Origin of the sequence: Halorubrum aquaticum (assembly GCF_900113615.1) — an archaeon.
Lineage (GTDB): Archaea > Halobacteriota > Halobacteria > Halobacteriales > Haloferacaceae > Halorubrum > Halorubrum aquaticum.
Genome location: NZ_FOPZ01000017.1, coordinates 1 through 56,250, shown reverse-complemented (window position 1 = coordinate 56,250; position 56,250 = coordinate 1). Strand labels below are relative to the sequence as shown.

Annotated in this window: 50 protein-coding genes and 3 pseudogenes (1 of these 53 only partly in view); 21 read left to right on the top strand and 32 right to left on the bottom strand. The window is 70.3% G+C overall.

Translation table 11 applies throughout. The annotated features are described in order from the left end of the window. From F3H10_RS12885 to F3H10_RS12865, 5 genes are all read right to left on the bottom strand, one after another. A protein-coding gene (locus tag F3H10_RS12885; RefSeq protein ID WP_149785166.1) for an aldehyde ferredoxin oxidoreductase family protein crosses the window boundary here: on the bottom strand, positions 1–1,536 show its 5' portion. Its footprint begins 186 nt before the window's first position; 1,536 of the gene's 1,722 nt are visible here — the first part of the coding sequence; its start codon is at positions 1,534–1,536; the stop codon falls past the left edge of the window. Positions 1,537–1,624: 88 nt separating this feature from the next. Beyond that, on the bottom strand, positions 1,625–2,278 hold the full coding sequence (locus F3H10_RS12880) for a hypothetical protein (RefSeq protein WP_149785165.1): 654 nt from the start codon (positions 2,276–2,278) through the stop codon (positions 1,625–1,627). A gap of 56 nt (positions 2,279–2,334) precedes the next feature. Beyond that, positions 2,335–3,615, bottom strand: coding sequence for an amidohydrolase (locus tag F3H10_RS12875; protein WP_149785164.1), 1,281 nt, complete (start codon positions 3,613–3,615; stop codon positions 2,335–2,337). 80 nt (positions 3,616–3,695) lie between these two features. Beyond that, complete coding sequence (locus F3H10_RS12870) at positions 3,696–5,078, bottom strand: aspartate aminotransferase family protein (RefSeq protein ID WP_149785163.1); 1,383 nt, start codon at positions 5,076–5,078, stop codon at positions 3,696–3,698. Between the two features lie 79 nt (positions 5,079–5,157). Next, complete coding sequence (locus F3H10_RS12865; protein ID WP_223174313.1) at positions 5,158–6,438, bottom strand: DUF6498-containing protein; 1,281 nt, start codon at positions 6,436–6,438, stop codon at positions 5,158–5,160. A gap of 208 nt (positions 6,439–6,646) precedes the next feature. On the opposite strand from F3H10_RS12865, the gene F3H10_RS12860 reads away from it, so the two are divergent. After that, a complete protein-coding gene (locus F3H10_RS12860) occupies positions 6,647–7,219 on the top strand; it encodes a putative glycolipid-binding domain-containing protein (RefSeq protein ID WP_149785162.1) in 573 nt (190 codons plus the stop codon). Between the two features lie 17 nt (positions 7,220–7,236). Here the strand turns inward: F3H10_RS12860 and F3H10_RS12855 are convergent, their stop codons facing one another. Both F3H10_RS12855 and F3H10_RS12850 read right to left on the bottom strand, forming a co-directional pair. Then, a complete protein-coding gene (locus tag F3H10_RS12855) occupies positions 7,237–8,196 on the bottom strand; it encodes a hydroxyacid dehydrogenase (RefSeq protein WP_149785161.1) in 960 nt (319 codons plus the stop codon). Between the two features lie 124 nt (positions 8,197–8,320). Beyond that, complete coding sequence (locus F3H10_RS12850) at positions 8,321–9,211, bottom strand: mechanosensitive ion channel family protein (protein ID WP_149785160.1); 891 nt, start codon at positions 9,209–9,211, stop codon at positions 8,321–8,323. A gap of 99 nt (positions 9,212–9,310) precedes the next feature. Here F3H10_RS12850 and F3H10_RS12845 point away from each other — a divergent pair, with 99 nt between their 5' ends. Then, the gene (locus F3H10_RS12845) at positions 9,311–9,877 is read left to right on the top strand and encodes a sugar O-acetyltransferase (RefSeq protein WP_149785159.1); all 567 of its coding nucleotides are present in this window, start codon (positions 9,311–9,313) and stop codon (positions 9,875–9,877) included. 63 nt (positions 9,878–9,940) lie between these two features. Here F3H10_RS12845 and F3H10_RS12840 read toward each other — a convergent pair whose 3' ends face one another. Further along, entirely contained in the window at positions 9,941–11,437 is a 1,497-nt protein-coding gene (locus tag F3H10_RS12840) for a sodium:solute symporter family protein (RefSeq protein WP_149785158.1), read from the bottom strand. Beyond that, complete coding sequence (locus F3H10_RS12835; RefSeq protein WP_142986740.1) at positions 11,434–11,697, bottom strand: hypothetical protein; 264 nt, start codon at positions 11,695–11,697, stop codon at positions 11,434–11,436. The genes F3H10_RS12840 and F3H10_RS12835 overlap by 4 nt, the downstream gene beginning before the upstream one ends. A gap of 185 nt (positions 11,698–11,882) precedes the next feature. Between F3H10_RS12835 and dnaG the strand changes: the two genes are divergently transcribed. Next, positions 11,883–13,442 carry a DNA primase DnaG gene (dnaG, locus tag F3H10_RS12830; protein WP_149785157.1) on the top strand — a complete coding sequence of 520 codons (1,560 nt, stop codon included), beginning with the start codon at positions 11,883–11,885 and terminating at the stop codon, positions 13,440–13,442. A gap of 51 nt (positions 13,443–13,493) precedes the next feature. On the opposite strand, the gene F3H10_RS12825 is transcribed toward dnaG, so the two are convergent. The 5 genes from F3H10_RS12825 to F3H10_RS12805 all read right to left on the bottom strand — a co-directional run bounded on the left by F3H10_RS12825 (position 13,494) and on the right by F3H10_RS12805 (position 17,959). Then, a complete protein-coding gene (locus tag F3H10_RS12825) occupies positions 13,494–14,507 on the bottom strand; it encodes an A24 family peptidase (protein WP_149785156.1) in 1,014 nt (337 codons plus the stop codon). A gap of 108 nt (positions 14,508–14,615) precedes the next feature. Further along, positions 14,616–14,837: a hypothetical protein gene (locus F3H10_RS12820; protein ID WP_149785155.1), complete on the bottom strand. Its 222-nt coding sequence runs from the start codon at positions 14,835–14,837 to the stop codon at positions 14,616–14,618. Positions 14,838–14,910: 73 nt separating this feature from the next. Further along, complete coding sequence (locus F3H10_RS12815; RefSeq protein WP_149785154.1) at positions 14,911–15,963, bottom strand: GNAT family N-acetyltransferase; 1,053 nt, start codon at positions 15,961–15,963, stop codon at positions 14,911–14,913. Between the two features lie 3 nt (positions 15,964–15,966). Continuing rightward, on the bottom strand, positions 15,967–17,271 hold the full coding sequence (gene gatD, locus F3H10_RS12810) for a Glu-tRNA(Gln) amidotransferase subunit GatD (protein ID WP_149785153.1): 1,305 nt from the start codon (positions 17,269–17,271) through the stop codon (positions 15,967–15,969). Positions 17,272–17,359: 88 nt separating this feature from the next. After that, on the bottom strand, positions 17,360–17,959 hold the full coding sequence (locus F3H10_RS12805) for an NUDIX hydrolase (RefSeq protein WP_149785152.1): 600 nt from the start codon (positions 17,957–17,959) through the stop codon (positions 17,360–17,362). Between the two features lie 152 nt (positions 17,960–18,111). Between F3H10_RS12805 and F3H10_RS12800 the strand changes: the two genes are divergently transcribed. The 6 genes from F3H10_RS12800 (at position 18,112) to F3H10_RS12775 (ending at position 24,947) form a co-directional block, all read left to right on the top strand. Next, a complete protein-coding gene (locus F3H10_RS12800) occupies positions 18,112–19,089 on the top strand; it encodes a hypothetical protein (RefSeq protein WP_149785151.1) in 978 nt (325 codons plus the stop codon). 27 nt (positions 19,090–19,116) lie between these two features. Further along, positions 19,117–20,190 carry an ABC transporter permease gene (locus tag F3H10_RS12795; RefSeq protein WP_149785150.1) on the top strand — a complete coding sequence of 358 codons (1,074 nt, stop codon included), beginning with the start codon at positions 19,117–19,119 and terminating at the stop codon, positions 20,188–20,190. 2 nt (positions 20,191–20,192) lie between these two features. After that, entirely contained in the window at positions 20,193–20,918 is a 726-nt protein-coding gene (locus tag F3H10_RS12790; RefSeq protein ID WP_149785149.1) for an ABC transporter ATP-binding protein, read from the top strand. Between the two features lie 77 nt (positions 20,919–20,995). Further along, complete coding sequence (gene proS / locus F3H10_RS12785; protein WP_149785148.1) at positions 20,996–22,501, top strand: proline--tRNA ligase; 1,506 nt, start codon at positions 20,996–20,998, stop codon at positions 22,499–22,501. A 118-nt stretch (positions 22,502–22,619) separates the two neighbouring features. Next, a complete protein-coding gene (locus F3H10_RS12780) occupies positions 22,620–23,684 on the top strand; it encodes a DUF7096 domain-containing protein (RefSeq protein WP_149785147.1) in 1,065 nt (354 codons plus the stop codon). A 102-nt stretch (positions 23,685–23,786) separates the two neighbouring features. After that, complete coding sequence (locus F3H10_RS12775) at positions 23,787–24,947, top strand: DUF7345 domain-containing protein (protein ID WP_149785146.1); 1,161 nt, start codon at positions 23,787–23,789, stop codon at positions 24,945–24,947. A 21-nt stretch (positions 24,948–24,968) separates the two neighbouring features. Here the strand turns inward: F3H10_RS12775 and F3H10_RS12770 are convergent, their stop codons facing one another. Then, positions 24,969–26,285, bottom strand: coding sequence for an NAD(P)/FAD-dependent oxidoreductase (locus F3H10_RS12770; protein ID WP_149785145.1), 1,317 nt, complete (start codon positions 26,283–26,285; stop codon positions 24,969–24,971). Between the two features lie 152 nt (positions 26,286–26,437). Continuing rightward, positions 26,438–27,628 (bottom strand): annotated as a pseudogene (locus F3H10_RS12765) (amidohydrolase family protein). Positions 27,629–27,786: 158 nt separating this feature from the next. Between F3H10_RS12765 and F3H10_RS12760 the strand changes: the two are divergent. Further along, on the top strand, positions 27,787–28,989 hold the full coding sequence (locus F3H10_RS12760) for a redox-regulated ATPase YchF (protein WP_149785144.1): 1,203 nt from the start codon (positions 27,787–27,789) through the stop codon (positions 28,987–28,989). A 43-nt stretch (positions 28,990–29,032) separates the two neighbouring features. On the opposite strand, the gene F3H10_RS12755 is transcribed toward F3H10_RS12760, so the two are convergent. Next, the gene (locus F3H10_RS12755) at positions 29,033–30,958 is read right to left on the bottom strand and encodes an aldehyde ferredoxin oxidoreductase family protein (RefSeq protein ID WP_149785179.1); all 1,926 of its coding nucleotides are present in this window, start codon (positions 30,956–30,958) and stop codon (positions 29,033–29,035) included. Positions 30,959–31,086: 128 nt separating this feature from the next. On the opposite strand from F3H10_RS12755, the gene yqeC reads away from it, so the two are divergent. Further along, positions 31,087–31,839, top strand: a complete 753-nt coding sequence (gene yqeC / locus F3H10_RS12750; RefSeq protein ID WP_149785143.1) for a selenium cofactor biosynthesis protein YqeC — start codon at positions 31,087–31,089, stop codon at positions 31,837–31,839. Positions 31,840–31,893: 54 nt separating this feature from the next. Here the strand turns inward: yqeC and F3H10_RS12745 are convergent, their stop codons facing one another. The 3 genes and pseudogenes from F3H10_RS12745 to F3H10_RS12735 all read right to left on the bottom strand — a co-directional run. Continuing rightward, complete coding sequence (locus F3H10_RS12745) at positions 31,894–33,432, bottom strand: hypothetical protein (protein WP_149785142.1); 1,539 nt, start codon at positions 33,430–33,432, stop codon at positions 31,894–31,896. A 122-nt stretch (positions 33,433–33,554) separates the two neighbouring features. Next, positions 33,555–34,700 carry an N-methyl-L-tryptophan oxidase gene (solA, locus tag F3H10_RS12740; protein WP_149785141.1) on the bottom strand — a complete coding sequence of 382 codons (1,146 nt, stop codon included), beginning with the start codon at positions 34,698–34,700 and terminating at the stop codon, positions 33,555–33,557. A gap of 174 nt (positions 34,701–34,874) precedes the next feature. Next, positions 34,875–35,206, bottom strand: a pseudogene (locus F3H10_RS12735) (dihydroxyacetone kinase subunit DhaK); the annotation flags it as partial. A gap of 161 nt (positions 35,207–35,367) precedes the next feature. On the opposite strand from F3H10_RS12735, the gene F3H10_RS12730 reads away from it, so the two are divergent. Continuing rightward, a complete protein-coding gene (locus F3H10_RS12730) occupies positions 35,368–36,975 on the top strand; it encodes a PAS domain-containing sensor histidine kinase (RefSeq protein ID WP_149785140.1) in 1,608 nt (535 codons plus the stop codon). A 52-nt stretch (positions 36,976–37,027) separates the two neighbouring features. After that, positions 37,028–37,558, top strand: coding sequence for a universal stress protein (locus F3H10_RS12725; protein ID WP_149785139.1), 531 nt, complete (start codon positions 37,028–37,030; stop codon positions 37,556–37,558). 85 nt (positions 37,559–37,643) lie between these two features. Here the strand turns inward: F3H10_RS12725 and F3H10_RS12720 are convergent, their stop codons facing one another. Then, a complete protein-coding gene (locus tag F3H10_RS12720) occupies positions 37,644–38,618 on the bottom strand; it encodes a biotin--[acetyl-CoA-carboxylase] ligase (RefSeq protein ID WP_149785138.1) in 975 nt (324 codons plus the stop codon). A 132-nt stretch (positions 38,619–38,750) separates the two neighbouring features. On the opposite strand from F3H10_RS12720, the gene F3H10_RS12715 reads away from it, so the two are divergent. Continuing rightward, positions 38,751–40,217, top strand: a complete 1,467-nt coding sequence (locus F3H10_RS12715) for a cobyrinate a,c-diamide synthase (protein ID WP_149785137.1) — start codon at positions 38,751–38,753, stop codon at positions 40,215–40,217. A 136-nt stretch (positions 40,218–40,353) separates the two neighbouring features. On the opposite strand, the gene F3H10_RS12710 is transcribed toward F3H10_RS12715, so the two are convergent. Continuing rightward, positions 40,354–41,103: a GNAT family N-acetyltransferase gene (locus F3H10_RS12710; protein ID WP_149785136.1), complete on the bottom strand. Its 750-nt coding sequence runs from the start codon at positions 41,101–41,103 to the stop codon at positions 40,354–40,356. Between the two features lie 82 nt (positions 41,104–41,185). Next, entirely contained in the window at positions 41,186–41,461 is a 276-nt protein-coding gene (locus F3H10_RS12705) for a cytochrome C oxidase subunit IV family protein (protein ID WP_149785135.1), read from the bottom strand. Positions 41,462–41,622: 161 nt separating this feature from the next. Between F3H10_RS12705 and F3H10_RS12700 the strand changes: the two genes are divergently transcribed. Further along, entirely contained in the window at positions 41,623–42,141 is a 519-nt protein-coding gene (locus F3H10_RS12700; RefSeq protein WP_149785134.1) for a hypothetical protein, read from the top strand. Positions 42,142–42,159: 18 nt separating this feature from the next. On the opposite strand, the gene F3H10_RS12695 is transcribed toward F3H10_RS12700, so the two are convergent. Continuing rightward, the gene (locus F3H10_RS12695) at positions 42,160–43,119 is read right to left on the bottom strand and encodes a VOC family protein (RefSeq protein ID WP_149785133.1); all 960 of its coding nucleotides are present in this window, start codon (positions 43,117–43,119) and stop codon (positions 42,160–42,162) included. A 102-nt stretch (positions 43,120–43,221) separates the two neighbouring features. Continuing rightward, a complete protein-coding gene (locus F3H10_RS12690; protein WP_149785132.1) occupies positions 43,222–43,749 on the bottom strand; it encodes a halocyanin domain-containing protein in 528 nt (175 codons plus the stop codon). 207 nt (positions 43,750–43,956) lie between these two features. Between F3H10_RS12690 and F3H10_RS12685 the strand changes: the two genes are divergently transcribed. Beyond that, entirely contained in the window at positions 43,957–44,565 is a 609-nt protein-coding gene (locus F3H10_RS12685; protein ID WP_149785131.1) for a hypothetical protein, read from the top strand. A gap of 21 nt (positions 44,566–44,586) precedes the next feature. Here the strand turns inward: F3H10_RS12685 and F3H10_RS12680 are convergent, their stop codons facing one another. Beyond that, complete coding sequence (locus F3H10_RS12680; RefSeq protein ID WP_149785130.1) at positions 44,587–45,732, bottom strand: acyl-CoA dehydrogenase family protein; 1,146 nt, start codon at positions 45,730–45,732, stop codon at positions 44,587–44,589. A gap of 125 nt (positions 45,733–45,857) precedes the next feature. Between F3H10_RS12680 and F3H10_RS12675 the strand changes: the two are divergent. After that, positions 45,858–46,649: pseudogene (locus F3H10_RS12675) on the top strand (RIO1 family regulatory kinase/ATPase domain-containing protein); the annotation flags it as partial. A gap of 140 nt (positions 46,650–46,789) precedes the next feature. On the opposite strand, the gene F3H10_RS12670 reads toward F3H10_RS12675, so the two are convergent. Continuing rightward, positions 46,790–47,662 (bottom strand): transcriptional regulator TbsP domain-containing protein, encoded by an 873-nt coding sequence (locus F3H10_RS12670; protein ID WP_149785128.1) that lies wholly within the window; start codon positions 47,660–47,662, stop codon positions 46,790–46,792. A gap of 81 nt (positions 47,663–47,743) precedes the next feature. Next, the gene (locus F3H10_RS12665; RefSeq protein ID WP_149785127.1) at positions 47,744–48,316 is read right to left on the bottom strand and encodes a halocyanin domain-containing protein; all 573 of its coding nucleotides are present in this window, start codon (positions 48,314–48,316) and stop codon (positions 47,744–47,746) included. 238 nt (positions 48,317–48,554) lie between these two features. Here F3H10_RS12665 and F3H10_RS12660 point away from each other — a divergent pair, with 238 nt between their 5' ends. Continuing rightward, positions 48,555–49,262, top strand: coding sequence for a sensor histidine kinase (locus tag F3H10_RS12660; RefSeq protein ID WP_149785126.1), 708 nt, complete (start codon positions 48,555–48,557; stop codon positions 49,260–49,262). A 4-nt stretch (positions 49,263–49,266) separates the two neighbouring features. Here the strand turns inward: F3H10_RS12660 and msrB are convergent, their stop codons facing one another. Next, positions 49,267–49,692, bottom strand: coding sequence for a peptide-methionine (R)-S-oxide reductase MsrB (gene msrB / locus F3H10_RS12655; RefSeq protein ID WP_149785125.1), 426 nt, complete (start codon positions 49,690–49,692; stop codon positions 49,267–49,269). A 74-nt stretch (positions 49,693–49,766) separates the two neighbouring features. Beyond that, positions 49,767–50,666, bottom strand: a complete 900-nt coding sequence (locus F3H10_RS12650) for a halocyanin domain-containing protein (RefSeq protein WP_149785124.1) — start codon at positions 50,664–50,666, stop codon at positions 49,767–49,769. A gap of 262 nt (positions 50,667–50,928) precedes the next feature. Between F3H10_RS12650 and pyrB the strand changes: the two genes are divergently transcribed. The 3 genes from pyrB (at position 50,929) to F3H10_RS12635 (ending at position 53,477) form a co-directional block, all read left to right on the top strand. Further along, entirely contained in the window at positions 50,929–51,870 is a 942-nt protein-coding gene (gene pyrB, locus F3H10_RS12645; protein ID WP_149785123.1) for an aspartate carbamoyltransferase, read from the top strand. Beyond that, the gene (pyrI, locus tag F3H10_RS12640) at positions 51,867–52,325 is read left to right on the top strand and encodes an aspartate carbamoyltransferase regulatory subunit (RefSeq protein WP_149785122.1); all 459 of its coding nucleotides are present in this window, start codon (positions 51,867–51,869) and stop codon (positions 52,323–52,325) included. Before pyrB ends, pyrI begins: the two co-directional genes overlap by 4 nt. Positions 52,326–52,616: 291 nt before the next feature. Next, on the top strand, positions 52,617–53,477 hold the full coding sequence (locus F3H10_RS12635) for a hypothetical protein (RefSeq protein WP_149785121.1): 861 nt from the start codon (positions 52,617–52,619) through the stop codon (positions 53,475–53,477). Positions 53,478–53,496: 19 nt separating this feature from the next. Here F3H10_RS12635 and F3H10_RS12630 read toward each other — a convergent pair whose 3' ends face one another. Both F3H10_RS12630 and F3H10_RS12625 read right to left on the bottom strand, forming a co-directional pair. Then, complete coding sequence (locus F3H10_RS12630) at positions 53,497–54,699, bottom strand: threonine synthase (protein ID WP_188127940.1); 1,203 nt, start codon at positions 54,697–54,699, stop codon at positions 53,497–53,499. A 225-nt stretch (positions 54,700–54,924) separates the two neighbouring features. Further along, positions 54,925–56,250, bottom strand: a 1,326-nt coding sequence (locus F3H10_RS12625) for an NADH-quinone oxidoreductase subunit D (protein WP_149785120.1), incomplete at its 5' end; no start/stop codon positions are given.

Genomic DNA, 56,250 nt, shown 5'->3' with positions numbered 1-56,250 from the left:
CTCCATCTCGACGACCCGGCCGCCGGTGTCGACGAGGTCCGCGTAGTCGGCGTCGAGCAGCGCCGCCAGCCGCTCGTCGGTGACGACACCCCGGGAGAACTTACAGATGACCGCGGAGTCGAGGATCGCGTTACGGTTCTCCTTCTCGACGATCTTCGGCGGCTTCCCGTCCAGTCCGTTCGGCTCGAAGGCGTCCTCCTTGCTCACGAGCGGGTACTCGTACGGGTAGAACTCCGCGTACATGTGGTCGGCTCCGCGGTTCGAGGTCGCGAACGCGAGCCCCTGGCCGTTGAGCGACCGGCCGTCGTGTGCCGAGAAGGTCATCCCCTTCACCGTCCAGTCTTCCGCGCCGAACTCCTCGTGGGCCCGGTGGATCCCCTCCGCGAGCGTGTCGCCGACGCCCTCGCGGTAGGCGATCTGCTCGACCACGGAGCGGGCGAGCTCGGCGTTGCCGAACTCGTCCTCGCTCTCGAGGAACATCGAGACCACGTTGCCACAGGAGATGGTGTCCATGCCGAGCTCGTCACAGAGCTGGTTGGCCGCCATCACGTCGACCATCTCGTCGACGCCGGCGTTGCTGCCGAACGCCATCACGGTCTCGAACTCCGGACCCTCGGTCTCGATGCCGCGCTCCTCGTCGCGGGTCGGCAGCTTGCACGCGAACGCGCAGTTCGAGCAGGTCCCCTTCTTGTACTTCTTCTCCTCGACGCGGTCGCCGGAGATCCCCTCGACGCCCTCGAAGGACTGCTCGGAGAAGTAGTAGGAGGGGAGCGCGTCCATCGCGTTCGAGAGCTCGGTCACGCTCGTGGTCCCCTGGCGTTTCATGATCGAGTCCGACGTCGCCGCCTCCCGGTGGACCTCCCCGGCGTCGTCGGGCCAGTCGAGTTCGATCTCGGCGTCGGCGTCGCCGTCGAACGTGAGCGCCTTCACGCCCTTCGCGCCGAGGACGGCCCCCAGCCCGCCCCGACCGAACGCGCGCGTCTCCGAGGTCATGATCGACGCGAAGCGGACGCCGTTCTCGCCCGCCGGACCGATACACGCCAGGTGTTCGGCCTCCAGATCGCGCTCCGTCTCGACGTACTCCGACACCGCCGGGACCTCCGCCTGCTCGAGCTCCGGGACCTCCTCGAACTCGACGACCGGCGTGCCGTCCTCGTCGGCCTCGCGGACGTGGAGCGCGAGCAGTTCGTCGCTCGCGCCGACGATCTCGACGGCGGCGTAGCCCGCTCCGGTGAAGTTCCGCGAGAGGAACCCGCCCGCGTTCGAGGAGAACATCCCGTTCGTGAGCGGCGAGACGCTCGTCGCCGCCATGCGCCCCGTGTACGAGGTCGTGGAGTACTGCATCGGTCCCGTCGAGAAGTAGATCCGGTTCTCCGGGCCGAGCGGGTCGGCGTCGAACGGGATCCGCTCGTAGGCGAGCCGGGTGTTGAGCCCTCGTCCACCGATGAACTCCGAGAGCACGTCGTCGATCGGCTCCGCCGTGACCGTCCTGTCCGTCAGGTCGATCGAGAGGAGTTCCCCCTGTGCGTGTTTCATACCGATCCCTACGACGGCCGGGCGATAAAAGTTCAGGTGACTCGCGTTCCCGGAACCGACCCCGGGAGAGCGAAGCCAAACTTCGCCGTCAGTCCCCCTTCGTCAGCTCCTCGACGGCCCTGTCACGCTGCTCCTCGCTCTCGCGGAGCTCCGTGGCGAACTCGTCGACGCGCGCTTTGAGTCCGTCGCGAACGTCGTCGGGCGTGAACTCCTCGGACATCGACAGCAGACGGACGAACGCTCGAAGCTCCTCGTCGGTTATCCGCTCGAACTCGTCGTCCTCGATCTTCGCTATCACCTCGTCGACGTCGATCTGCCCGACGGGATCGACGTTGAACTCGACGCGGACCATCCGGTAGTCCGATCCCGCGAGCCGCTGTTCGGACTTGGCGACGCCCTCCGAGAGCATGTCCTTGAACGGGGTGACGTATCCCATCGTCCCCAGATGGAGGAACGCGAGCATGTCGGTTATCCCCCGCGTGTACGCCTCACGGTCCTCGTCGTCGGGATCGAAGACGGTCTTCCGGTCGCGGTCCTCCAAACACTCGTACAGGATGCTGAAATCGAGGACCGCGTTCCTGACTCGCCGGCGGATCCGGTTGCGCTTCTGTTTTTTCGAGTGCTCGGTGTAGTCGGTCTTGCGACCGAGGAGGAAATCGCGGTCCGAGGGAGTCAAGATCCCGCGAGGTCGGTCGGCGTCCGCCGCCGTTTCGAGCGACGGGGGCAGCTCGTCCTGGGACATACCCGAAAACCGGGGGCTCAGCGGATTAATGGTTGTGGTCGGTGAAGTCGTCCGTCCTACGACCGGTCCGCACCCAAAGCGGAGACGACCTCGGTCAGGAGCTCGACGCCGACGTCGAGCGCCCGTTCGTCGAGGTCGAACGTCGGCGTGTGGTGGCTGGTCGGGTGGTCCGCGCCGACGATCAGGTACAGCGCCCGCCCGCCGTTCCCGTGGACCCGGTCCATCAGGAACGTCGCGTCCTCGCTCGCCTCCAGCGGGGCCTCGGGAACCACCTCGTCGATCGACGGCACGGTCCGGGCCACGCCCTCGACGAGTTCCGCGAGCGTCGGGTCGCCGTCGACCCGGATGGACTCGCTGATCCGGCGGATCACCACGTCGCACTCGTGGAGCTCCGCGGCCGCGTACAGGACCCGCTCGAGCTCCGTCCGCATGTACTCCATCAGCGCGGTCGTCTCGCCGCGGACCTCGCCGTCGAGGGTGATCTCCTCGGCGATCACGTTGCTCGCGCTCCCGCCCTCCACGCGCCCGAAGTTCACCCGGGTGAGCCCGTCGCCGTGGCGGGCGATCCCGTAGGCGTTCTGTACCGCCGTCGTCATCGCCTGCATCGCGTTCGTCCCGCCGCTCGGCTCCTTGCCGGCGTGCGCGCTCGCCCCCTCGAAGGTCGCGTTGATGTGTGCCATCGCGAGCGGCCGGGTCGCGTTCGCGACGACCGTGCCCGTCGGCCGGCCGAGCCCGAGGTGGAACGCGAGCAGCTCGTCGACGTCGTCGACGTAGCCCCCCTCGGCCAGCGGCTTGCCCCCGCCGGCGACCTCCTCGGCCGGCTGGAAGAACACCCGGAAGGTCCCCTCGAAGTCGCTCGCCTTCACCGCCTCGAGCGTCCCGAGCGCGACCGTGGCGTGCGCGTCGTGCCCGCAGGCGTGCATGTACCCCTCGTGTTCCGATCCGAACCCCTCGTCGGCGGGGCGGTGGCCCGCCGCCTCCGACTCCGGGATCGAGACGCCGTCCATGTCGACCCGCAGGCCGACCGTCGGCCCCTCGCCGTTCCGCACGGTCGCGACGGCACCCGTGTGCCCGCCGGCGGTCAGTTCGAGTATCTCGGGGGCGACGCCCGCCGCCGCCGCCCGGTCGTGCCACTCGGCGAGCGTCTCCTCCGGCGGGACGGCCATCCGGTGTTCCGAGGAGAGCGCCTCCCGGCCGATCGCGAGGTCGTCGACGCCGATCCGCCGGATCTCCTCGACGATCCGGGCGGTCGTGCGGAACTCACACCAGCCGGGCTCCGGACGTCTGTGGAACGCCCGTCGTATGGACGAGAGTCGGTTCCGCACGTCGTGAGACATTGGTTCTTCGGTGGTATACCGCGAACGAATATAAGTGATTCAGTCGGGGCGGGACGGCACTCCCGGAGACGCTCCCCGGTCTACCGCGAGGCGGCCGTCTCCGCGGTGACGTGGTCGATCGCGTCGACGATCACGTCCACCGCGGTGTCGGCCAGATCGCGGGTCAACACGAGCGGCGGCAACAGGCGGAGGACGTTGCCGTGGCGGCCGGCCGTCCAGACGAGGACGCCGTGCTCGAAGCAGTACTGCTGGATCGCCTCGACCGCGTCGCCGTCGGGGTTCCCGTCCTCGTCGACGAACTCCGCGCCGATGAACAGCCCGCGGCCGCGGACCTCGCCCAGCCGGTCGTTCCCCTCGGTCGCGGTTCGGAGCCGACCGCGGACGTGCTCGCCGAGGTCGCGGGCGTGTGCCAGCAGGTCGTGCTCCTGGACGTACTCGATCGCGCGGGTGCCGGCGCGCATCGCGACGACGTGCCCGCGGTAGGTGCCGGCGTGGCCGCCGGCGTCCCACGTGTCGAGGTCCTCGTGGTAGATCGTCGCCGACAGCGGGAAGCCGACGCCGCCGAGCGCCTTCGCGGTCGTCATGATGTCGGGCGTGACGCCGTGCCACTCGCTCGCCCACCACTGGCCCGAGCGGCCCATGCCGCTCTGGATCTCGTCGAACATCAGCGGGATGTCGTTCTCGGTGGCGATCTCCCGGAGGCCCTTCAGGAAGCCCTCGGGCGGGACGATGACGCCGCCCTCGCCCTGGATGGGCTCGACGAAGATGCCGGCGGGGTTCGCGAGCCCGCCGTAGGGGTCCTCGATGATCTCCTCGACCTCCTTGAGCGCGCGGGCACACGAGTCGCCGGACTCCTCGCGGTCGATGAATGGCGACGGGTACTTCGCGTGGACCACGTCGGGGATGAGGGGGGTGTAGTCGTCCTTGAACCCCTTGTTCGAGGTGAGCGCCATCGCGCCGGAGGTCGCGCCGTGGTAGCTCCCGCGGAAGGCGATCAGCCCGTCGCCGCCGGTGTTGTACTTCGCGAGCTTGATCGCGGCCTCGACCGCGTCGCTGCCGGTCGGGCCGCCGAAGACGACCCGGTTCTCGCCCTGGAGGCCGGCCGGCGCGATCTCGTCGAGCTTCTCGATCAGGTCGAGTCGCGCCTCGGTCGGGAAGTCGACGGTGTGGACGAGCTTCTCGGTCTGTTCTCTGACCGCCTCCAGCACGTACGGGTTCGAGTGGCCGACGTTCAACACGCCGATGCCGGCGAACATGTCGATGTAGGTGTTGCCGTCGGCGTCGCGGATCGTCGCGCCCTTCCCCTCCTCGAACGCGACGGGGATGTCGTCGGGGTACGCCACCGCGCTGCTGTCGATCCGCTCCTGTTTCTCCAACAGCTCGCGGCTCTTCGGGCCGGGCACGGAGTCGACGTTCGGTGCGTCATCGAAGTGGATCTCCTCGATCGGTGGTCCTGCCGTCATACGTCCATCCACGGGAGTGGTCGTTATATAGGTTGTCCACGGATACGGCAAACACCGTATACGAAAATCGATATCGAGGTTACCGGTCGGATCCACGATCGGGTCGGCGGTCGAAGACGTCGACGACCCGGTCCGTACCGTCCTCGTCGGCCGGGAGCCGCGGAAGCCGGACCTCGCGGTCCCGTAACTCGACGGCGACCGTCGAGGTGCCGAGCCGCTCGTCGAGGCGGTCGCGCTCGATCCGCAGGCCCTCCTCGTCCCAGGGTTCGACCCGCCACAGCGCCGTCCCGCACGCCCGGTCGTAGCCGACGATCGCGTCGCCGTCGGCGTCGATCCGGTACTCGACCGCGCCGTACCGGACCAGCGAGTCGATCGCGACCGCGACGGGCGGGATCGCGACCGCGACGGCGACGAGCCCCAGGACGATCCCCCACGCCCGGCCGAGCGCGAAGAGGAGCGCCACGAGCAGACAGACGACCGAGAGGTACCACGGTCCCGGATGCTCGACGGGCGAGACCGGCTCGCCGAACAGCCGACCGGCGATCGAGGGGCGTATCCGGCGGTCCGCGTCCGCGAGGTCGTCCTCGACCGGGTCTCGAGTCGGGGGCTCGCGCGACCAGCCGAAGGGCCCGCCCGCGGACTCGTCGATCGCGGCGAGCCGGTCGCCGTACAGCCCCGCGAGGTCGAACGCGAACTTGACGAGGACGACGCCGACGAGGATCGGCACGCCGAACGCGACCGGGTCGGCCGCCTCCGTCGCGGTCGCGTCGCCGTCGACCCCGATCGCCTCCGCGACGACCGTCACCGTGAGGATCCCGCCGACGAGCACCGTCGCGAGCCGGAAGAAGACGCCCGAGACCGCCGTCCCCGCGCTCTCCTCGCGGTAGCCGCCGCGATGGAAGTAGTCGAGGACGGTCGTCCCGGCCTCCGAGAGGAGGACGACGCCCACCGCGATCGTGACCGTCTCGAGCGCGGCCGACGGGAGCGAGTCGGCCCCGACGAACCCCAACACGACGCCGCCGAGGACGAACCACGTGACCCCGAGGATCGGCGCGACCACGACGAGCGAGAGGACCGACGAGAGGTGGATCCGGACCCCGGTTCGGGGGATCGAGAGTGCGAGGGGTTTCGACGCCAGCGCGCCGAACACCAACGCGTCCGTGTCGAGGTCGCTCGGTCGGCCGGCGAACAGCCCGCGGACGACGGCGAAGAACGCGGCGATCCCGAGCTCGAACCAGTAGAGGGTCACGAGCGCCGCGGCGTTCCAGCCGAGCCAGACGACGCCGACGAGCGGCAGCAGGTTCGCGACGGCGACCGCCTCGGACCGGTTCGTTCCCGGGGGTCGATGGAGGGCGACCACGGGACCGCCTATGTGCGTCTTCGGGTATAGTTCGTTCGAGAAGGACGGCGCCGCCGCCTCCGTCTCGACCGCGTCTTCTCCGACGAGATCACGTCGTGGAACCGAACCCCGTACCAAGCGGGGGTCACGCTCGTCTCGGTTGCGGTCAGCACGGAGCGTCGATCTGCGAAGAGAAACGGCTATTCGCACCCACGACGTCCTCCGGCGTGTGAATCGAGACGTGTTCTGGTCTCCAGTCGTCGGGGTCGGAATGGAGTCGCTCCGCCTCATCGAGGACGCGGCGGGCGTCTCCGCGGAGAGCGTCGTCATCGGTTCGGTCGACGGGGAACCGTTTCGAGTCCGCTACGAGATCGACTGCGACCGGCGACACCGCGTTCAGCGGGTGGAAGTCGCCGTCCTCGGCCGGGAATCCACGTCGATCACGCTTCGAGCCGACGGGAACGGCAACTGGACCGACGGTCGAGGAAGGGAGGTCCCGTCGCTGGACGGATGTATCGACGTGGACGTCTCGGCGACGCCGTTCAGCAACACGCTCCCGATTCGACGGTTGGAACTCGACGGGAACGAGTCGGCCGAGATACGGGTCGCGTACGTTTCGGTACCGGACCTCCGAGTCGAGGCCGCCTCCCAGCGGTACACCTGCCTCGATCCGATCGACGAGGACGGCGGACGGTATCGCTACGAGAACACGTCCAGCGGCTTCACGGCAGAGTTGTCGGTCGACCGGGACGGACTCGTCGTCGACTATCCGGAGCTGTTCGACCGGGTCCCGCCCCGATAACCGCGAGCGATCCGCAGCTACTCGCGGACCTCCGGGTTCAGCGTCGTCTCGGGGACGCCGCCCTCGTGGACGGTCCGGACGTTTTCGGCGGCCGCCCGGCTCATGTTCTCGAGCGCGTCGTGGGAGACGCCCGCGTTGTGTTGGGTGAACACGGCCGACTCGCACTCGAGGAGCGGGTCGTCGGGCTCCGGGGGCTCCGTCTCGTACACGTCGACGCCGGCGCCCGCGATCGTTCCCTCCCGGAGGGCGCTCACGAGCGCGTCCTCGTCGACGACGCCGCCGCGGGCCGTGTTCACGAGGACGGCGTCCTCGGGGAGCGCGCCGATCTCCGCCTCGCCGATCGCGTGATACGTCTCGTCGGTCAGCGGCGCGTGGACGCTGGCGTCGTCGGCGCGCTCGAAGAGTTCGAGCGGCTCGTCGACCAGCGAGACGTTCTCCGGGAGGTCCGCGGGGTCGACGTACGGGTCGAACGCCACACAGGACACGCCGAAGCCCGAGAGCAGCGTCGCGACCCGCCGGCCCGCGTTGCCCGCGCCGAACAGCCCGAGGGTCCGGCCGGACAGGTCGTGACCGCGGAAGTCCGCGCGTCGCCAGTCGGCCTCCCGGGTCGCGCGGTCCGCGCGGACGACGTTCCGCTTGGCGGCCAGAAGCAGGGCCACGGCGTGTTCGGCCACCGAGTTCGTGTTCTCGCCGGGCGTGTTCGCCACGAGCACGCCGTGTTCGGTCGCGGCCTCGACGTCGACGTTGTCGACGCCGGTCCCGTGTTTGGCGATCACCTTCAGCCGGTCCGCGGCCGCGATCAGCTCCGCGGTCACAGGTCGCGTCCGCGTGATGACCGCGTCGTAGCGGTCGATGTCGGCCAGCAGCTCGTCCTCGTCGGCGTAGTCGGCGCGGCTCGTACAGTCGGCGACGTCGGCGAGCGACTCCGGCCCGACCGGGTCGATGGTCGGCGGGAGCAGCACGTTCCACCGTGTCATTGCGCCCCCGTCATCGGGGACGCGTATAGGCGCGTGCCTTCCGGAGATATCTGGCGACGGTCGCCAGCCGATCGACCGGCCGTCGCGTCGGCCATGCGGTCCGGCCGGCCGACGGTCGAGTCGGCTACTCGGTCCGCTCGACCTCGATCCGGCCCCGGAGGTCGCGCTTCGAGGCCGGACTGATCGTGACTCCCGCCGACTCCAGCCCGGACTTGGCCGCCCGGGCGTACCGCGATCGGAGCTCGAAGAGGTCGCGATCGCGGGGGTCATCGACCCAGTAGTGTATCCGCACCCCCACCGCGTCGCCTCCGAACTCCTCGACGTACGCGTGCGGGGCGGGCTCCTCGAGGACGCCCTCGATCCCGTCCACGGCCGTCTCGAGGACCCGGATCGCCTCGCCGACGTCGTCGTCGTAGGCGAGGTCGACGCGGTCGGTCATCCGGGACCGGTCCCGGGCGTACGGCCGCTCGATGGCCTGTTCGGTCAACACCGTGTTCGGGACGGTCACCAGACCGCCGTCCTGCGTGCGGACGCGCGTGATGCGGAGCGTGATCGACTCGACCGTCCCCTCGCCGGTCTCCCACTCGATGTAGTTCCCGACGTTGAACTCCGGGTCGACGACGAGGACGGTCCCGCTGACGAGCGACCCGATCACCGTCTGGGCCGCCACGCCGACCGCCAGCGTGGCGGCGGCGACGACGAGCGCGGAGTCGGCGATCAGGTCGCCGTAGCCGGCGACGCCCGCGCCGACGAGGAACGCGACGACGAGGACGAGCAGCCTGAGGTACCGGGATATCGCCTCCCGGAGCGTCGGGTTGTTCCGGTTGCGGCGATGGATCGCCCGGGAGACCATGGGCTCTACGAGGACCCATCCGAGAAACGTCACGACGAGGAATCCCGCGATGAACCACCCGGCGCGGGTCAGGACCGGCCAGTAGTCGACGAGGCCCTCCGGACCGGGTTCGGCCGTCGAAGCGATCGCCCCTCCGAGGACGACGGCGATGGCTGGGCCCATACGTCCCTCCGACGGTCGCGCCCTACAAAAACATCCCTCGCCGAACCGGCGGGGGACCGCCTCGAAAACCCTTATGGGAGTTGCTGCTCCCCCTCGAACGTGACGGACGAGAAGACGAGGATGCTGAGCGGGGACCCCTACGACGCCACGGACCCGGAGCTCGCGGCCGAGCGGGAGCGCGCACGGGACCTGACGGCGCGGTACAACCGGACCGCCGCGAGTGACGACGAGACGCGGCGGGAGCTGCTCTCCGAGCTGTTCGGATCCGTCGGCGAGGGCGCCGCGGTCGAACCGCCGTTTCGGTGTGATTACGGCTACAACGTCCACGTCGGCGACGACTTCTACGCCAACTTCGACTGCGTCCTCCTCGACGTCCGCCGGATCGAGATCGGCCGGAACTGCCTCGTCGGCCCCGGCACGCACGTCTACACCGCGACGCACCCGATCGACGCGGGGAAGCGCTCCGAGGGGCTGGAGTCCGGCGAGCCGGTGACGATCGGCGACGACGTCTGGATCGGGGGGAAAGCGGTGATCAACCCCGGCGTGACGGTCGGCGACGGCTCCGTGATCGCTTCCGGCGCGGTCGTCGTCGAGGACGTTCCCGCGGGCGTCGTCGTCGGCGGGAACCCGGCGACGGTCGTTCGGGAACTCGACGGCGGGGAATGACTCGGCGGCGAGGAGCGAGCGACCTGACGACGGGAAGTGCTCCGTCGACGTGGTGTGGCCCCCTCAGTCGCCCGCGACCGCGAACCGGGATGCGTCGCTCTCGGCGGTCGGCGCGGTGACGCGCGAGACGCCGACGGTGAGCGCGAGCGAGAGGACCATCAGCCCGAGCGCCACGTCCCACCCGCCGGATCCCGCGACGGAGACCGTCCGCGGCAGGGTCGGGACGAGCGGGAGGACCGACGACAACACCACGAGGAGGTACGCGACCTGCGGGACCGCGATCCCGACCGCCATCCCGTCGCGGGTGGTCCGGTCCCGGTAGAGCGCGCAGATCACGGGCGGCGCGAGCAGCGCGAACCCCGAGAACGCGGTGTCGCCCACCTCGATCAGCGTCCCGGGCCGGAGGAGGCTCGCGAGGAACGCGAGGCCGGCGAAGAGGACGACGCCGATCCGCCCGAGCAACGCCTCCCCATCGGTCGAGACGCCGGCGTCAACGAACGGTCGGTAGAGGTCGCGGGTGAAGTACGACGACCCCGAGAGCAGCATCGAGTCCGACGAGGACATCATCGCGGCCATCGCGCCCGCGATCACCAGCGCGGCGAACCACGTCGGCGTGTACTCGGCGAGGACGACCGGGAGCACGTTCGAACCCTCGGGCACGTCGATCGGCATCCCGGCGGCCCACGCGCCGAGCATGAACGCGGGGAAAAAGAGGAGCAGCACGAGGACGGGCCACAGCGCGAACGACCGCTTCAGGACCGCCCCCGAGTCCGCGACGAAGAAACGCTGGTTGATCTGCGGGAACATCGTCACGCCGAACGCGATCGTGATCGCGGTCGAGACGATGAACCCCGGCGTGTAGGTCCCGCCGCCGAAGCTCCCGAACTTGGGGCGGGCCGCCAGCATCGACTCGGTCGCCGCGCCGACGCCGCCGACGGCCGAGACCACCCAGGCGGCGGCGACCCAGACGACCGAGAGCATGAACAGTCCCTGTATCGTGTCGGTCCACGCGACGCCGCGCATCCCCGCGAGCGTCACGTACGCGATCATGAACGCGGTGACCAGCGCCGCGCCGCCCCAGTAGGGGACCGCGCCGCCGGTCAGCCCGACGAGCGCCTCGCCCGCGCCCATCTGCTGGAGCATGACGTACGGGAACAGCCACAGGAGGCTGACGCCGGCGACGAGCCCGCGGAGCCCCCGGGAGCCGAACCGGTCGCCGAGCATCTCGCCGAGCGTGACGTACCCGTTCCGCTCGCCGATCAGCCACTGTTTGTAGCCGACGACGTACCACAACACCGCGAACAACACGCCGTCGAGCGTCCCCATCACGATCAGCCACTCCGGACCGGCCGCGTACGCGAGGTTCGGCCCCCCGAAGAAGGTGAACGCCGAGAGCAGCGTGGCGAACGTCGTGAACAGCAACACCAGCGTGCCGATCGAGCGGTTCGCGAGGTAGTAGTCCTCTGCGGTCGACTCCGTGAGCCGGTAGGCGACGAGGCCGATCGCGAGCGCCGTGACCAGGTAGCCGACCACGACCGTGAGCCCGATCCCCGCAGTCATCGCCGGTCGCCCCCGTCGACCGTCGCGTCGGCTTCGCCCGCCCGTTCCGCGGCGTCGATCCCCATTCCGCGCTCCCACGCGCCGCTCCGAACGAACGCCCGGAACGCGAGCGCACAGAGCCCGAGCCACCCGACGTGCCACCAGATCCACGCCGGCAGCCCGGCGACGACGCGGTCCGATCCCCACAGCGGCCACGGGACCGCGAACGCGACGAGGAGCGCGAACGTCGGTATCCAGAGGAGGTCTCTCGAACGTCTCACCGGTTGGAACGATCCAGGGGTCGATCCGATTAAACCCTGTTCCACGGCGGCAATACCTGACGACGACCGGTGGCCGCCGGCCACGTTCGACGACGATCCGTGGGTCGACAGCTATTTTTCCGGACCGATCCTACCCGAAACGGGACGGCGAACCGCCGTCCGTTCACATCACCATCACTCATCACATGAACGACACAGCCAAATACCTGATCCGGGCCACCATCGCGGCCGACGGCGTCGTCGAGCGGAGCGACGTCGTCGGCGCGGTGTTCGGACAGACCGAGGGGCTCCTCGGCGACGAGCTCGACTTGCGCGACCTCCAGGAGTCCTCGAAGGTCGGCCGGATCGACGTGGAGATACGCTCGGAGAACGGGCAGTCCTTCGGCGAGGTGACGGTCGCCTCGAGCCTCGACAAGGTCGAGACCGCGATCCTTGCGGCCTCGCTGGAGACGATAGACCGGATCGGCCCCTGCGGGGCCGCCGTCGAGGTGACGAGCATCGAGGACGTGCGCGCGGCCAAGCGGCGGGAGGTCGTCGAGCGCGCCAAGGAGCTCGTCGCGAGCGGGTTCGAGGAGACGAGCCTCGCCAGCGACGACGTGTTGGAGGAGGTCAGGGACGCCGCCCGGATCGAGGGCGTCGTCGACTACGAGGGACTCCCGGCCGGTCCGCGGGTCGGCGACTCCGACGCGGTGATAGTCGTCGAGGGCCGGGCGGACGTCTCGACGCTGCTCGAGTGCGGGATCAAGAACGCGGTCGCCGTCGAGGGGACGAACGTCCCCGACGCGGTCGCGGACCTCACGCGCTCGCGCACGGTCACCGCGTTCCTCGACGGCGACCGCGGCGGCGAGCTCATCCTCCGCGAGCTCGCACAGGTCGGCGAGGTCGACTACGTCGCGTTCGCGCCGCCCGGCGAGTCCGTCGAGGACCTCGACCGCGGGGCCGTCTTCGAGGCGCTCCGCGGGAAGGTGCCCTACGAGACGCTCGCCGACGCGCCGAATCTCCGGGAGGCGGCCGGTAGCGGCCCCGAAACCGACGCGGATGACGGGGAGGACGACGCCGGAGGCAATGCCGACACCGACGACGCGGCCGACATCGACGACGATGCCGACATCGACACTGACGACGCGGCCGACGCGACCGCCGCCGACGCGCTCCGACCCGACAGTTCGGCCGCGACGACCGAGCCGAACGGCGTCGAGGGCGCGCGCGACCCCGACGAGTTCGGGGGATCCGACGCTTCCGAGGGATCCGACGACCCCGACGGATCCGACGACCCGGAGGACGCTCCCGGAACGCCCTCCGACCGGGACGACGACGCTACCACCACCGCCGCCGCCACCGGTGACGCAACCACGGCCGACGCCGACGACGCCGCTCCGACCGATCGCTCGGTCGGTACGGACGACGCGGACTCCGCGAGCGACCCGACTTCCGACGACGAGCCCAGATCGCTCGAGGAACACGTCCAGGAGGTCGTCGACCGCGAGAGCGGGCTCGCGAGGCTGCTCGACGACGACCTCGGCGTTCTCGACGAGGTCGAGGTCGACGACGCGTTCGACGCGGTCGAGGGCGCGTCCGACCCGCCCCACGCCGTCGTCGTCGACGGCCGGATCGACCAGCGACTCCTCGACGTCGCCGCCCAGCGCGGCGTGAGTCGGCTGTTCGGTCGCGAACTCGGCGAGTTCGTCAAACGACCGATCGGCACGCGGGTCTCGACCGTCGGCGACCTGCCGATCGAGGCCTGACCGGGTCGTCGGTCCGGACCGACGCGTCGTTCCCGGACCACTTCTTCCGGCTCACACCAGTCCGAGCGCGCCGAGCAGCGCGAACAACGCGTCGCCGTAGGTGACGGAGACGACCAGCCCGGCCGCCATCGGCACGACGAACGGCATCCCCGGCGAGACGCGGACCGTCTCGCGGCCGGCGACCACCTCCAACCCTTCGCGGAGCGTCTCGGCGTCGGTTCCGTACGCGCCGTGGTCGATCTCGGCGAGGAACCGCTCCGCGGCCCACGGGTCGTCGAAGTCGGGGATCCTCTCGTCGTCGCCGTCGCCGCCCCCAGCGGCGTCGTCGCTTTCGATCGCCGTCCCGCCGTCGGTCGCGGGGCCGACGTGTGTCCCGCCGTCGGTGGGATCGAACGTCTCAGTGACGCTCTCGGGGTCGCGGAGGCGGTCGGGGTCCGCGCGGAGGGCCGCGAGCGTCAGCCCGCGCCACCGGAGGTACATCCGGAGCGCGTCCAGGTCCAGTCCGTTCCGGGTCGTTCCCTCGGGGTCCTCGAACAGTCGGCCGTGTCGTTCCGGGAGCGAGCCGGTCGACACCGGCCGGGCGAGGAACATCGTCGTCGAGCGCTCGCCGCTCACGAGGTTGGAGGCGGCCAGTCCGACCGGGTATGCCAACCCGAGAAGCACCGTGTTCGTGAGGACCGTGAGCGAGAAGACGCCCAGCGCGGTCTCGACGACCGGCAGGGAGAGGCCGGCGACCTCGTAGCTCGGGAAGGTCGGGAAGACGACCGCGAGCGCGATGAGCGCCTTCGCGTCGGCCCCGCCGAACGCCCCGAGATACCAGAACGCGTAGCCGAGCGGCGCGACGAACAGCAGGCTGACGGCGACCCGGACGAGGAACCACCGGCCGTCGAGCCCCGCGAAGGGCCACAGCAGGGCCGCGTCCCAGAGGAGCAACAGCGCACCGAAGGCGTACAGCGGCGGCCAGATCCGGTTGGGGAGCCGCCGGGTCCGGACGTCCCGGACCGCCGCCCAGCAGAAGACGGGGACGACGATCAGTCGGAGCGCGTCCGGCAGGGTCGCGAACATGTCGACACGGCCGGGGCGGGGGGAATTAGGCGTTCGGGTTCGGGTATCGCGATCGATACTCGACGGACGGGCCCGGATCCGTCCCGTTCCGACCGCGTCGAGCCCGACTCATCGTCCGGACGGCCCCGCGTCGCGGTGGAGGTACATGTACGCTAACACCGGGAGGATGGTGAACACGAGCGTCGCGAGGAACCACGCCAGCGCCCGGTCGCTGCCGCGCGCCTTCGCGTCCCGGTAGATCCAGACCGCGACCGCGAGGACGATCCCGTACACCGCCCCGTAGTAGAGCACCGACCGGAACGTCTCGAACTGGAGTACGACCGGGTCCATACGCGGTCTGCGGGGGCGGGAGAAAAGAGCGTAGCGGTCCAGGATGCGGTCGACAGCGATCGGACGAGGCGGCTCAGTCGCCGGCGACCGCCGGGTCCGTGAGGTCGGCGCTCGTCACGAAGTCCGGCTCCGCGGCGACCGCCACGCGGTTCGACGCGGTGTCGCTGACGTGTTCGACCGTCTCGGGGACGAGCACGCGGGTGGCCGTGGCGTCGCGTCCGGCCGCATCGCGCCCGATGGCGTCGTACAGTGCCCCCGCGGCCGCCGCGTCCCGCCACGCCGCGACCCCGTAGACCGCGGTCCGGTCGGCGTCGCGGTCGCCGTCGAACCCGGCGTCGTTGCCGGCGTCGTCACTGATCGACTCGTACTCCGTGACCCGGGTGTGGACGGCGACCCCCGCGATCCCGCCGTCGGCGACCGCGAGCAGCCGGTCCTCCGCGGCCGCCGCCGCCAGCCGCTCCCGGGTGACCTCCGAACAGGCCCACGACTCGGTCGGGTCGAGCGCAAGCCCGTCGAGGTGGGCACGGGCGTCGCTCCTCTGCCAGAACGCCCACGCCGCGTCGGGGTCGGGATCGGGGACGACCGCGGTCGCGGCGGCGTCTCGACCCGGATCCGACGCGGGCTCCGGATGCGCGAACCGGAATTCGGTCGTCGGCTCGAACCCCGCCGCCCGCGACTGGCCGAGCCCGGCGACGTTCCAGGAGAACACCATGTTTCGACAGACGGTCGCGCCGGTCGTGCGCGCCCACTCGAGGACGGCCTCCGTGAGGCGGCTACCGACGCCGAGCCCTCGGGCGGCCGGGTGGACGCGGATCCCCTGAACCCACGCCTCCCACTCGGAGAGGGTCACGCCTCGGATACAGCCGACCACCGCCTCCGGATCTCCGGGGGCGGCCGCGCCGGTCCCGTCCCCGGTCACGAGCGTGGCGTCGTCCTCGGGCAGCGCGGCGTCGTCCCCGGCGAGCGTCGCGACGAACGTCCGCCTCGCGTCGTCGTCGGCCGCGACCCACTCGGGGAGGACTCGGGGGACGTAGTCGTCCGAGCGGTCACCCCACGTGTCGCCGGTGAAGGAGACGACCGCGTCGACGTCGGCGGGGCGGGCCTCCCGCACCGTGGCTCGGGTCATCGGTCACCGCCAGGGACGCGACTCCTCCGTCAACTCGCCCGCGAGGTCCCGGCGCATCGCGGCTTCCGGGTCGTCGACGTTCGCGAGGGCCCACATGAGCTTCACCTTCGCGGTGCCGGGGAGGGTGTCGCCCGCCTCGACCACGCCGGCGTCGAGGAGGTCGCGGCCGGTGTCGTAGACGCGGTCGCACACCCGCCCCTCGAGACACTGGCTCGTCATGGCGACGACCGTCCCGTCCTCGACGAGCGACTCCACCCGCGGGATGAGGTCGGTGTGGACGTGGCCGAGCCCCGTCCCCTCGATCACGACGCCGGCCTTGCCCTCGAGGTAGTCCCACGCCGCGGGGTCCATCCCCGGCGTGAACTTGACGAGCTCGACGTCCGACTCGAGGTCGGCCGCGATCGCGGGGCCGGCTCCCTCCCCCTCACCCTCCTCGTCCCCGCGCGGGGCGGGCTCGCGGTTCCACGTGATGGCCGCCGCCGCGACGTCGCCGTCGGCTCCCGCCTCGGTCGCGGTCTCGTAGTCGACGAGCCCGAGCGGCTCCGCGCCCACCGTCTCGAAGGCGTCGCGCCGGGAGGTGTGGTTCTTCCGGACGCGGGTGCCGCGGTGGAGCGCGCAGGCGTCGTCTGAGGGGCTCGCGTGCATACACACCAGCGTCTCCGCGTGGTCCGCCTTCGCGGCCTCGACCGCACAGACCGCGTTCATCACGTTGTCCGAGGAGGGTCGGTCCGCCGAGCGCTGGCTCCCGGTGAACACGACCGGGACGGGCACGTCGAGCGAGAAGGCGAGCGCGGACGCGGAGTACTGCATCGTGTCCGTCCCGTGCATCACGACGACGCCGTCGGCTCCGGCCTCGACCTCCTCGCGGACCGCCTCGGCGAGGTCCCGCCAGATCCCGGGCTCCATGTTCTCCGAGAGGATGTTGGCGACGACGCGGCCACGGTAGTTCGCGCGACCCGCGAGGTCGGGGACCGCCCGCAACACGTCCTCGGCGTCGAACCGGGCGGTGACGGCGCCCGTGCGGTAGTCGACGGTCGACGCGATGGTCCCGCCGGTGGAGATGAGCGCCACGGTCGGCAGGTCGTCGTCGAAGGTGATCTCGCTCGCCTCGCCCGCGGCGTCGCCGCCGTCGTCGACGTCGCGCGCGCCCGACTCGAGCACCTCCACGTCGGCCGCCTCGCGGTCGACGCCGACGTTGTACCCGCCCTCGAGCTTGACGACGAGGTGCTCGCGCGTCGTCGAGGGCAACAGCACGCCCTCGTTCGTGACGTCCCCGCGCTCGACGCGGACGCGATCTCCCGGTTGCATGTGTCCCGGTTCCCGGTCGGCGGACTTGAATCCAGCCGTTCGCGGTCGGTGACGATTCGACGCGCGACCGCGGCGAGGCGTCCGCCGCTCAGATCGGGAAGTCGGCCTCGGGGCCGACGACGCGGTCGGGTTCGGGCGGGGCGCGCCACTCGGTCGTGCGTTCGAGGAGTTGGACCACCATCCGCCCGGTCACGCCCCAGACGGTGTAGCCGTCGACGTGGAAGTAGTGGACGCGGTGGTCGCCGTACTCCGGGTGGCCGATCCGCCGTTCGGACTCGTAGTTCTCGGGGTCGACGAGGTCGTCGACGGAGAGGACGACGACCTCGGCCACCTCCGACTCGTCGGGAACGTACTCGCGGTCGGGAGCCACGCCGACGAACGGACGAACCGCGTATGCGCTGCTGGTCCGCGCGTCGTCGATGCGGCCGACGACGTCGACCTCGTCGGGGCGCATGCCGACCTCCTCGTTCGCCTCCCGAAGCGCGGTGTCGGTCAGGGTCCGGTCGACCGGCTCGCGGCCGCCGCCGGGAAAGCTCATCTGACCGGGGTGTTCCCCGAGGTGCTCGGCGCGCTTCGTGAACAGCAGGTGGGCGTCCCCACCACGTTCGATCACCGGGGCCAATACGGCCGCCTCCCGGCGACCGGCGAGCGACCGCGACGCGTGACGGCGAAGCCCCGACAGGTCCATGCCCGGGCGTAGGAACTCGGTGGCGGTTAACCTTTCTCCGATCGCCGGACGGCGAGCGCGGTCGTTTCAACTCGAGAGAACATCCGGGGAATGATATGATTGATACCATAGGTTTAAGAGATGACCCTTGAATCGTTAGTCGATCACCGATCATGAGACATCGACGAACTCTCGCCGCGTTGCTGATCGTCGTCGTGACCGCGGGCTGTACGGGGGCCGTCCCCGGGCTCGGGGGCGCAGGACCGATCGACCAGACGCCGGACAGCGCCGAGGCGGTGTTCCACGTGGACGCCGACGGACTGGAGGGCGACCCCGCGACCACGACGATCATCGAGAGCCTCTCGGAGGAGAACCCGTCCATGGAGGGTCCTGAGGAGCTCGGAAGCGACTTCGAGGAGGAGTTCAACGTCGCTCCGGGCGACGTGAGCGAGGTGGTGGTGTTCACCGAGGACGTCGAGACCGCGGGCGGGTACGGCGAGCAGTCCGTCGGGCTCGTCGTCCACGGCGAGTTCGACTCCGACGAGGTCGTCGACGGCATTCGAAACCAGTCGACCGACCTCGAGGAGGTCGAGTACAACGACCACACGCTGTACACGGGGCCCGACCAGAGCCTCGCCGGTGACACGGCGGCCGTCGCGGTGCTCGACGACGGCCAGATCGTCATCGGCGACCGGGCCTCGGTCGAATCGGTCGTCGACACCACGGCAGGTGACGCCGACGCACTGAGTGGCGACCTCAGGGACGAGTACGACACGGCCACCGACGGCGCGCTCGTCGCGGGCGCGACGGAGTTCCCGGGCGAGGAACTCGCCGGGCAGTCGGTCGGTGCCGGCATCGACACCTCGGTCCTCGAATCCGTGACGCTCGCGTCCTACGGGTATCGGACCGACGACCAGACGGTCTCCACGGAGCTTCGACTCCACACCGAGAGCGCGTCCGACGCGCAGGACCTCCGGGACGTGATCGCCGGCGCGCTCGTCGCCGCCGGCGACACCGGCTACGAGGACCTCGACGCCGAACTGGACGAGATCGAGGCCGAACAGGACTCCGACGACGAGTCGATCGTCGTCGTCGGCTACGAGGGCGACGCCGAGGACGTCGCGGGCGCGATGGAGACGCTCCTCTACTAGCCTCGTCGCGCTCCCGCTCGTCATCCGATGATACGCGACACGGCCGTGTTCCTCTGGACGGAAGCGTACGCGGCCAGAGGACGGCTCGCCGCCCTCTTCGTCGGTTTCGCCCTTCTTCCCGGCCTCCTCGTGGTCGGCACCGCCGGTTTCGACCAGACGCTTCCCCAGGACGTTCCCGTGGGCGTCGCGCCGGCGGAGGCGGACACGACCGCGGACGACCTGACCGTGACGCGGGGCGGGGTCGCGCTGTTGGGGACGCCCGTCCGGTACGAGACCGAGGAGGCGGCCCTCCGCGGGCTCGACCGCGAGGAGGTGTACCTCGTCGTCCTCGTCCCGCCCGACGTCCTCGACGACGGATCGACGACGGAGTTCCGAATGATCTGGCACGGATCCGCGGTGCCGCTCATCGAGGCGATCGGGCTGTTGGAGGCCGTGTTGAGCGTCGAGCTCTCGTCGGTTCTCCCCGGGGAGGTCGACGTCACTCACGAGCAGCGCGGGACGCAGTTGACGCTCTCGGAGTACCTCATCCCGACCGGCATGACCCTGTTCGTGCTGGTCGTCGGGCTGCTCTTCGTCCCCTACGACGTGATGACCGACCGACGGGTGATCGATCGGATCCGCCACCAGTCGCGGTTGGAGGCGTTCGTGGCCGCGAAGCTGCTGTTTTACACGCTCACGATGGCAGTCGTGCTCGCCGCCGTCGCGGTCGCGAACGTCCCGATGGAGTACCGGATCGCCCCGCTTCGCGTCGAGACCGCGACGGCCGTGGGGCTGTTGTTCCTCTCGACGGCGGCGGTCGGCACCGGGATCGCGTTCCTCCTGGGACTGGGTCGCACCGCGCTGTTCGCCAACCTCGGCGTGTTGATCGGGATCGTCGGGTTCGGAAGCCTGCTGTACCCGGTCGGGTTCTTCTCGTCGATACGGATGGAGATCGCGCGGAGCCTCCCGCCGCACTACCTCGCGATCGCGATCAGGGGACACCTCGTCCGCGGCGACGGGTTCGGCCTGTACGCCGACTGGTACCGGCTCATCGGGACATACGTGGTCGGCTGTCTCGGCTTCTGTTGGGGCTGTATTCGAACCTACGAGTGGAGGCGCTGAGGATGTCTGACCGCCTCCCTCCCGACTCGAGTGCCGGCCTTTCCGGTCGGCTCGCCGGCCTCCTCGACCGAGTCGGTTCGCGAGGGGAGTACCGAGAGCCCTCATCGGATCCGTCGGACCCCGCAGTCGAGTTCCGCGACGTCTCGAAACGGTTCGGACCGGTGACGGCGCTCGACGGGATCGACTGTCGGTTCGATCGCGGCGGGATCCACGGCGTCGTCGGGCCGAACGGGTCGGGGAAGACGACGCTCTTCGAGGTCCTCCTTCGGCTGCGGCGTCCGACGTCCGGGACGGTGACCGCGCCGCCGCCGGCGGCCATCGGCTACTCGTTTCAGGAGCCCCAGTTCTATCCGAACCTCACGGCGGGGGAGAACCTCTCGGTCTTCACACGGCTTCACGGCGATGTCGACCCCGAGTGGCGGCGCTCCGTGACCGAGCGGCTCCGGCTCGACAGGGTACGACACCAGCGGGCCGCGGCCCTCTCGGGCGGGTTTCGGAAGAAGCTCGACGTCGCCATCGCGTTCGTCTCCCGGCCGGAGCTGCTCGTTCTCGACGAGCCGCTGGCGGGGATCGACCGGCTCTCTCGAGAACGCGTCATCGAGTTGATCGTCGAGCACGCCCAGGGGGGCGGGACCGTTCTCGTCTCCTCACACGACCGCGAGCATGTCGACCCGATCCTCGACTCCTCGCTGGCGCTGTACGACGGTCGCGTCGGTCGACCGGAGTGATCGCGGCGGACGGGTCGGCCTCGTCGCGGAACGCGCCTTCGGACCTTTTAAGCCCGCGACCCGCCGTGTGAGGAACAATGAGCGACGACGACCAGGAGCTCGGCATCACCGAGTCCAAGTCACACAACACCGGCGAGTGGTACGCCGAGGTCGTACGGAAGGCGGGGCTCGCGGACTACGGCCCCGAGGGGATGAGCGGGTTCATCGTCACGCGACCGCGGGCGTACGCGATCTGGGAGCGACTCCAGGGCTTCCTCGACGCGAAGTTCAAGGACACGGGCGTACGGAACGCCTACTTCCCGATGTTCATCCCCGAGTCCTACCTCGAACGCGAGAAGGACATCGTCGAGGGGTTCGACCCCGAGGTGGCGTGGGTGACGGAGGCGGGAACCAAGGAGCTCGAGGAGCGGCTCGCGGTCCGGCCGACCTCCGAGTCGATCATCACGCCGTACATCAGCCAGTGGGTACGGAGCCACCGCGACCTCCCGCTGCGGGTGAACCAGTGGTGTTCGGTCGTGCGCTGGGAGGCGACGGAGACGAAGCCGTTCTTCCGGACGAAGGAGTTCCTCTGGCAGGAGGGCCACACCGCCCACGCGACGAGCGAGGACGCCTGGACGGAGACGATGACCCGGCTCGACCAGTACGAGTCCGTCTACGAGGACCTGCTCGCGATCCCGGTCCTGAAGGGCCAGAAGCCGGATCACGACAAGTTCCCGGGCGCGGACACGACGACGACGGTCGAGGCGCTGATGCCCGACGGGAAGTCCGTTCAGGGCGCGACCTCCCACCACCTCGGGCGCTCGTTCGCGGAGGCGTTCGACATCACGTTCTCCGACGAGGACGAGGAGGACAGGACCGCCCACACGACCTCGTGGGGGCTCTCCTGGCGGGCGCTCGGCGCGCTGATCATGACCCACTCCGACGAACAGGGGCTCGTGCTCCCGCCGACGGTCGCGCCGACGCAGGTCGTCGTCGTCCCGATCTGGCAGGAGGACACCAAAGAGGACGTGCTGGCGTACGCGGAGGGCGTCGCCGACGACCTCGAGGAGGCGGGGATCCGCGTCGAACTCGACGAGCGCGACGAGCGCAACCCCGGGTTCAAGTTCAACGAACACGAGCTCAACGGCGTCCCCCTGCGGATCGAGATCGGCCCCTACGAGGTCGAGGACGACGAGCTCACGCTGAACCACCGACCCGACGGGGAGGAGCGCGTCGAGGACCGCGAGGGCGTCGCCGACGCCGTCCGCGAACACCTCGACGAGGTGTACGCGAAGCTGTACGCGGCCGCCGAGGACACCCTCGACGGGGAGGTCCGGGAGGCGGACGACCGTGCCGGGATCCTCGGCACGCTCGGCCAGCACGGCGGGTACGTGAAGACGCCGTGGTGCGGCGACGAGGCGTGCGAGGAGCCGATCAAGGAGCCGATGGCCGCCGAGATCGTCATGGTCCCCTTCGAGGAGGACGACCCCCTCGTCGCCGACGGCGACACCGCCGACCGCGCCGGCGACGCGGACCACGGAGAGGCGTGCGCGATCTGCGGCGAGCCCGCCGAGCGGACGGCGTACTTCGCGAAGTCGTACTGAACGGGCCGCGGTCGAACGCCGATCTCGACGACCCCGCCCGCCGACATCCGGGTTAATCCGGCTTAATTCGGGACGAGGGGTGTGGGAGTATTTACGCGGCGGTCGCCGATCGGGAGACATGACCCGACGGATCCCGTTGCTCGTCGCCGCCCTGGTGGTCGCGGGACTGATCGCGATGGTCCCGCTGGGGGCCGCGGTGACCGGCGAGCCCGGAGCACAGGCTGGCCTCGGCGACGGCGTGGATGCCGGCGAGAACGTACAGGTGGAAGCGGAAAACGACACGCGGACCGGATCGGCGAACGCCACGACCGACCTCAGTCCCGGCGAACGGCTGTCCGGCGTCATCGGCGTTCAGGGAGCAGAGGTCGACGGCGAGGTGTCGTCACGATCCTTCGAGATCCGGCTCGCCGAGGCGGAGACCGACGAGGAGCGCGCGGCCGTGGTCGCGGCGCAACTCGAGCGGAACGAGCGACGGCTCGCGGAGCTCCGGGAGCGGCGGGAGGAGCTCCGGCAACGCCGCGACGCCGGGAACGTGAGCCCCGGCGCGTACGCCGCCCGGACGGCGGCGATCGGGACGCAGGCCGCGACGGTGAATCGAACGACGAACCGAAGCGCCGAGGTCGCCGCGGGGCTGCCCGCGGAGGCGCTCGCCGAACGGGGCGTCGACGCCGATCGGATCCGGACCCTCCGCGACCGGGCGAGCGAGTTGAGCGGCCCCGAGACCGCGGCGATCGCTCGGGAGATCGGCGGGAACCGGACCGGCGCGCCGATGGGTCCCGATCGTGCCGGCCCGCCCGGATCCGGAATCGGCACGCCGGGCGGTGACACCCCGGGTGTCGGTTCTCCGGGCGCCGATACCTCGGACGCGGGGGGCAACGCCTCCGAGCCGCGGAACGGCTCGGCCGCCGACGGCCCGGCACGGGGCGGAACGAACCGTAGCGGGGCGACCACGGGCGAAAACGCCACCGACGGAAACACTACCAACGGAAACACTACCGACGGGGACGAAACGGGCGAACGCGCCGGCAGTGGAGACGGGGGTGACGGCGTCGGAAGCGACGACGGTGGTACTGCCGGGAGCGACGACGATGACAACGCCGGAAGCGACGCTGACTCGGACTCCAATGGCGACCCGGGTGCCGGAGACGGAGCCAGCGGTGACGACCGGCGCGGTGACCCGTAGCGTGCTCGCGTCGGTGAGGGACGACCGAAGTCGACGGCGGAGCGCTCGGGGCCGACGCCGGACATGAGAAACGATTTAGCGCGGCCGCGTGTCGGGTCGTTCGTGCAGCGAACGACGGTACTCACGGCGCTCGTCTGCTGTCTCGCCGTCAGTCTCCTCGCCGTCGGTCTTCTCGTCGGCGCGTCCACCGGCGTTGCGGGAGTCGGTGCCGGAGACGTCTTCGCCCAACAGGAGGAGATCGACCCCGACGACGTCCTGATCACCGCCGACGTCAACGCCGACGGGGACGCGGTCTGGACGATCGAGTACCGGGTCCGTCTCTCGACGAGCGACGAGGAACAGGCCTTCGAGGAGTTCCGGACGGACCTCGAGGCGAACCCCGAGGCCTACACCGACCGGTTCCGCGGGCGGATGGAGACGACCGTCAACGAGTCCGCGATCGCCACCGGTCGGGAGATGGGCGTCTCGAACGTGTCCGTGACCGCGGAGCGGCGGGAGATCCCCCAGGAGTACGGCGTCGTCACCTATCGGTTCCACTGGAGCGGCTTCGCGACCGTCGAGGACGGACGGATCGCGGCCGGCGACGCGGTCGACGGGATGTTCCTCGACGAGGAGAGTTCGCTCATCGTCTCGTGGCCGGACTCATACGAACTGGATACGGCGTCGCCCGCGCCCGCGGAGACGCGCGACGGCTCGGTCGTCTGGGTCGGCCCGGTCGACTTCGCCGGAGGGGAGCCGCGGATCTCGGCCGTCCCCGACTCCGCCCTGAACTCGCTCCCGGGCTGGCTCCCGGTCCTCGCCGTGGTCGGCCTCCTCGTCGTCCTCGGCGGGGTACTGGCGTACTCCCGACGCGATCGGGCGGGATCGGAGTCGACGACACCGGAGTCGGCGGCTGCCGCGAGCGACGACTCCGCGGAGGGGGAATCCGGGGGTGACGACCCGGACGACGACCCGGATGACGCCGACGGGGACGAGGAGGGGAACGTCCCGCCGGTCGACGCGGAGCTTCTGAGCAACGAGGAGCAGGTGCTGCGGCTCATCGAGCGTGAGGGCGGCCGAATGAAACAGAAGCGGGTCGCCGAGGAGCTCGACTGGACGGCCGCGAAGACGAGTCAGGTGGTGACGGGGCTCCGCGACGAGGGCGACCTGGATGGATTCCGGCTGGGCCGCGAGAACGTGCTCTCGCTGCCGGACCATGGTGAGGGCGGCGATACCGTCGACGACGACGGGAACGGCGAGGACGACGAGGCCGGCCGGGAGTAGCGACGCCGGCGACGGCTCGCGTCACAGATGCTCGCTCGCGGCCGCCGCCGCGGTCCGCCCGCTCTCCAACGCGCCCTGGATCGAGGACCACTCGGTGTATTCGCCCGCGAGGACCACCGGACCCTCGGGCTCGTCCGGGTCGGGGAGGGTCGCGTGGACTCCCGGCGGCTGGGCGAACTGTGCGAAGGGGATCCGGTCGACTGCGACGGTCTCGAGGCTCTCGAACCCGCGCTCCGGATACCACGCGGAGAGCGCGTTTCGTGTGTCTTCACGGAGGTCGTCGGCGCCGCGCTCCAGCGCCGCCTCGCCGAGGAACGTCGCCGCGAGCAGGGGGCGGTTCCGGGGCGCGTACTCGGCGGCGACCTCCGAGACCGGCACGACCGCGTTCGGCGACTCGCCCGCCGCGTTGAGCAGGATCCGCCTGCCGGTCGAGAACGACGACCGCTCGGGGAGCGCGTACCACGCGGTGACGTTGGGTACTCCCGACTCGGGGACCGATTCGACGCCGGTCAGCCGCCGCGCCTCCGGCGGCGTGGTCGCGACGACGACACACCCCGCGTCGAGCGTCTCGCCGTCCGCGAGCTCGACGCGCGCGCCGTCCGCCGGGCCGCCGGAACCGAGCCGGAACCGGCCGCCCGACCCGACGTCGATCGCCTCGACGTCCTCGCCGGTACGGACCTCGACCCCGGCGTCCGTGGCGCGCTCGGCCAGCTGCTCCGGGATCGCCGCCATCCCCTCGGCGGGCACCGCGATCGACCCGCGGCCCATCGCGCGGAAGGTGTACTCGAAGACGGCCTTCGAGGTCGCAAGCGACCGGTCGAGGGTGATCCCGCCGTAGAAGGGCTCGACGAAGTTCGCGACGTAGTCGCCCGAGAAGCCCCAGTCCGCGAGGTACTCGCGGATCGACGCGTCGGAGCCGTGGTCCGAGAAGAACTCGTCCTCCGCACGTTGCGAGAGGTCGTACCGGAGCGCGAGCGTCCGGAGCTTATCGGAGAAGGGGACCTCGTGGTTGAGCGCCGACTCGATCGCGGCGGTCGGCTCGCGGAGCGGGTCCGAGAGGACGGCCCGCGATCCCGGCCGGCAGACCGTCGCGCCGGGCGAGAACCGCCGGAGGTCGAGCGCCTCCGTGTCGAGTTCACGCGCCACGGCCGGGTAGCTCGTGAAAAGCACCTGGAACCCCCGGTCGAGCGTGAAGCCGTCGACCTCGCGGGAGCGAACCCGGCCGCCGACGCTCGGTCGTCGTTCACAGAGCGTCACGTCCGCGCCCGCCTCCGCGAGCCGGGCCGCCGAGACGAGCCCGGCGAGCCCCCCGCCGACGACGATGGCGTCTGCGTCCATGAGCGTCGTATCGAACCGGCGGATAATAAGGGACCACGCTTCGGCCGGATCGGGCGTTCCCGTTCGTCGGTCGAGGAGCCGTTCCACCGCCCCCGACGGCTCCGAGACCTCTCGCTACCAGTCGTACTCCTCGCTACCAGTCGTACTCCTCGCTACCAGTCGTACTCCTCGCGGGGGTCGACCGCGTCGCGCTCGCGGTCGAAGACGTGTTCGCCGTCGACGAAGACGTGTCGTGTTCGGCTGTCGTTCTCGTGGAAGACGCCGTCCTAGACCGCCACGTCGGCGTCGGTGCCGACCTCCAGGGTGCCGACGCGGTCGTCGATCCCGAGGATCTCGGCGGGATAGCGCGTGACCGCCTCCAGTGCCTCCTCCTCGGGGAAGCCCTCTCGGACCGCGAGCCCGACGCAGACGTCGAGGTGCTGTTGGGGCAACACGGGGGCGTCGGTCTGGATCGCGACCTTCACGCCGGCCTCGTGGAGGATCGCCGGCGTCTCGAAGGTGATGTTGCGCAGTTCGTACTTCGCGCCCGAGTACAGCGACGGCCCGACGATCGCCGGCACGTCCCGCTTCGCGAACTCCTCCGCTATCAGGTGGCCCTCGGTCGCGTGCTCGATGGAGATCTCGTCGATCCCGAACTCCTCGGCGATCCGGAAGACCGTCATGATGTCGTCGGATCGATGCGCGTGGACCCGGAGCGGGAACCCCTCGGTGAGCACGCGCGAGAGGTTCTCCATGCCGAGGTCGCGCTCGAACGGCTCGCCCTCGTTGCGGGCGTGCTCGCGCCGGTCGACGTAGTCCTCGGCCTCCATCAACGCCGAGCGGAGGGTGGCCGCGACGCCGGGGCGCGTCGAGGGCTGGCGGCCCTGCTCCTCGCCGTGGAAGCGCTTCGGGTTCTCGCCCATCGCGGCCTTCATGCCGTCCTCGCGGATCAGCATGTCGTCGGCGGTCAGCCCGTGGGTCTTCATCGAGCAGATGATCCCGCCGATCACGTTTCCGGAGCCCATCCGCGCCGAGACCGAGGTCACCCCGTTCTGGAACGCGTGTCTCAGCTCCTCGTCGCGGGGGTGAAACCCGTCGAGCGCGTTGACGTGCGGGGTGACCGCGGCGGTCCCCTCGTTGTAGTCCCGGTCCTCGGGCTCGCCCCACTCGGCGATCCCGGCGTGGCTGTGGGCGTCGACGAGCCCCGGCGTGACGTGGAGCCCCTCGACGTCGACGACGGTCGCCTCCTCGGGCGGTTCGACGTCGCCGACGGCGACGATCTCGCCGCCGTCGATGACGACGGTCGCCTCGATCGTTCCCCGCTCCGTTGCCGTGTGGACGGTCCCGCCGACCAGCGCGTACATGGGGCGGGCTTCGGCGGCTCGATATATAAACGGTTCAGGACGCCTCTCGCTCGCCACCCGACCGCCACCCGACCCGTCCACCTCCCGTGCGATCACTTCTCTCGCATGCGCTCGGCCCTCTCGCATCGCTTTTCACGTCGGACGGCGGAATCCGGGTAATGAGTTACCGGATCGGCCTCGTCGGTAAGCCCTCGGTGGGCAAATCGACGTTCTTCAACGCGGCGACGATGAACGACGTGCCCGAGGGAGCCTATCCCTTCACGACGATCGACCCGAGCGTGGGCGAGGCGTACGTCCGCGTCGAGTGTGCGGCCCCGGAGTTCGACGAGACGTGTACCCCGAACGTCGGCGTCTGCCGCGACGGCACGCGGTTCGTTCCGATCGAACTCGTCGACGTGGCCGGGCTGGTCCCGGGCGCTCACGAGGGACGCGGGCTCGGCAACCAGTTCCTCACCGACCTCAACGAGACGGACGCGTTGGTCCACGTCGTCGACTTCTCCGGGAAGACGGACATCGAGGGCGAGCGGACCGAGGGCCACGACCCCCGTGAGGACATCGACTTCCTCGAGGAGGAGCTCGACGCCTGGTACCTCGACGTGCTCTCGAAGGGCCTCGAGAAGTACGAGACGCGCTATCAGGGCTCCGAGGCCGCCATCGAGGAGGAGCTCGCCGAACAGATGTCGGCGTTCGGTATCTCCAAAGACGAGATGAAACGGGTCATCCTCGCGCAGGGGCTCGAGCTCGAGCCCGAGACGTGGGACGGTGAGGACCGCGAGGAGCTCGCCCGCGAGATCAGGAAACGCACCAAGCCGATGGTCGTCGCGGCCAACAAGACCGACACGCCGGAAGCCAGGGAGAACTGGGCCGAGATCACGTCGGACCCCGACTACGACCACCTCTCGTTCGTCCCCGCGAGCGCCCACGCCGAGAAGGCGCTCAAGAACGCGGACGAGGCGGGCGTCGTCGACTACACCGCCGGCGACGACGACTTCGCGATCGTCGGCGACGTCTCCGACGAGCAGGCGGCGGGCCTCGACGCGATCCGCGACCACGTGACCGAGTACGGCGGGACCGGCGTCCAGGCGGCGCTCGAGGCCGCCGTCTTCGACGTGCTCGGCTGTATCGCGGTGTTCCCCGGCTCCGCGAACGGGTCGAAGGACGAGAAGGGCGTCTTCCGCGACTGCTTCCTTCTCCCCGAGGGCGCGACGACGGAGGACTTCGCGTACCACATCCACTCCGACATCGGCGAGGGGCTGCTCCACGGCACCGACTGCCGGAGCGGCCGACAGGTCGGCACCGACCACGACCTCTCTCACCGGGACGTGATCGAGCTGATCTCGACCAAACAGGCCGCGCCGTAGCCGAACGCGCCGAACCGTCGGGCGAGTCGACCGGAGTGTCGGCTCAGCGACCGTCGATCCCGCCGCCCGTCGCGGCGGGCACGTCCGCGAGATCGGCGAGTCCGAGCCGGTCGAGGAGCGTCGCGGTCGGCCGCCCGTTCTCGTCCCACTCCCGAACGGCGTAGTAGCCGTCGAGGAGCTCGTTGAACGCGTTCGGGTCGAGTCCGTCCGAGTGATCCGAGGCGGCCTCGTCGCCCTCGTCCCTCGCCCCCGCGATCGCCGGCGGCAGCGCGTCGTCCTCGCGGCGGAACCCCTCTCGGACGTTGTACAGCCGGGTGAGCGTCCACACCCGCTCGCCGAGGGCGGCGAGGTCCGCCGGGTCGTGGTCGTACCCGCGGGCGGCGAGCCACTCGGCGGCGACCGCGGGGTCGAACACGTCCTCGAGGAAGTCGTCTCCGACGAGACACCACAGCGCGGCCCGGCGGTCCTGCTCGGCCGCGACCGCGGCGGCGACGGCGTCCGGATCGCGTGAATCGGGTGCCATCGCGTCGGCCTCGACCGGTCGAGCCCGCCGGTGGCACGCGCCGCGGTCGCTGGTTGCGTACGCCAGCGCCATCGACGTCGCCCCGCGGGGGTCGTACGAGGAGAGTTCCATCCCCTTCACCGTCGGGATCAGGTCCTCGCCGCCGAGCCGCGCCGCGGCGGCCGCGACGCCGTCGGCGAGGGCGTCGCCGAGCGGCGTCTCCCGACCCGCGATCTCCTCGATGGTCGCCCGTGCGGCCGCCTCGTCGCCGAAGGCGACCTCGCGGTCGATCAGGCCCTCCTCGCCGGCGCGGACCGCCCAGGCGACCGCGTTGCCCGCGGAGATGACGTCCATTCCGAGCCGGTCACAGACGCCGCCCAGCGCCGCGACCGCGTCGAAGTCGTCGATCCCGAGCCCCGCCCCGAGGACGATGGGCGTCGCGCCGCGCGGGACGCTGTCGCCGGCGGACGCGCTCTCGCCGGCGTCGTAGTCTCCGTCTCCGTCGTCCCGTTCGTCTCCGTCGCCAGCGTCGCCGTCGTCCCGGTCGTCTCCATCGTCGTCGCCAGCGTCGCCGTCGTCGTCGTTTTCCGCCCCTTCGCTCTCCGGGATCCGGAACCCGCCGGGGACCGGGTCGTCCTCGCGCTCGCGGCCCGTCGCGCGCTCCGCGGCGCGCTCGATCCCGATCCCCTCCGCGCCCTCGAAGCGGCGCTCCTGCCAGCCGCGGGTCGGGAGCACGCCCGCCTCGTTCGCGAAGTCCACCGTCTCGAGGGTGTCGCTCGCGGCCAGCCAGCGCCCCGCGTCGCTGTCGGCGAACGCCGCGCCGTCGCGCTCCCTGAGGGCCGCCAGCCGGCCTGACGGCTCCGGCGGCGGGTCGCGGGCGACGACCGCCTTCAGGCGTTTCGATCCCATCACCGCGCCCGCGCCTCCGCGACCGGCGTGGTGGTCGCCGCCGTCGGAGGCGATCGTCGCGTATCGCACCGCGTTCTCGCCCGCCGGACCGACGCAGGCGACGGCCGCGTCCGGAAAGCGGTCGTCCGTCTCCGCCGCGTCGAGACCCCACAGGTCGCCCGCGGGATCGACGGTCGCCTCGCCGTCCGAGAGCGAGAGAACGACCGGCTCGTCGGCCGCGCCGGTGACGAGCACCCCGAGGTGCGGGCCGAGCGAGGCGGCGAGTCGGCCGGGGAAGGCACCGCCGCCGTAGGAGTCGAGGAACGCGCCCGTGAGCGGCGACTTCGTGATCGCCGCGTACCGCTGCTCGCCGGGGGTGTAGCCGGTCAGCGGTCCGGTCATGAACGCGAGGGGGTTCGCCGGCGACTCCGGGTCGATCCCGCCGCCGGCCGCGTAGAGGTAGCGCGCGCCCAGCCCCTTCCCGCCGACGTACCTCGCGAGCCACTCCTCGGGGACCGGTTCGCTGTCGACTCGGCGGGTCGAGAGGTCGACGCGGAGGATCCGGTCCGGTGGGTCCATCATCGTCGTTAGCCGCCGAACCCGGATTAAACCCCACGGTGTCTGCGACGACTTGCCGCATACGACCCGGCCTGCCGGGACCGACGCGTTTTCGACGCGTGACCGCGAGGGACGGAACGAACTCCAGCATGAACGTCGTCGACGCGCTCGATGCGGGCGAGGGGACCACCTGTCTCGTCGGGGCCGGCGGGAAGAAGACGACGCTGTACGTGCTCGCCGACCGACTCGATCGGGCGGTGCTCACGGCGACGGTCCGGATCCCGATCTTCGACCGGCAGGTCGCCACGGTGCGGACGGCGGCCGATCCGGTCTCCGAACTCGCCAGCCTCCGCGACCGCGAGAGCGACGATGAGCGCGCGACGTTCCCCCTCGGGCTCGTTCCGGAGCGGGAGCGTGACGACCGGTACCGCGGATACGACCCGGAGACCGTCGACCGCCTCTCGGCGGCTCACGACGGCCCCGTGTTGGTGAAAGCCGACGGCGCGCGGACGCGGCTGTTCAAGGCTCCGAACGACCGCGAGCCGCAGGTCCCCGCCGGAGCCGACACCGTCGTGCCGGTTGCGAGCGTCCACGCCGTCGGCGAACCGCTCTCGGAGGCGGTCGTCCATCGACCCGAGCGCGTGGCCGGGCTCGTCGACGGCGTCGAGACCGGCGACGAGATCACGCCGGAACTGGTCGGCCGCGTCGTGGCACACGAGGCGGGCGGACTGAAGGGGGTCCCCGCCGACGCGACCGCGGTTCCGCTCTTGAACATGGTCGACGACGACGCGGACGAGGCGGTCGCCCGGGAGGTCGCCGCGGCGATCCACGAGCGCGCCGACGTGCCGCGCGTCGTCCTCGCGCGGATGCGGGAGCCGGCGGTCGTCGCGGTCGTGGAGTAGTCGAATGGACCGCGGAGTACTCAGGTTCCCGGCGGCCCGTGGACCACGGAGCAGTCAGGTTCCCGGCGGCCCGTGGACCACGGTGTCGTCGCCGGTCTCGGAGTCGTCGCCGGTCCCGGAGTCGCCGGTCCCGTCCACCTCCTCAATCGGCAACACGCCGACCGCGTCGGTCATCCAGCAGCCGTCGTACCCGCTCCCGTATCCGGTGAGCGACGCGTCCGTCGCGTTCACCTTCCGCATCCGGAACTCGTAGCGGCCGGTCGCGGAGCCGTTCTCGTACGTGACGACCCTCACCGTGGCGCGGTCGCCGTCGATGCCCAGCGGGGCGTACCGCGCGGCGTCGTGGGCCAGCATCGGCGCGTAGTTCGGCCCCTCGAAGAGGTCGACGAACTGCGAGAAACTGCTCACGGCTCGGCGGTTCTGTGGCGACGCGAACCGTCTCGTCGTCCGGATCCCGTCGTTGGTCGTCGGGTCGTTGTACCGTAGCGCGTTCATCTGGATCTGGACGACGTGGAGTGGCGTACGCTCGCAGGTAGGCTCGAGGGCGGTCGCCCGCGCGGCCGCCGTTCCGTTCGGATCGGGGTCCTCGACGGCGTCGATCGGGCCGGTGGTGTCCGTCACCCCGGTATACGTCCCCGAGTCGCCGAGGTCGACCGAGTCGGTCGAGTCGGTCGACTGCGGGTCGTCGCTCGTGGACGGATCGCTCGAATCGCTCGCTTCCCCGCTCGTCGACTGCGGGTCGTCGCTCGGGTCGAGTCGGTCGCCGCTCCCGTCCGTGAGCGACGGACCGGTCAGCGACGCGGCGCCTGCGACCGCCGCGAGCAGGACCACGGCGACGACCGCGAGCGCGACCCGGTCACGACGGACGCCGGAACCGCTCCCTCGAGACGTCGCGTGACCGTCGCGGGACGGTCCGTCGGTGGGCGTCCTCCCGCGTGACGCCACGTCCTCGGATGGGTCGTCGTGATCACTGGTCGCACCCGCGTCGCGGTCGGAGTCCATCCGTCCCGCCGCGACGCCGGATCCCGCGCGGGACGGCAACGTCGAACCGGGAGCGCTCGCGACGCCCACCGTCTCCTGATCCCCGGCCGTTCGGGTCTCGTCCGCTCCGTCCTCCGTCGCGTCGTTCCCCGTCGACGATCCCCGGTCGTACGACCCCGATCGGGCCGGGACCCCGAGAAACCGCTCACACAGCGACTCGGCGTCCGCGGTCGGAAGGGCGTAGAGGAGCCGCCGTCTGAGATCGGCCGGGGAGACGGTCTCGAGGTCGGCGGCGATCCGGCGCTCGGCGGCAGTCTCGGCGTCGTTCCATATCGAGTCCTCGGGAGGGAGCACGACCGCGTCGGCGGTCTCGGCGAGACCGACCGCGTCGCCGGCGCGGGTCCCGTCGACGATCTCGTCCGACGCCGCAGGCGCGACGAGGAGGTCGGTTCGGGCGTCACCGTTCCGGACCGTGACGACCGGGGGATCGACCTCGACGTCGTTCGCGGTCGCCGCCCACAGTTCGGTGACGAGCGCCACGAGGTCCTCCGGGTCGAGGGCTTCGAGCGCGGCTTCGAACTCGTCGGCCGGGATCGGCGCGGAGTCGGTCACTGGCGGACCTCCATGCGATACGTCTCGTATGGGTCGCGTTCACTTCCCGCTTGCGCCGCTCACGATGAGCTCGTGGAGGGACCATGGAGCGCGGGCGACCGTGGTCGGTGGGCGGGGATCCCTCAGAGCCGGTCGATAGAGTGCGTCGAGACGTCGATGTCGGTCTCGCCCTCGGTCGCGAAGTCGGCGAGGACCTCGCCGGTGGCGCTCGCGAACTTGAAGCCGTGGCCGGTGAAGCCGGTGCCGACGGTGACCGAGTCGTACCCCGGCACCCGACCGAGCACGAAGTCCTCGTCCGAGGAGTACGACTGGATACAGGTCCGCAACGCGACGGTGGGGCCCGCACCGGCCGGGAAGAACTCCTCCGCGAAGCGGCGGTGAAGCTCCTCCTCGGCCGCGGTCGGCTCGCGGTCCATCCGGTCGGGATCGACGACCTCGCGGTGGTCGCCGGAGTACCCGAACTTGAACCCGGGCACGTCGTGGACCGGGAAGCCGTAGCCGCCGCCGTCCTCGCCGCGGAGCACGAACACCGGGAAGCGATCGGGCGAGAACAGTTCGGGCTCCTCCGGCTGGAGCCACGCCATGAGCGCGCGGACGGGAACCGCGTCGTCGGCGACGGACGGGAGCAGGTCGGCGGTCCACGCCCCGGCCGTCACGACGAGCTCGTCCGCCTCGTAGCGACCCTTGTCCGTGCGGACCCGGACGCCGTCGCCCGTCTCCGACCAGTCGATGACCCGCTCGCGGGCGCGGACCGTCGCCCCCTCGGCGTGGGCCGCCTCGACGTGGGCGGTCACGCAGCGCTCGCAGTCGAGGTACCCGCCCTCGGGCTGGAAGACCGCCTCGAAGTCGGACGGCAGGTCGTAGCCGGGGAATCGCTCGGTGACCTCGTCGCCGGAGAGGTCCTCGTACTCGATGTCGTGGGCGTCACACGCCTCGCGGGCGTTCGCGACCACGTCCGTTCCCGGCGCGCCCGCGTGGACCGACCCGGTGACGGTGAGGAGGTCGCGGCCGGTCCGCTCCTCGAGGTCGCGCCAGCGCTCGTAGGCGCGCTCGACGAGCGGCACGTACTCCGGACCCTCCTGTTGGGCCTTCCGGATGATCCGGGTGCTCCCGTGTGAGGAGCCCATCGCGTGGGGCACGTCGTACCGCTCGATCCCGAGCACGTCGAGGCCGCGCCGTGCCAGCTCGTAGGTCGTCGCGCTGCCGACGCCGCCCACGCCGACGACGATCGCGTCGTACCGGTCGTTGCCGCTTCGTGTCCGGCTCATGGTTCCGACAGACGGAGGAGCACGAAAATCCCCCGAGATCCGGCGGTTCCATCCGGGAACGGACGGCGACTCCCGAGAAAGCGGACGAGAGTATAATACCCTTCACACGCGAGACCGGCCTCGAAGCTCGTCAAGACGGTCAACGGCTTCGACGCGGACGTGTCGGTCGGGCGGGCCCTCCATCTCGGCGAGCTCGATGGCCGTCTCGAAGTTCATCACGCGCCCTCGTAGTTCTCGATCACACAGAGGACGCCCGCGTCGCCGTCGCAGGCGGCGATCAGTTCCTCGAACTCGTCGGCGGTCGGCGAGGAGAAGACGCCGCCCGCGGCCGCCCCGTCGAGCATGCCGTCGCCGATGTATCCCGCGTGCGTGGGTTCGTGACCGCTCCCGCCGCCGGTGACGATCGCGACCTTTCCGTCGACCGGGCCGTCCTCGCGCACCGGTACCTGCGTGTCCGGAAGCCTGCGGAGTCGGTCCGGGTGTGCCGCGATCATCCCGTCGAGCATCTCGTCGACCACGTCGTCGGCTGCTGAGTTCTTCACGATCGATTCTAACGTTATCTCGGGATCGATTAACTGTTTTCACGAATTGCGGCGAGACCGGGATCTGATGGGCTCATTCGGGCGTTTTATGCCGCTGTGTGCCGTGTCACACTCGTGTTGGATATATGAAAACATCCGCCGAGGATCCGCCGCCGGGCCCGCGGATCGAGATCGCGCACCTCCCGGGCGATCTGGACGAGTTCCTCGGTCCATGGGCGGCGGACCGTGACCGATCGGTCGACCGAGTCGAGACGCTCCCGTCGATCGCGGCGCTCGCGGAGCGGGACGTCTCGACGGTCGACTGTCTGGTCACGGCCTTTCGGCTGGCCGACGGGACCGCCGTGGACCTCCTCGAGACGCTCGCCGGCCGCGTCGATCCCCCGCCGGTCGTCCTCGTCGTTCCGGTCGACGACGGAACGGTCCCCGTCGAAGCCGTCGAATCCGGGTTCGACGCCGTCGTCCCGGTCCGATCGGAAGCGGACGACGCGGTCACCGTCGCGGAGCGAGTCGACGACGCGGTCCGGCGGTCCATCCCGCCGCGATCGCCGCGAGTGGACCCCGACTTCGTCCGCCGACTCGATGACGCCTCGGCGGACCGCGAGTCGGGGAACGACTCCTCGGCTCCCGATCCGAACGTCGACCTCGACGAGTGGAAGGTCCGAGTGCTCGACCAGTTGTTCACCGAGATCCCGCTTCACATGTTCGTGAAGGACCGGGCTGCCCGGAACGTGATGGTGAGCGAGGCGCTCGTCGGACGACGGATCCATCGGCTCAGCGACGAGTACCTCGGGAAACGCGACATCGACGGGGTCGTCCCGGACGAGGAGGGGATCGAACCGTATCTGGACGATCGGTCGGTGCTCCGAACGGGGGAGTCGATCCTCGAGAAGGAGGAGTACTACCCGACGAGCGACCGGTGGTTTCTCACCTCGAAGGTGCCCCTGCGCGACGACTCGAACCGGACGATCGGCCTCGTCGGCGTCGCCCAGGAGATAACCGCCCAGAAACACCGTGAACGCCAGCTCGAGACGGTGAACCACCTCGTTCGGCACACGATGCGGAACGACCTCAACGCGATCGCCGGATGGATCGAGATGCTGCGGGTGGACGGTAATGATGCGAACGGTGACGGTGCGAACGGTGGCGGTGCGGACGGTGACGGTGCGGACGACGGTTCGGACGGCGACGGCCTCGACGGCGAGATCCTCGAGCGGGTCCAGCGGATCGTCAACCGGCTCTGTAGCAAGATCGACAAACAACAGACCGTCGTCGACGCGCTCACCGCGTCGACCGAGGCGGAGCGTCGGAACCTCTCGCGGATCGTCCGTCGGGAGATCGACGGCCTCGAGGAGACGTACGGGGAAGCGACGATCCGGGTCGACGTCGAGGACGGGGTGTCCGCGGTCGCGACCGACGACGTGGGGATGGTCCTCGTCGAACTGGTCGAGAACGCGGTGGTCCACGCCGAACGGACGGACCCGCGCGTCGACGTCGTCCTGGAGAACGGCGACGACGAGGCGGTCCTGCGCGTGCTCGACCGCTGTCCGCCGATCCCGATCGACGAACGGGAGATCCTGACCGGGACGAAACCCATCGACCAACTGAACCACAGTTCCGGGCTCGGGCTGTGGATGGCCCGCTGGATCGTCGAGAACGCCGACGGCGCGATCGACTTCCGGATCCGCGAGGAGGGCGGCAACGAGGTCGTCGTGACGCTACCGAGCGAGACGTGAGCCCGAAACCACGGGGAGATATATATCCTCCGAGCGAATGTGTCATGGTAACATGGCATTGTACGACCGGATCCTGGTTCCGACCGACGGCTCCCCGAAGGGGAGACGCGCCGTCGAACACGCGCTCGCGCTCGCGGCGGTCCACGGCGCGGACGTCCACGCGCTGTACGTGGTCGACACGGCGAGTTACGCCGGTACCGGCATGGAGGCCACTTGGACGGGGATCGACGACCTGCTCCGCGAGGACGCCGACGAGGCGGTCGCCCAGGTCGAGACGCTCGCCGAGGGAACGGGCGTCGACGTCGAGACGACGGTCGTGGAGGGCTCGCCGGGGCGGGAGATCGTTCGATACGCGGCCGACGCCCGCTGTGACCTGATCGTGATGGGCACCCACGGCCGCGGCGGGATCGACCGACTGCTGCTCGGAAGCGTCGCCGAGCGCGTCGTGCGGCGCTCGCCGGTCCCGGTCCTGACGGTCCGGTTGGGCGAGGAGACGGAAGCGACGGGTACGGAGCGGGTCGAGGCCGCGGAGACGGGGAATGACGACGCGCCGACGGGAACCGTCGCCGGCGACCCGGAGTGACCGGCTCCGAGCGATCCTCCGGCCATCGATCGTCGAGGGTACCGACCGTCGAGGTTATCCACCCTCGAGGTCACCGAGCCGTCGACTACCGCACGTCCGCGTCCCGCAGGTGTTCGCAGTCGCCGGCGTGAACCCGGGTCCGTCCCTCCTCGGTCTCGACGACGAGCGCGCCCGGCGGTTCGACGTCGACCGCCCTGCCGGTGACGGTGCCACTCGCCGTCTCGACGCGGACCCGCCGCCCGATCGTGCTCGCCCGCTCGCGCCACGCGGGAAGGATCGCGTCGGGATCGTCCGCCAACTCGGCGTACCGCTCGAGGAGCCGGGCGAGGAACCGACGGCGGTCGACGTCCCCTCCACGCTCGGCCCGCAGCGAGGTCGCGCCGGCCGGTAGCGTCTCCGCGTCGAGGTTCGCGTTGACCCCGATCCCGACGACGAGCCAGGAGACGCGGTCCGCCTCGCCCTCCATCTCGGTGAGGATCCCGGCGAGTTTGCGGCCGCCACGACCGACGGGGTCCCCGCCTTCGGACGCCTCGTCGGACCCCTCCACGAGCACGTCGTTCGGCCACTTGATCGTCGCGTCGACGCCGACCTCCCGGCAGGCGTCGGCGATGGCCACCGCGGCCGCGAGCGTGAAGAGCGGCGCGCGCGCCGGAGCCACGGAGGGGCGGGTCAGGATCGAGACCCAGACGCCGCCGCTCGGCGCGACCCACTCGCGCTCCAGCCGCCCGCGGCTCCCGGTCTGTTCGTCCGCGACGACGGCGACGTCGGTCTCGCCCTCCGCCGCCAGCGCCCGTGCGCGGTCGTTCGTCGATGACAGGCCGTCGTGGTACTCGACGGCGTAGGGTGCCCCGAGCCCGAACTCGATCCCGGCCGCACAGTACGCGGGCTCGGCCGGCGGGACGTAGCCGTCTCCCGTCGATTCGACCTCGAAGCCTTCCTCGCGAAGCCCCTCGACGGCCTTCCAGACGGCCGCGCGGGAGACGCCGAGCTCGTCCGCGAGCGCCGGTCCCGACACCGGTCCCGACTCGAGCGCGGACAACAGCGCGCGACGCGTGTCCATGTCGCCGGAATGCGGCCGGCTCCGGAAAGCCGTTCCGAGTCGCCGCCGAACGACTGCGGAGCTGCCGGGCCGCCGGGCCGCCGGGCCGCCGCCGACGAACGGTTTTTCTCCGGGGGGTCGCTATCGGGTCGCATGTACGGACTCGTCCTCGGCGGGACCGCCTCGGGCGTCGGAAAGACGGTCGCGGCGCTCGCCGTCTCCCGGGCGCTCGCCGACGCCGGCTACGACCCGGTCCCGGCGAAGGCGGGTCCCGACTACATCGACCCGAGCCACCACGCCGCCGCGCTCGGCCGCCCCTCGCGGACGCTCGACACCTGGATGGGGGGCGTCGAGGGCGTCCGACGGAACCTCCATCGAGCGGAAGCGGGGAACCGGAACGGATCCGGCCCCGCTATCGCCGTCGTCGAGGGGATGATGGGGCTGTACGACGGCTCCGCCACGTCGACGGCGGCGACCGCGGCGGCGCTCGACGTGCCGGTGGTCCTCGTCGTCGACGCGAGCGCGGGGATGCAAAGCGTCGGCGCGACCGCCCTCGGGTTCCGCGAGTACGCGGCCCACGCCGACCTCCCGGCGGACGTTCGCGCGGGCGTCGAGGACCCCCGCGTCGACGTGGTCGGCGTGATCGCCCAGCGGGCGCACACGGGCCGCCACGCCGACGGGATCCGCGAGGCGCTCCCCGAGGGGATCGCTTGGCTCGGCCACGTCCCGCCGACGGACGGGTTGGCGATCCCCGACCGACACCTCGGGCTCCACATGGGCGACGAGCACCCGATCCCCGAGGACGCGCTCGCGGAGGCCGCGGAGACGATCGACGGCGAGGCGGTCGCGCGCGCCGCACGGCCGGTCGCGCGTCCGACGGCGGCGGACGAGGGAACGGATGAGACGACGGACGGGAGCGCCGGAGACGCGGCCGGCGGACTCGGCGGATCCGGCGGGGACGACCGACCGACCGTCGCGGTCGCCGCGGACGACGCCTTCCGGTTCGTCTATCCCGCCACCCGCGAACGGCTTCGCGAACTGGCGACCGTCGAGACGTTCGCCCCGGTCGCCGGCGACGACCTCCCCGAGTGCGACGCGATCTACCTCCCCGGCGGCTATCCGGAGCGCCACGCCGACGCGCTCTCGTCGTCGCCCGCGCTGTCGACGCTCGCCGACCGGGCCGCGGACGGCCTCCCGGTGCTCGGCGAGTGCGGGGGGTTGATGGCGCTCTCGTCGTCGCTGACGACGGTCGACGGCGAGACGCACCCGATGGCCGGCGTCCTCCCCGGCGGCGTCCGGATGCACGACCGGTACCGCGCGCTCGACCACGTCGAACTCCGCGCGACCCGCGACGGCGTTACGGCGACGGCGGGCGAACGCCACCGCGGCCACGAGTTCCACTACTCGAGTCACGCCCTCGGGGAGGGCGGCGACTCGAGCGTCTCGCCCGACGCCGACGCCCGATTCGCCTTCGAGGTCGAACGCGGGGAGGGGATCGACGGCGATCGGGACGGGCTCGTCGCCCACCGGACCGTCGGGACCTACGCGCACCGTCACCCCGCGAGCGGGGCGTTCGACCGGCTCGTCGCGTCGGCCGCGGAGTACGCGAGCGGGAGGTGAACCGACCGAACCGGAAGGAGCGGACGGAAGGTCGGCGGGAGCCGAGCGGAGGAGGAGTCGGGGCGTACGAGGAACGAGTCGGGCTGTACGAGGGACGAGTCATGCCGCACGGGAGACCCGCGCCGAGGTCGACGCGTCAGTACGCCGCGTCCCACCGCGCCGCCTTTCGACGGTTCTCACAGTCGAGACACTCCACGGCGTCCATCGTGTCGATCGCGACGTTCGTTCCCTGGCAGTTCCCACAGAAGTAGCCGTATCGGCTCTCGTGGTCGGCGTCGGCGTACGCGACGTAGAAGGGGGCCTTCGACCCGCGTTCGCTCTCGTCGAAGGCGACGTACACCGTCTCGCCGTCGGCCGTCTCGTAGATCCCCTCCCGAAGCGTGCCGTCACGACCGATCCGCTTGCGATAGAGCCGCTCCTGGAACCGCTCGTCGCCGATGTCGACGACGCGCTCACCCGAGAGCTCGTATCCCTCGCGCTCGTAGAAGGCGGTCCCGGCCTCGTTGTCGACGAGGACCTTCCCCTCGACGCTGTCGACGTCGCGGTCGCGCAGTTCGGCCTCGACGCGTTCGAGCAGGGCCGAGCCGATCCCCGACTCCCGGTGGTCCGGGTGGACGTGGAGCCAGTCGATCTCGCCGACCCGCTCGCGGCGGTCGACGACGTAGCTCTCCGCGAACGCGACGACCTCGCCGTCGACGACCGCGACCGGACAGACCGTGTCCGGGTCGGCGATGTCCTCTCCCACGTCGTCGGCCCCGTACCAGTTCTCGACGGCCTCCGAGAGCAGGGCCTCGTCGACGGCGTGGCCGTAGGAGGCGGAAAGCGACGCTAACGCCACCTCACGGATCGATCCGACGTCCTCCGCGGTCGCGGCTCGCAGGTCCATACCGGGTGATACTCCCGCGACTACAAAAAATCCCGCGACGAGGTGATCGTCCGTGTCGTTCCCACGAGTTTCCGTGTCGTTCTCACGAGATCGAGTACGCGGCCGCGGCCATGAGCAGCATGGTCAACGCGAGCGCGAGCCCCATCAGGTACGTCAGGGAGCGGTTCTCCCAGCGCAGGTGCTGGAAGTACGCGACGATGAGGACGGTCTTGACCACGGAGATGACCATCGTCCCGGCGAACGCCTCCCAGTACGTGAAGCCGAAGAACTCGACCTCGAAGAGAACGAAGTTCAGGATCGCCGCGAACAGGAGCGCGAGGTATATCGCCGAGTACAGTTTGACGGAGTCGGACGACATTTCTTGAGATGACCTTCGTCCGCGTGCTTAAAGAATTAACCATCCGGGGGGCCGACGATCGACCTCCAGGGAGGTCCGGCGACCGGGTCCCCGGGTCGTCGACGGCCCGAAACGCATATCCCCGCGACGCGCGGATCCCTCGACGATCCACCGAGGGAACCGTGGAACCGCTCGAACCCGACGACGACCTGCTCGAATCGCTCTACGTCGTGAACAAGGTCGCGAAGCGGCTCGCCGACGAGGCGACCGCCGCCTACGACCGCGGCGACGTCACCGAGAGCAACGTCGCTTCCGCGCGGAAGGACGCGCTGTACCGAACGAAGACGGAAGTGTTGAACCGGATCGTCGCCGGTGACCCCGCGGCCGTGACCGGCGAGTACCACGCGGTCCACGGCGACGTCTGGCTGCTCGTCACCGTGAACGGTTGGGAGTTCCACCAGCCCCCCCACGCGTTCGGGAGCGACCTCACCGACCGGATCGAGACGACCAACTCGCTCGAGGAGCCGCGGGACGTGCCGTACGTCCGCGACGCCAGCGTCGAGCGGTCGGACCGCTCGCTCGAGGAGGCGTTACGCGGGCTCGCGGAGCGCGGCGTCGACGCCAACGACCACTTGGCGCGTCCGACGATAAGCGGAGAGCACGACCGACTCGTCGACGTGCGATGGGCGTGTCTGCGGTAGCTCCGGCGGAAGCCGAACCTACTCCGGCGTGGGCGCGCCGGTCTCGAGTTCCGGAAGCCCCTCCTCGATCTCCTCGCGACGGTCCTCCAGCCACTCGGGCAGGACCAGCCGCTCGCCGAGCGCCGACCGCGGCTCGTCGACGTCGTAGCCGGGCCCACCGGTCGCGAACTCGAAGAGCACGCCGCCGCGGGTGCGGGCGTACACCGACCGGAACCACTTGCGATCGATGACCTCGCTCGGGCGGAGCCCGTGCTCTTGAAGCAATCCGCGCCACGACTCCTGTTCCTCGTCCGTGACGCGGTACGCGACGTGGTGGACGGTCCCCGCGCCGGGCGTTCCCCGCGGCGTCGCGGGATCGGTGACCACGTCGACGACGAAGCCGAGGTCGCCGTCGGTCTCGAACCGACGACGGTGGCCGGCGTCGTCGCGTTCGGTCTCCGCGTAGCCCATCGCCTCCAGGAGGTCGACCGTGCTCCCGGCGTCGGAGAGGGAGAGTTCGACCGAGAAGAACCCGCGGATCGCGTGTTCGTCGGGAACCGGACCCGTCGGCGGGTCGCCGGCGGGCGCGTCCTCGCGGCCGACGAGTTCGAGCGGGAGCCCGTCGGGGTCGGCGAACGCGACGACCGCGTCGCCGAACCGCTCTCGCGTCTCGACGTCGACGCCGCGCTCCGCGAGCCGGTCGGCCCAGTAGTCGACCGACGCGGCGGGTATCGTGAACGACACCGTCGTGGCCTGGCCGGCCCCGACGCGGCCGGACCGGGCCCCGACGTACGGGAAGAAGGTCATGCTCGTTCCCGGGTTGCCGGCGTCGTCGGCGTAGAACAGGTGGTAGACGCCCACGTCGTCCTGGTTGACGCTCCGCTTGACGAGTCGGAGGCCGAGCGTCTCGGTGTAGAAGGCGTGGTTGGCGTTCGGGTCGCCGGCGATCGCGGTCACGTGGTGGATGCCGGGAGTCTCGAGACCCCGCTGTTGGCTCATGTCAGAGACTACGCTCCGATGGTACTTGTACACGCGTGGACGGGGAGGAAACCGGCTGACGTCGGTGTTACCGGACCCGTTCCGCGTCGCCCGCGGTCTCGACTACTCGACGACTTCGATCCCGCCGAGCATCCCGTTAGCCTGGTGGGGCGTACAGTGGTACAGTTGGATCCCGGCCGCATCGAAGGACTGCTCGAAGGTCTCGCCCTCCTCGGCGACGGCATCGCCGCTGTTGAACTCGGCGTCGGATCCCTCCACGGAAGCGACGTTGTGTGCGCCGCCCTCGCCGGTCCACTCCCAGACGACCGTCGTGCCGGCGGAGATCCGGATCGCGGCGGGGTCGAACGCGAACCCGACGTCGCCGGCACCCACGTCGACGACGACCTCGTCCTGCCCGGTGTAGTCCATGATCGTCCCCTCGTACAGGCGGGCCTCGCCCTCCGTGAGGTAGTCGTCGATCCCGCTCGGCACGTCGTCGGCGGGCTCGCCGGCGGAGCCGTCGCTCCCGCCGTCCCCGCCGCTGCCGTCTCCGTCGTCGCCGCCGCCACCCGAACAGCCCGCGAGCGCACCGGTGGTCAGCGCCGCGCCGGTTCCGACGACGTACCGCCGTCTGGACAGTCTTCGTGTCATCTCCGGATCGTAGGGCTCGAAGACATACAAACCCCTTGATTCCTCTCGTTTCTCGGGAATACACGGACACGAAAGTATATTATTTCATATATTTCTGACGAACGGTCGGCGGGGCACCGGTTCGACGGGACGAAACCGCCGGGACGATCGGCGATCGATCCGCTTGCGAAGCGGACCCTTAAGCGTCGCCGCCGCCTCGCCGGAGCCATGCGGGAGGACGAACTGGCGACGCGGGTCGTCGACCACTACGGGACCGCCCACGACGACCCCGAGATCCGGCTCGAGGAGCCGTACGACGCGGAGGGCCGCCGCGGGGTCGTCGACGTCTACGTCCGGCTTCGTCTCCCGGATCGGGTCGACCACGTCATCGAGCTCAAATCCGACGCCGCCGTGCGCCGCGCCACCGGCGCGAACGAGGTCCTCAGACAGTACCGCCGGACCGAGCGGTACTTCCACGCGGACGAGGCCCATCGGCTCCGTCCGAAGCTGGGACGGGACGGACCGGGCGCGCGCTACCTCCTGTTCTTCGCGCCAACGCCGACCTGCGTCCACCACGTCGCGACCCACCGCGGCCTGTACGGTTCGGTCGATCCGACCGGAAGCGTCGGCGACGTGCCGACCGCGCGAACCGTCGGGTTCCTCACCGGACTCGACGGCGATCCGGCCGATCTGGGGTACCTCTCGGTCAACGGCGAGGCGTCGTTCGGCTCGCCGGAGTTCCTCGCGTCGGTGCCGGAGGGGTCGCGGCTCGCGGAGAGCATCCGTGGCGTCGACGACGACCTCGTCGCCTTCGGGGACGAGCGAGCCGCCGATTGACTCGCCGCCGAGCGGTGCCGCCTACAGGCCGAGCTCCCGGCCGAGGACGACGTGCTGGATCTCGCTCGTCCCCTCGCCGATCTCCATGAGCTTCGCGTCGCGGTAGAACCGCTGGGGGGCGAAGTCGGTGGTGTAGCCGTACCCGCCGAGCGTCTGGACGGCTTCCTCGGCCACCTCACGGGCGGCCTCGCTGGCGTCGAGCTTCGCGAGCGCCGACGCCTTCGTGACGGGCTCGCCGGCGTCGTACCGCGTCGCCGCCTTGTGCGTCAGGAGTCGGGCGCGCTCGATCTGGCGGTACATGTGGACTATCTTGTCACGGATCGCGTCGAACTCCGCGATGGGCTTGCCGAACTGCTCGCGCTCGCCCGCGTACTCCTTTGCGGCCTCGTAGGCTCCCTGCGCGAGCCCGACCGACAGCGCGGCGATGGAGATCCGGCCGCCGTCGAGCGTCGACATCGTCTGCTCCCAGCCGTCGCCCTCCTCGCCGAGCAGCCGGTCGGCCGGGAGCCGGAGGTCGTCGAAGGCGATCTCGCAGGTGGGCGAGCAGTTCAGCCCCATCTTCTCCCAGACGGTGACCACCTCGAAGCCGTCGTCGTCGGGGTCGACGATGAACGTCGAGATCCCGTCGTACCCCGCGTCGGGGTCGGTGACCGCCTTCACCAGCACCGAGTTCGCGACGTTCGCGTTCGTGATGAACTGCTTCGTCCCGTTCAGGACGTACTCGTCGGCGTCGGGGTCGTACTCGGCGGTCGTCTCCATGCCGGAGGCGTCCGAGCCGCTCCCCGGCTCCGTCAGCGCCCACGCGCCGATCCCGTCGCCCTCCGCCAGCGGGCGGAGCCACTCCTCCTTCTGGGCCTCGGTCCCGAACGCCTCGATCGGCTTCGCGCCGAGGGAGGTGTGTGCCGCGTACGAGAGCCCTATCCCGCCGGAGACCCGGCCCAGTTCCTCGGTGACGAGCGCGTACATCAACTGATCGCCGCCGAGCCCGCCGTACGCCTCGCTCACGGGGATCCCCATCACGTCGAGGTCGGCGAGCGCCGCGAACACCTCCTCGGGGAACCGGTGGTCGTCCTCGATCTCCTGGGCGATCGGCCGGATCTCGGACTCACAGAACTCCCTGACGGTGTCCCGTATCATCCGGTGTTCCGCGGACGGCTCGAACTCCATGGAGGGAGGTTTCCCCCGCCGCGAGCATAAACGATGCGACCGTCACGATCGATCACCGACGATCGATCACGTCGTTTCGAGGCGCTCGCGATCCTTTATGAGTCGCGGGCGCGTTGACCCGGTGTATGGAGTTCCGCCGACTCGTCCGCGGGACCGCGAGCTGGCCCGAGCTGGAGGGGGTCGTCCGCGAGTTGGCGGACCGCTACGACCGCGAGGGCGTCCGCGTCGAGTTCCTCGACGCCGACAACTGGCTGTCGATCCCGTTCGTGCTCGACGACGACCTCTTCGTGAAGGTGATAACCCGACAGAACACGCTCGTCCACACGCTTTTCACCACCGGCCGAAACCTCGGAGCCTTCTCCGCCGGCACCGAGGGCTTCTTCGAGCGCCACGAGACGCCCTACGAGATGGCCCGCCACGAGCTCGAGGCCACCCGGAAGGTCCGGGAGATCGGCGTGAACGCGCCCGAGCCGATCGAGGCGTTCGAGGTGGACGGGTTCGGCGTCCTCGTGTTGGAGTACCTCCCCGAGTTCCGCACCCTCGACGAGGTCGACCACGAGCGGGAGCGCGAGCTCGCCCCGGACCTGTTCGAGACCCTGCGGCGGATCCACGACGCGGGGCTCGCACACGGCGACGTGCGCGCGGAGAACGTGCTCGTCCTCGACGGGGAGATCTACGTGATCGACGCGACGAACGTGAGCGAGGACGGCCGGGAGGACGCCCGGTCGTACGACCTCGCGAGCGCGCTCGCCGCGCTGGAACCCCTCATCGGCGCACCGGCTGCGATCGACGCGGCGCTCGCGAGCTACGACCCCGCGGAGCTGCTCGCGGCCCGCCGGTTCCTGGACTTCGTCGCGATCCGTCCGGACCACGACTTCGCCGCCGCCGAACTCAAAGGCGAGATCGAGAAGCGCGCCACCGCCGACCGGGAGGCCGGAGGGGAGGGGAACGGATCCGGAAGGGAGGGGAACGGGGGGAGGAGGGTCGACCCCGACGGGGGTGCCCCTTCGGAAGCCGATCGGTCGACGTAGTCGGCCGGCACGTCGACCGGCGACGGTCACTCCTCGAGCGACTCCCGGAGCGCGTCCGCGACGGTCTCCAGCGACGGCTCCGCGAGCGAACCGACGGCGACGACCCGCTCGCGCGGGCGGCCGACCGGCCGGGCGACCCGCTCGGTCTCGAGGAGTCCGGCGTCGACGAGTCGGCGCTTGACCCGGGTGAACGTCGAGGGGCTCCCCAGTCCGGCGTCCTCGCAGGCGCGTCGGAGGGTCCGGTCGTGTGCGCCGTGGCGCGCGCCGACGACGTACGCGCGGGTTCGCGGGCCGACGGGGTCGGCTGCGGAGAGGTCGGGACCCGGCTCGAGCAGGCGCACTACGTCGGCCGCGACCGCCTCCCCGAATCGGTCCCGGAACGCGCCGTACACGCGGCGTCGACTCGGCGTCCGGAGGCGGTGCTCGCCGGCGGTCGCGACGACCGGTTCGTATCGGCTCCGAAGCGTCGGATCGTCGCCGACGCGACGCCACCCCGGTTCACCGACGGAACTCACGAGGACACATCCTGCCGTCTCGCCGGCGAGGACCGCGTTCGGTTGGGGCTCAGGGAGCGTCAAGGGTTCGAGCGCGTCCGCGGCCACGAGCGCGGCGAGCCGACTCGCGTCGCGGAATCCGTCCGCGACCGTCTCGAACGCGTCGGGGCTCGCGAGCACGGTGAGCGAGGGGAGATCCGGCGGCGTCGCGGCCGGGTTCGACTCCCCCTCGACGGTCGCCCGAAGCGTGGAGAGGTCGGGATCGACGAGCTCCGGGGCCGCCTCGCGGTACGTCTCGACGACCGCCGACAACAGCGACGGCTCCGGGTCGACGAGCAGCGGGTCCGTGAACGACCCGAGCGACAGCGAGCCCGCCACGGTCGGGATCGCCGGGTCGGGAGGCATGGCTCACCGTTCGCGGCGGCGGGATTAAACGCGACGGTGGTGGAGGCGACCGTGACGGTGGTGGAAGCGACCGCGGCGGCGCTACTCCTGAACGTAGACGGCACCCTTCATCCCCACCGCCTCGTGGGGCGTACAGACGTACGTGTGGACGCCGGACTCCTCGAAGGTGTACTCGAAGGTGTGGCCGGCCTCGCCGACCGTCTCGCTCTCGAAGGCACCGTCCGAGTGCGAGACGTTGTGGTCGCCGCCCTCGCCGGTCCACTCCCAGACGACCGTCGTGCCGGGTGCGACCGCGACCGCGGCCGGCGCGAACGAGAGGCCGTCCACGGCCCCGACCTCGACGGTCACCTCGTCGGCGCCGGTCCGATCCACGGTGGCCTCGTAGCTGCTCACGCCCTCGAACCAGCCGTCGTAGTTCGGCTCCTCCGAGAGGTACTCGGCCTCGCCGTCGCCGCCCGAACCGCCGCTTCCCCCGGAGCCGTCCCCGTCGTCGCCGGACCCGTCTCCCCCGCTTCCCCCGGAACCGTCCCCGTCGCCGCCGGATCCGTCTCCCCCGCTGGCTCCGCCGCCGGAACAGCCTGCCAGAAGCGTCGAGACGCCGATCGTCGCGGTGGTTCCGATGAACGTCCGTCGGTCGAGTGTGTCTCGGCTCATACGACCTCAGGTAGTGCCCGTTGAAGGATACCCCCCGCGGAGATTCCCGTGGCGTGGAGTGACCGACCGAATAGTTCGGGCCGGACGGATAAGTGGTGGGCGCGTGGTCGACCACACCGGAGCACGACCCTCGGGCGGTTCACACAGGAACGAGGAGGAAGCCAACGACTGAAGTCGTGGGTTACTGACCCGCCCCGGATCGACATGTAAAAACTCCCGTCCGATCTACGGCGTCACCATGGGCGATGACGCGGACGGCGACGCGGACGCCGAGGAACGACTCAAACGGCAGCGGGACGACCTCAGGCTGTTGAACCAGGTGATGCGTCACGACATCCGCAACGACCTCCAGCTGATCGGCGCGTACGCGGAACTCCTCGAAGAGCACGTCGATGAGGAGGGAGAGTCGTACCTCGAGATCATCAGGAAGAACACGAAGAGCGCGGTCGATCTGACCACGACGGTGCGGGACCTCGCGCAGGTCATGCTCCGGGAGGACGTGGAGACGCGGCGCGTCCCCCTCGATCGGATCCTCTCACAGCAGGTCGAGGAGGTTCGATCCGCGTACTCCCAGGCGGTGTTCACCGTCGAGGGCTCGTTTCCGCACCGGGAGGTACTCGCCGACGAGATGTTGAGTTCCGTCTTCCGGAACCTCCTGCGGAACGCGGTCCAGCACAACGACGAGACGCCGCCGAAAGTCGAGGTATCCGCCGCCGTCGACGGTGACGTGGTCGAGGTGCGAATCGCCGACAACGGTCCGGGGGTCCCCGAGGACCAGCACGAGGAGATCTTCGGGAAGGGCGAGAAGGGCCTCGACAGTCCCGGCGCGGGGATCGGGTTGTACCTCGTTCGCTCGCTCGTCGAGACCTACGGCGGGGACGTCCGGATCGAGGACAACGAGCCGAAAGGAGCGGTCTTCGTCGTCGACCTCCGGCTGGCGGCGTGACCGGTCACTCCCCGTCGAACTCCATCGCGACGGAGTTGATACAGAACCGCTTGCCGGTCGGCTCCGGCCCGTCGTCGAAGACGTGCCCGAGATGCGAGTCACACGAGGCACACCGGACCTCGGTGCGGCGCATCCCGTGGCTCGTGTCCATCGTCGTCGTCACCGATCCCTCCTCGGCGGCGTAGAAGGCCGGCCAGCCGCAGCCGGACTCGTACTTCGTCTCGGCGTCGAACAGGAGTTCCCCGCAGGCCCTACAGCGGTACTCGCCGTCCTCGGGCAGGTGGTCGACGTACTCGCCCGAGAAGCGCGCCTCGGTACCGCTCTCCCGGAGCACGCGGTACTCCTCCTCGGAGAGCCGCTCGCGCCACTCCTCGTCGGTCAGCTCTACGGGGTCGTCCGCGTCGGGCGAGGTCGTGTCGGTGTCGCTCATGGACCGCCCTACGGGCCGAGTCGGTAAGGCGGTTGTGGCGGCGTCCACGGCGAGGGGAGGGGACGGACCGCTCGCTACTCGACGATGACCGCACCCCGCATTCCGACCGCCTCGTGCGGCAGGCTGGAGTAGCGGTACGTTCCGGGCTCCTCGAAAGTGTGTTCGAACGTCGTCTCCGGGTCGGCGGTCGGATCGCCGGACCGGACGTCGAGGTCCTCGAACGCCACGTTCGTCGATCCGCCCTCGCCGGTCCACTCCCAGACGACCGTCGTCCCGGGCGACACCCTGAGAACCGGCGGATCGAACGCGAGGTGACCGCCGTTCCCCTCGGCGCCGACGGCCACCGACGCGGCGTCCTCGTCGGTTTCGTCCGCGATGCTCCCGTCGAAGTTGTCGCTGTGGACGACCCACTCGTCGACGGCCTCGTACCCGGTCGAAGGGGGCTCTTTCACGACGACCGCGCCCTTCATGCCGTCCTCGCGATCGGGCTCGGAGACGAACGGGTACGTTCCGGGCTCCGCGAACACGTAGTGGTAGCTCGTTCCCGACTGCGCGTTCGGGCGACCGCTGTCGAACGTTCCGTCGAGCGCGGCGACGTTGTGTGCGCCGCCGTGGCCGGTCCAGTTCCATCGGACGTTCGTCATCGGCGGTACCTCGATGACGACCGGACCGAACCCGATGCCGTCGTCGTACTCGTGACCGAGTCGGACTTCCGCACGCCCGTTCGTCCCGGTCCGTTTCCGTTCGCCCTCGTATCCGTTCGCGTCCGAGAGCCAGTCCTCGAGCGAGTCCGGGGGTGAGAGTTCGCTTACCGGCGTGTACGTCGTCTCGCCGTCGCCGGTGGATTCGCCACCGCCGGATCCGTCGTCCGCCGTCGAGTCGCCGCCGGTGACGGAGCTACAGCCGGCGAGCGTGGCGATTCCGGTGACGCTCATCGCGTGGAGGACGTCGCGTCGCGCGGGGGTGTGTCCCATACGCCCGCTTCCGTCGATACGGAAATAACGGTGGTGTCGATGCCAGCTTGGCAAAAAATGCCAGTGGATATAAGTATATGACTCAGAAACGGTTCGGATTCGGGTTCGAGACCGGTTCCGTCGCTACCCTCGAACGTGAAGCCGCTACCGGCGCCGTTTCGGATCTCGAAACGCCCTCCGTCCCCTCGATCCACGGCCGTGGATATCGCCTCTCCTCCGTGACCCGAGGGATTCAAGATACTGCCGGACCCCTACTCCGACGATGCGTCAGGACCACCTCATCACCGCGACCCAGCTCTCGCGGGATGACATCGAGGCGGTGCTCGATCGGGCCCGCGAGGTCGCCGCCGACCCCGAATCGTACGCGGGCCGACACGCGGGGACGATGCTCGCGCTCTGTTTCTTCGAGCCGAGCACGCGAACGCGGATGAGCTTCGACGCCGCCGCCCAACGGCTCGGGATCGACACGATCGACATGGGCGACGTCGACTCCTCGTCCGTCTCGAAGGGCGAGTCGCTCGCGGACACCGTCCGCGTCATCGAGGGGTACGCCGACTCGATCGTGTTGCGACACCCCAGCGAGGGCGCGGCGACGCTGGCCGCGGAGTTCGTCGACGTTCCCGTGATCAACGCCGGCGACGGGGCGGGGCAACACCCCTCCCAGACCCTACTCGACCTCCACACGATCCGGGAGGACCACGGCCTCGACGACCTCACCGTCGGGATCATGGGAGACCTGAAGTACGGGCGGACGGTCCACTCGCTCGCGACCGCGCTCACCAACTTCGACGCCCGCCAGCACTTCATCAGCCCCGAGTCGTTGCGGCTCCCCCGGTCCGTTCGGTTCGACCTCCACGAGACGGGCGCACAGGTCCGCGAACACGAGGACCTGGAGGCGGTCCTTCCCGAGCTCGACGTGCTGTACGTCACCCGCATCCAGAAGGAGCGGTTCCCCGACGAGAACGAGTACCACCGCGTCGCCGGCGAGTACCGGATCGACGCCGACACGCTCGACGCCGCCCCCGACGACCTCACCGTGATGCACCCGCTCCCCCGCGTCGACGAGATCGCTCCCGACGTCGACGACACCGACCACGCCCGCTACTTCGAGCAGGCGCACAACGGGATCCCCGTCCGGATGGCGCTTCTCGACACCCTACTCGAGAACGCCGAGGCGGCCGAGGGAACGGAGGTGGGCCGATGAGCGACCACGAGCTGCGCGTCTCGAAGATCCGCGACGGCACCGTGATCGACCACGTCGAGGGCGGGCAGGCGCTCAACGTCCTCGCGATCCTCGGGATCGACGGCTCCGAGGGACTCGGCGTCTCCGTCGGGATGAACGTCCCCTCCGACCGGCTCGGCCGGAAGGACCTCGTCAAGGTGGAGGGTCGAGAACTCTCCCAGTCGGAGGTCGACGTGCTCTCGCTCATCGCGCCGGAGGCGACGATCAACATCGTCCGCGAGTTCGAGGTGGTCGAGAAGAACCGCGTGACTCGGCCCGACCGCGTCGCGGGCGTGCTCTCGTGTCCGAACCGCAACTGTATCACCAACGCCGACGAGCCGGTCGAGACCCGGTTCGAGGTGGTCTCGGACGGCGTCCGCTGTGACTACTGCTCGACGGTCCTCCGGTCGGACATCGCGGACCACATCGACGTTTAGTTCACGCCCGGTGGTCCACTGATCGCCCGTCCATACGCGGGCGAACGTCGGTAGTTTTTAGCGGCCGCCGGTCGACGGTACGGACATGGGAACGAAAGCGAAACTCGTCGTCGTACTGTCGCTCGTGGTCCTCGCGTACTTCCTCCTCGCCGGCGATAAACAGCCGGTCGAAGTGGAGTAAGCGGGCCCCGGAGGCCCGATGCGGCCTCCACGGAGGCGTCGTCGCCGCGAACGCGTGACCGCCCGGGCGCAAGCCCGTCGTTTTTACCCGTCACCCGCGTAGCGACTCGCATGTACGGGGTCGTCACGCGGAACGCCGACGAGGTCGACATGGAGCCGTTCGACCTCGGGTTTTACGAGGTAAAGGACGTCACCGGGCGGGCGGCCGCGCCCCTCCCGAACGCGGTGAACATGGTGTCGTGTTTCGGCGACAACGCGGCCGCCGGCGAGAACCCGGAGCTCGTCCCGGTCGACGACCGCGGCGAGCCGGCGACCCGCGACCGCGAGTACTTCGACTGGGCGTACGTCTGCCCGACCCATCCGGAGTACCGCGAGGGGCTACTGGAGATCATCGAGGACTGTGCCGCCGAGAGCGACGACGTGCGCCTCGACGACGTGGGGTTCCCGCGGGAGGGGTTCTGTCGGTGCGACCGCTGTCGCCGGCTGTTCGCCGAGAGCGACCGCGAGGAGTGGGCCGACTGGCGCGCCGACGTCGTCACGGAGTTCGTCGCCGAGGCCGCCGACCGGATCCCCGGTCGGACGCTCCTCACGCTCTACCCCGACCCGTATCCCGGTCATCTCCGCGCGCGCTCCGGGCTCGACGTCGACGCCCTGACGGCGCATGTCGACGAGTTCGTGGTCCCGCTGTACGACACCGAGTACGCGACCACCTACTGGCTGGAGTCGATCCTCCGCGGGTTCCGCTCGCGGCTCGGCGGCGACTACGACGTCCACGGCGCGCCGCCAGAGACGCCCTTCTCGGCCGAGCTCTACGCCGTCGACGTCGACGTCGACGCCCTGATCCACGCGGCCGAGGTCGCGGAGACGTACGTCAAGGACGTGTTCTTCGGGTACGACGCCAACAACGCGGCGGCCGCGCTCCGTCGCAAGGACGCCGACGCCCGGGACGGGAAGGTCCACCGGCCGGAGTGAACCGGCGGTCACTCCCCCGCTACGGAAGCAGCGACTCGAGCCGGGCCGGGAGGTCCGTCCTGTGGACCGTCTCGGCCGTGACGTCCGTCCCGCCGGTTCCCAGCTCCTTGAATCCGGTTCCGGTCGGGACGAGAACGACCGACTCCCCGGCGGAGACCTCGCCCCGGTCCGCGAGGCGCGAGACGCCCGCCAGCGTCGTCGCGGACGCCGGCTCGACGCAGAACCCGCCCTCGACGGCGAACTGCCGCCGTGCGGTTCGAATCTCGTCGTCGGTGACCGAGACGACGGCCCCGCCCGTGTCGCGGACCGCGGCGAGCGCACGAGCGCCGCTCGGCGGGTCCGGGTTTCCGATCGAGTGGGCGATCGTCTCGCCGGTCTCGTCGGGCGACATGGGCGTCGGGTCCGTCGCACCGTCCTCGAACGCCCGCGTCAGCGGGTCGGCGGCGGCGGTCTGGACGAGACACAGGCGCGGCGGCTCGTCGATCAGCCCGGCGCGCTCGAGCTCCCGAACTCCCAGCCAGACCCCCGAGGCGAAGCCGCCGGAGCTCGCCGGCAGCGCGATCACGTCGGGCGTCTCGGGGGCGAACGACTCGCAGATCTCGAACAGCGCCGTCTTGTACCCGCTGATCCGGGTCGGAGCGTCGCTCACGAGAACCGAGATCGGAAGCCGTTCGGACAGTTCGAGCGCGTCTCCGTACAGCTCGCCGTACCCCCCGCTCACCCGGATGATGGTCGGCTCGTACTGGCCGATGAGCTCCAGTCGCACCCGTGAGATGTCCTCCGGGACGAACACGATACACTCCCGGTCGAGGCTCGTCGCGTGGGCGGCGGTGCTTATCGCCATGTTCCCGTACGAGACCGTGCCGATGACGTCGTCGCCGGCGGCGATCGCGTGGGGAACCGCCACGGCGCTCCCGCGGTCCTTGTACGCTCCGGTGGGGTTCTCGCTCTCGTCCTTGACGAACACCCGACCGCCGGCGACGTCGTCGAGTCCGGGACTCCTGACGAGCGGCGTGCCGCCCGCGGCTCGCGCGACGCCGTCCGGCCGATCGATCGGTAACAGCGACTCGTACCGCCAGATCCCCGACCGATCCCCACCGTCGTCCCACGCGAACGTCGTCGCCTCCGATTCGATCCAGAGCGGCTCCCCGCAGCCACACCGGACGCGGAACTCGTCTTCGTATCGCGTTCCACAGCGATGACAGGTCTCGATGACGGACATGGTGGCCGTGGGATCGCCGATGAGGTATGCGTTTTCTCTCCCTCCTTGACACGTGAACGAGGGTTTATCAGTGGGCACGGACGAGAGGCAAGTGACCGGCCGCCGGTGTGTGACACCGCTGGTCGTCTCGCGTTCGCGTGGGGCGGTCACCTTTCAACGTCCGCACCGTAGCGGCGGTCGCCCTACAGCCTCCAGCCGACGGCTCGCCGAGGGCGACCCGTCCCCTCACCGATCGACCTCGCCCATGATCGTGTCCAGGCTTCCGAGCGTGGCTATCAGGTCCGGGATCGACTCGCCGTTGGCCATCTCGGGAAGCGCCTGGAGGTTCGAGAAGGAGGGACCACGGATCTTGAACCGGGCCGGTTCGTCGGTCCCGTCAGACCGGATGTAGATGCCGAGTTCGCCCTTGGCGGCCTCGACCGCGCGGTAGATCTCCGTGTCGTCGTCGGGACGCAGCGTCCGCGGGACGTTGGCCTGGATGTTCCGTTCGTCCTCGGGCCAGTCCTCGAGCAGGTCGACACACTGCTCGATGATCCTCGCGGACTCCTCGACCTCGCGCATCCGGACCAACAGTCGCGAGTAGTTGTCACAGCCGTCCTCGGTCACTACGTCCCAGTCGAGCTCGTCGTAGTAGCCGTACGGGTCGTCGCGACGCAGGTCGTAGTCGACCCCCGACCCGCGAAGGACCGGGCCGGTACAGCCGTACTCCTTGGCGACCTCCGGCGGCAGGACCCCCGTGTCGATCGTCCGCAACTGGATGATCTCGTTTCGGGTCAGGAGGTCGTGATACTCCTCGAGGCGACGCGGCAGTCCGTCGAGGTACTCGCGGATCTCGGAGAGGAACGCCTCGCGGGGCTCGGGCAGGTCCCAGACGACGCCGCCGAGCCGGAAGTAGTTGAACATCAGCCGCTGGCCCGTCAGGTCCTCGAGGACCTCCTGAACGCGCTCGCGCTCCTGGATGGCGTACATGAACGTCGCGGTGAAGTCGCCGATCACGTCGAGCGCGTACGCCCCCATCGCCAGCATGTGCGAGAGGATCCGGCTGAACTCCGCGGCCATGGTGCGGACCACCTGTGCGTACTCGGGCACCTCGACGTCCGCGAGGTCCTCGGCCGCACGCGCGTACGCCCACTCGTTGAGCAGGCCGCCGCCGCCCCAGTCCCAGCGGTCGGGGTACGGCATGATCTGGTGGCGGTACGTGCCCGACTGGGCCATCTGCTCCTCACACCGGTGGATGTAGCCGATGTCCGGCTCCACGTCGAGTACGTCCTCCCCGTCGAGGGTGACCTGAAGGTGGAGGACGCCGTGGGTCGCCGGGTGGTGCGGGCCGACGTTGAGGAGCATGGTGTCGCTCCCGGTCGCCGTCGACGCCCCCGGCTCGACCGGCTCGTTCTCCGAGAGCGTGACGATCTGCGGACGGTCCTCGTCGTAGTCCAGAGAAAGCGGGTGACCCTGCCACGTCTCGGGGAGGAGGATCCGCCGGAGGTCCGGGTGGTCGTCGTACTCGATCCCGATCAGGTCGTACGCCTCCCGCTCGTGCCAGTCCGCCGT

Excerpts from the sequence above, each read along its gene's own strand:
- F3H10_RS12880 (WP_149785165.1), bottom strand. The coding sequence starts at position 2,278 with ATGTCCCAGGACGAGCTGCCCCCGTCGCTCGAAACGGCGGCGGACGCC.
- F3H10_RS12875 (WP_149785164.1), bottom strand. The coding sequence starts at position 3,615 with ATGTCTCACGACGTGCGGAACCGACTCTCGTCCATACGACGGGCGTTC.
- F3H10_RS12870 (WP_149785163.1), bottom strand. The coding sequence starts at position 5,078 with ATGACGGCAGGACCACCGATCGAGGAGATCCACTTCGATGACGCACCG.
- F3H10_RS12855 (WP_149785161.1), bottom strand. The coding sequence starts at position 8,196 with ATGACACGGTGGAACGTGCTGCTCCCGCCGACCATCGACCCGGTCGGG.
- F3H10_RS12850 (WP_149785160.1), bottom strand. The coding sequence starts at position 9,211 with ATGGGCCCAGCCATCGCCGTCGTCCTCGGAGGGGCGATCGCTTCGACG.
- F3H10_RS12840 (WP_149785158.1), bottom strand. The coding sequence starts at position 11,437 with ATGACTGCGGGGATCGGGCTCACGGTCGTGGTCGGCTACCTGGTCACG.
- dnaG (WP_149785157.1), top strand. The coding sequence starts at position 11,883 with ATGAACGACACAGCCAAATACCTGATCCGGGCCACCATCGCGGCCGAC.
- F3H10_RS12825 (WP_149785156.1), bottom strand. The coding sequence starts at position 14,507 with ATGTTCGCGACCCTGCCGGACGCGCTCCGACTGATCGTCGTCCCCGTC.
- F3H10_RS12820 (WP_149785155.1), bottom strand. The coding sequence starts at position 14,837 with ATGGACCCGGTCGTACTCCAGTTCGAGACGTTCCGGTCGGTGCTCTAC.
- F3H10_RS12815 (WP_149785154.1), bottom strand. The coding sequence starts at position 15,963 with ATGACCCGAGCCACGGTGCGGGAGGCCCGCCCCGCCGACGTCGACGCG.
- gatD (WP_149785153.1), bottom strand. The coding sequence starts at position 17,271 with ATGCAACCGGGAGATCGCGTCCGCGTCGAGCGCGGGGACGTCACGAAC.
- F3H10_RS12805 (WP_149785152.1), bottom strand. The coding sequence starts at position 17,959 with ATGGACCTGTCGGGGCTTCGCCGTCACGCGTCGCGGTCGCTCGCCGGT.
- F3H10_RS12800 (WP_149785151.1), top strand. The coding sequence starts at position 18,112 with ATGAGACATCGACGAACTCTCGCCGCGTTGCTGATCGTCGTCGTGACC.
- F3H10_RS12795 (WP_149785150.1), top strand. The coding sequence starts at position 19,117 with ATGATACGCGACACGGCCGTGTTCCTCTGGACGGAAGCGTACGCGGCC.
- F3H10_RS12790 (WP_149785149.1), top strand. The coding sequence starts at position 20,193 with ATGTCTGACCGCCTCCCTCCCGACTCGAGTGCCGGCCTTTCCGGTCGG.
- proS (WP_149785148.1), top strand. The coding sequence starts at position 20,996 with ATGAGCGACGACGACCAGGAGCTCGGCATCACCGAGTCCAAGTCACAC.
- F3H10_RS12780 (WP_149785147.1), top strand. The coding sequence starts at position 22,620 with ATGACCCGACGGATCCCGTTGCTCGTCGCCGCCCTGGTGGTCGCGGGA.
- F3H10_RS12770 (WP_149785145.1), bottom strand. The coding sequence starts at position 26,285 with ATGGACGCAGACGCCATCGTCGTCGGCGGGGGGCTCGCCGGGCTCGTC.
- F3H10_RS12760 (WP_149785144.1), top strand. The coding sequence starts at position 27,787 with ATGAGTTACCGGATCGGCCTCGTCGGTAAGCCCTCGGTGGGCAAATCG.
- F3H10_RS12755 (WP_149785179.1), bottom strand. The coding sequence starts at position 30,958 with ATGGACCCACCGGACCGGATCCTCCGCGTCGACCTCTCGACCCGCCGA.
- yqeC (WP_149785143.1), top strand. The coding sequence starts at position 31,087 with ATGAACGTCGTCGACGCGCTCGATGCGGGCGAGGGGACCACCTGTCTC.
- solA (WP_149785141.1), bottom strand. The coding sequence starts at position 34,700 with ATGAGCCGGACACGAAGCGGCAACGACCGGTACGACGCGATCGTCGTC.
- F3H10_RS12730 (WP_149785140.1), top strand. The coding sequence starts at position 35,368 with ATGAAAACATCCGCCGAGGATCCGCCGCCGGGCCCGCGGATCGAGATC.
- F3H10_RS12725 (WP_149785139.1), top strand. The coding sequence starts at position 37,028 with ATGGCATTGTACGACCGGATCCTGGTTCCGACCGACGGCTCCCCGAAG.
- F3H10_RS12720 (WP_149785138.1), bottom strand. The coding sequence starts at position 38,618 with ATGGACACGCGTCGCGCGCTGTTGTCCGCGCTCGAGTCGGGACCGGTG.
- F3H10_RS12715 (WP_149785137.1), top strand. The coding sequence starts at position 38,751 with ATGTACGGACTCGTCCTCGGCGGGACCGCCTCGGGCGTCGGAAAGACG.
- F3H10_RS12710 (WP_149785136.1), bottom strand. The coding sequence starts at position 41,103 with ATGGACCTGCGAGCCGCGACCGCGGAGGACGTCGGATCGATCCGTGAG.
- F3H10_RS12705 (WP_149785135.1), bottom strand. The coding sequence starts at position 41,461 with ATGTCGTCCGACTCCGTCAAACTGTACTCGGCGATATACCTCGCGCTC.
- F3H10_RS12695 (WP_149785133.1), bottom strand. The coding sequence starts at position 43,119 with ATGAGCCAACAGCGGGGTCTCGAGACTCCCGGCATCCACCACGTGACC.
- F3H10_RS12690 (WP_149785132.1), bottom strand. The coding sequence starts at position 43,749 with ATGACACGAAGACTGTCCAGACGGCGGTACGTCGTCGGAACCGGCGCG.
- F3H10_RS12685 (WP_149785131.1), top strand. The coding sequence starts at position 43,957 with ATGCGGGAGGACGAACTGGCGACGCGGGTCGTCGACCACTACGGGACC.
- F3H10_RS12680 (WP_149785130.1), bottom strand. The coding sequence starts at position 45,732 with ATGGAGTTCGAGCCGTCCGCGGAACACCGGATGATACGGGACACCGTC.
- F3H10_RS12670 (WP_149785128.1), bottom strand. The coding sequence starts at position 47,662 with ATGCCTCCCGACCCGGCGATCCCGACCGTGGCGGGCTCGCTGTCGCTC.
- F3H10_RS12665 (WP_149785127.1), bottom strand. The coding sequence starts at position 48,316 with ATGAGCCGAGACACACTCGACCGACGGACGTTCATCGGAACCACCGCG.
- F3H10_RS12660 (WP_149785126.1), top strand. The coding sequence starts at position 48,555 with ATGGGCGATGACGCGGACGGCGACGCGGACGCCGAGGAACGACTCAAA.
- msrB (WP_149785125.1), bottom strand. The coding sequence starts at position 49,692 with ATGAGCGACACCGACACGACCTCGCCCGACGCGGACGACCCCGTAGAG.
- F3H10_RS12650 (WP_149785124.1), bottom strand. The coding sequence starts at position 50,666 with ATGGGACACACCCCCGCGCGACGCGACGTCCTCCACGCGATGAGCGTC.
- pyrB (WP_149785123.1), top strand. The coding sequence starts at position 50,929 with ATGCGTCAGGACCACCTCATCACCGCGACCCAGCTCTCGCGGGATGAC.
- pyrI (WP_149785122.1), top strand. The coding sequence starts at position 51,867 with ATGAGCGACCACGAGCTGCGCGTCTCGAAGATCCGCGACGGCACCGTG.
- F3H10_RS12635 (WP_149785121.1), top strand. The coding sequence starts at position 52,617 with ATGTACGGGGTCGTCACGCGGAACGCCGACGAGGTCGACATGGAGCCG.
- F3H10_RS12630 (WP_188127940.1), bottom strand. The coding sequence starts at position 54,699 with ATGTCCGTCATCGAGACCTGTCATCGCTGTGGAACGCGATACGAAGAC.